Source organism: Alkalibacillus haloalkaliphilus C5 (assembly GCF_000269905.1).
GTDB lineage: Bacteria > Bacillota > Bacilli > Bacillales > Alkalibacillaceae > Alkalibacillus > Alkalibacillus haloalkaliphilus_A.
On sequence record NZ_AKIF01000002.1, the window covers coordinates 1 to 40,713 of the forward strand.

Consider the following 40,713-nt stretch of genomic DNA (forward strand, 5'->3'; position numbering starts at 1 on the left):
GGTAATATTGTGAGCTAATCGGTTGCCACGGAGCAATCGCATGTTGATTCAACGTTAGTGAACGGTCAGGAATTACTAAATCGACATCGACTTCTAAGTTAGAACCTAGACCATCACACGTTTTACAAGCGCCTAATGGGCTGTTAAAAGAAAATAGTCGTGGCTCAAGCTCTGTAATCGTAAAACCACATTGCGGACATGCGTGATGTTCATTAAATAACATCTCATCACCATCAATAAGGTCCATAATGACTTTACCGTCACTAATTTTTAACGCTGTTTCGATCGAGTCGCTTAACCGACCTTCAACCCCTTCTTTAACGATAATACGGTCGACGACGACTTCAATTGTATGTTTCTGGTTTTTGTTAAGCTCAATGTCTTCTGATACTTCACGCATTTCACCATCAACACGAAGGCGTACGTACCCTTCTTTTTTCAAGTTTTCCATGACCTTTTTATGTTCGCCTTTACGGTTTGAAATGACTGGTGCTAGTACTTGTAACTTCGTGCGTTCTTCTAATTCCATGACACGATCAACCATTTGTTCGACCGTTTGAGCAGAAATCTCTTCACCGTGAATCGGACAAATCGGACGCCCAACACGCGCGAATAATAGACGCAAATAATCATAAATCTCGGTTACTGTTCCAACAGTTGAACGCGGATTTTTGCTCGTCGTCTTTTGGTCAATTGAAATAGCTGGTGACAGCCCTTCAATTGCATCAACATCAGGCTTATCCATTTGCCCTAAAAATTGGCGAGCGTATGCTGATAGTGATTCAACATACCTTCTTTGTCCTTCTGCGTAAATCGTATCGAACGCTAATGATGATTTACCAGACCCAGATAAACCTGTCATGACGACTAACTTATTTTTTGGAATCGTTGCATCTATATCTTTTAAATTGTGTGCTCTAGCTCCTTGCACTGTAATTGATTTCATCTATTTTCACCCTCCCGCTTTCAACTCAAGCATCGCATCACGAAGTTCCATTGCTTTTTCAAAGTCGAGATCTTTAGCGGCTTGTTTCATTTCTGTTTCTAACTGATCAATGAGCTCAGCTTTTTCATCTTTTGATAAGTTTTTATATTGTGATACATGATCGTCTTTCGTTTCTTCATCGGATTCATAAGTCGCCCGAATGACATCACGAATTTCTTTCTTAATCGTCGTTGGGGTAATACCGTGCTTTTCATTGTAAGCCATTTGCTTTTCACGACGACGATTCGTCTCTTCAATAGCAACCTTCATTGAATCGGTCATCTTATCTGCATACATAATGACGCGCCCTTCTGAGTTACGAGCAGCACGTCCTACTGTTTGAATTAAGGAACGCTCTGAACGTAAGAAGCCTTCTTTGTCCGCATCTAAAATAGCAACGAGCGACACTTCTGGTAAGTCCAGTCCTTCACGCAACAAGTTAATCCCGACAAGTGCATCATATTTTCCTAATCGCAGATCGCGAATAATTTGTATACGATCTAATGTCTTAATTTCAGAGTGAAGATACGCTACTTTAATCCCCATCTCTTGTAAGTAATTCGTTAAGTCCTCAGACATTTTAATTGTAAGTGTCGTCACTAACACACGTTCTTTGCGTTCGATTCGTTTATTAATTTCACCTATTAAATCATCAATTTGTCCTTTAATTGGTCGAACGTCAATCTCTGGGTCTAACAATCCAGTCGGACGAATGATTTGTTCTACCATTTTTGGTGTATGTTCTCTTTCATAAGGACCAGGTGTTGCTGACACGTATAAAGCGTGGTCAACATGTTTTTCGAACTCCCCAAAAGTTAAAGGACGGTTGTCCATGGCAGATGGCAGACGGAAACCGTGATCTACTAACGTCTGTTTACGCGCTTGGTCACCGTTAAACATCCCTCTAACTTGCGGTAATGTCACGTGTGATTCATCAATAACCATTAATGAACCGTCTGGGAAGTAGTCAAGTAACGTATAAGGCGTTGAACCTGGTTCACGGAATGTTAAATGTCTTGAATAGTTCTCAATTCCTGAACAAAAGCCCATTTCGCGCATCATCTCTAGATCATAATTCGTTCGCTGTTCTAGTCGCTGAGCTTCAAGCAACTTTCCTTCATCATTGAATTTTTCTAACTGGTCTTCTAACTCTTTTTCAATATTTGTAATCGCGCGCTTCATCTTTTCTTCACGCGTAACGAAGTGTGAAGCTGGGAAGATCGCCACATGATCACGATCACCTAAAATTTCACCTGTTAACGCATCGACTTCACGAATACGATCGATCTCATCACCGAAAAATTCAATTCGAATGCAGTGCTCCTCACGTGATGCTGGAATAATTTCAACCGAATCACCACGAACACGGAACGTACCACGTTGAAAGTCGATATCATTTCTCGCATATTGAATATCAACAAGCTCGCGTAACACTTGATTACGTTCTTTTTCCATACCAACTCTTAAAGACAGCACTAAGTCTTTATAGTCTTCCGGTGAACCTAAACCATATATACATGAAACACTCGCAACAATTAATACATCATTGCGTTCAAACAATGCCGATGTCGCAGAGTGCCTCAATTTATCAATTTCATCATTAATGCTCGCATCTTTTTCGATATATGTATCCGTATGCGGCACATAAGCTTCTGGCTGATAATAATCATAATAACTGACGAAGTACTCAACAGCATTATTAGGGAAAAACTCTTTAAATTCACTATAAAGCTGACCGGCCAACGTCTTGTTATGTGCAATGACGAGTGTCGGTCGATTAATTTCAGTAATAACATTGGATACAGTAAATGTTTTACCAGTACCAGTAGCACCGAGTAACGTTTGGTGCTTTTTATTGTTTTCAATACCTGCGACTAACTCTTTAATAGCCTGCGGTTGATCACCTTGAGGTTCGAATTCCGATTGTAATTGAAATTTTTGTTCCACAACATCATCCCCATATCGAGTTTCTTTAGTCAGTATAACACACACGAACGTTTGTTTGCACAAATGTTATGATACCCTAGTAAAAGAATATTTTTTCACGACTTATAATGCAAAGAATATGTTTTTATGTAAGAGCTGATAAAATTCTGTGAGCGCTGATAAATTATGTTTGAGCGCCGATAAAAATTGGCGAGCGCTGATATATTTTTCTGAGAGCTGATAAAATTCTGTGAGCGCTGATAACTAGTGTGTGCGCCAGATTATTCTCGTGAGCGCCAAATCCTATCATGCGAAAGCCAGATTATTTCCCTGAACGCCAAATTTATCTCACAAGCGCCAAATCCACCTCTCTAAGAACATTAAAAAATTGCTTCAGAACAATGAAGTTCCAAAGCAATTTTCATATCATGACTATGATGAATAATCTAATTCAAACGTTTCAGTTTCTAGCGTGAAGCGAGGGGTTTCTTTTACAAACACTAAACCTAATTCGTGATCTTCATGTTCATAAATTGGTCGCTGCACAAACCTCGTCTCACCTCGGAAGTCCCGCACGGCTAACTTGCAGTAAGTTCGATTTTCAGTCATAACATCGAAAAACTCAAATTCATTTTGGACTGGTATATCGTGAACGCGCTCAATCTTCTCACCAACATACAGTTCCATTTGGTCTGCAGGTGAGCCTGGCACTATGCCGACGATCGTTATTCCATCTGGTTCTGGCCTAAAGATTGGACGTCTTTCAACATCAAAATAACGAATGAGTAAATGAATAACCGGTCTCATGACTAGAACAATTCCGACAATCACCATCCCTAAGTACAACGTGTTATAAGCGCCGACTGCTGCACCGATTAACAAAAGTGTCAGCGGGATTAAAGTTAAAGCGACTCGTTTTGCACCTTGCTCACTAAACAGCCCACGGAATTTTTGTGAAAAGCCGATTATATAAGGAAAAATTATGAAACTCATTCCAGCTGCATCTGATCCAAATACTGGCCACCAAGCAAGCTGATCAGTTAATGTTAGCGAACCGATTGGTAAAGGAATTAATAAAGGAACGAACATAAGTCGTGTGACTTGATGGGAACCTACGTCTTTACCGCGATCTCCTTTATGTAATCGAGGGAACGACCTATGACGATTCGTTGTCGCAATCAGCATAGCTTCAGCAAAAAGGAGAACTAACATTAAATAAATCATGCCCATTAAATCAACTTGTAGTAGTCCATTTGTAAAAGGTTCATTAATAACTTGTATGTCAAATAGACCAACAGACCATACGGCCAAAATAGTTAATCCTAATGTGTAAACAGGGGACAGTAATGCAACTTGTCCAACTAACATTAGTAAAATAATGACTGCTGACCAGACGATTAACCATTCCCAAGTCATAAACAATCCAGTTAGGACAATACCTGCTGAAACAATGACACCAAAAAGCAATCCGATTAACCATGTCCCTTTCCATTCTGCGTGGAATGGAAACACCCGGTGACCAAATTGCTTACGGTCATTTTTAATTCTTCTATTTCCAATAAGAAAAGATAATATGATCGCTACATATAGTACTGGCTGTGCGAATAACCACAATAGCGCATAACCTAATTCAACTAACCATTCGACCCACATGCATAATCCCCCCAATCTCACTGGTGCTCTGTATGAAACAATTCTCTAAACCCTAGTCAAAATCCTGCATATGCTTAGAGTAAAAATAGATGACCCAACAGGTGAGTCATCTATTTACACCAAACTTATTCAAACAACACTTCAATAGCACGCTGTAATTGTAAATCATTTTCTGGTTCCATAACAGCGTCTAAAATTAACTCTTCAATGCGCTCTTCGGTTGTTTCATGAACGATTCCTGTCACTTCTAATCCTTCATCTGACTGGAACTGCTCAACTACTTCAACAGTATTCTCATCAAAGTAACCATCTGTACGGTCAATATCATATCCTAGTCCTTCAAGCATAAGTTGAAGCTTTCTAACTTCAGAATTGTTCATATCATACTCTAATGGTTCATCAGATTGAATCAGCGTTGAATAAAAATATTCTGGTTGTCTCTGTTCAACTGTTGGATCAACGCCTTCACCTTCAATGCGGTTCCCATCTGGAGTTAACCAATCAAATACTGTCATTTTCAACATGCCGCCTTCTAAAGGCATCGTCTGTTGTACTGTTCCTTTACCGAACGTTGTTTCACCAACGACTTCATAACCGTTAACTTCATTAAGTGCAGCAGCTAAAATCTCTGATGCACTAGCGCTACCTTCGTTAATTAAGACTGAGATAGGATAATCCTTTACACCTTGCCCATCAAGGGTGGACGGTTCTGCTTCCATGTCATGACGGTCCGTATAGACGAACGTTTCCTCACCTTCCATGAAGTGAGTTAATATGTTTTCGACTGCGTCAAATAAGCCACCAGGATTTCCTCTTACATCTAATACTAATCCATCGATTCCAACTTCGTCTTCTAGGTAAGCTAGCTCTTCAGCAAACTCTTCAGCTGTTCCTTCACCGAAAGACCTAATTTCTAACACACCGACTGTTTGACCGTTCGTCTCTTCTACATGCGGTCGAACAGTAACTAACGGAATCGTATCTCTTGTAATTGATATATCAAAAGGGTCATCTTCACCAGGACGGTCAATCGTTAATACAACATCTGTCCCTTTCTCACCTCGAATGAGTTGAACCGCTTCATTTACTGTATAATCCTCAACAGACTCTTCATCAACAGCTAGAATACGATCATTTGGGCGGATCCCTGCTTCTTCAGCTGGTGAGTCTGCTAAAGGAGAAATAATTGTTATATGACCTTCTCGTTGGGTAACTTCTGCACCAATTCCTTCGAAAGATGACTCCAGTTGTTGTTGAAATTGTTCTGTCATTTCAGCATCCATATATTCACTGAATGGGTCATCTAATGAGCTAACAACGCCTTCGATTGCGCCTTCATATAAAGAATCAACGTCGACTTCATTTATATAATACTCATCTAACATTGAAATCACTTGCTGAATTTTAGTAAATTCTTCACCAATCTCTTCTTGTACATCACTATGAACCTCATCATCAGGCACTTCTACTTCCTCTTGTTCTTGTTCCTCTTCCTTTACTTGAGGTTCACCTTCGTCAGCAAGAAAATTCATCGCAGTCGCTGAGATTGCTCCCCCTACTAAAAAGGCTACTAACACTAATAAAAAAACAAATTTCCTACTCATATTCAACATTCATCACCTCAGCAAACGCTTACAGATTTAGTATTAAAGATACTATAGTTAAGTATATGATGTAGATTTCTACTATTCTCAAAATTACATCAAAATGAAAATAGCTAAATAAATAGCATAAAAGCATCACACGAACAATGTGCGATGCTTTTATACTACTATAATTTCCTCTTTTAGTAAAAGGTAAAAACCTTAACGTTAAGGGTTAATATAATTTAACGGATCAACTGCGTTTGACTTAGAATTATTCCAAGATCCGCCTCTATGGATTTCAAAGTGCAAATGTGGTCCAGTTGAACTACCTGTATTACCCATATTACCAATTTGTTGACCTTGTTGCACTGTATCGCCAACACTCACGTGAACTGATGATAAATGTGCATAAACCGTATCGTACGCAACACCATCAATATAGTGGGTCATGTAAACAACATTACCATAACCACCACCACAACCACTATTACCAACTACACAACCTGATACCACTCGATAAACTTCACCGGTAGCAGCTGCATATACAGGTGTAGTTGGATTATCTCTATTACCCATATCAACACCAGCATGTCCAGGTCTATGAGGCGGTTTAAAAGGTGATGTTAAATAACCACTCATCGGTGCTATAAACTGACCGCTTCCACCAGCTTGTGTGTTAGCTGGGTTTGACTCTGCAGATTGTTTTTGATTTTTTAAAGATTGTTCTCGTGCATCTAAAATTTCTTGTTCTTCTGATAATGATACTTGATACTTCTCTAACTCTTCTTGATCTTCTTGTAAATTTGAAAGAACTATTTGTTCCTCTTGTTTTCGCTCATCAAGACCGGCGATTAGTTGATCCAGTTCACCTTTTTGAGCAACTAAAGTTTGCCTTTTATCTTCTAAATTAGCTTTGTTTGCTTCAACTGTTTCTTTATTACTTTCAACTGTTTGTTTCGATTCTTCGACTTGTTCTTTGTTTGCTTCAACTGTATCCTTTGCTTCCTCTAAAAACTGCTTGTCATCAAAGTGTTGGTTAATAATACTTTGGTCTTGATCCATCACTTTACTTACCGCTGCAGCACGACTTACAAAATCACCAAAATCACTTGAACCTAGAATAACTTCCATATAGCTTACAGAACCACCATTACGCTGTAGAGTTCTCAGTCTATCGGTAAGAACCGCTTCACGCTGTTCTATTCTAAGTTCAGTTTCAGTAATTTCATCTTCTAACTCAGAGATCTCTTCTTCTAATTCTTCAATCTCTGCTTCAAGTTCTTGAATCTCGTTTTCTAGTTCTTGAATTTCAGCTTCTAATAGATAGATTTCAGTTTCAGTCTCTTCAATATCAAGCTCTTTTTGACGGACTTCTAACTCAGCTTGCTCTATTTCATTTTCAATACGGTCTAACTTATCTTCTGTTTCATCCTGTTGACCTTCAAGTTCACGGATCTGTTCTTGTAAACTATCAATCTCACTAGAAACATTCTCTCGTTCTTGCTGTACTTCATCTAATTCTTTTTCAATATCTTCAACTGACTGATTAGCTTCGACCGTACCGGAATCAGAATACATTAATGCGCCAACAATAACTACAATTAAAGTTAAAAACGGTATAACTTTCTTCGTCAACTTGGTTTCTCCCCTTCTGTATTTGTTGTGAATATTAGTCTCGTTAAACTTTTAAGAACTTACGAACACTCATCACGCTTCCCCAAATACCAATAAAGGCACCGATTGCTAATAGCATGAGTGAAAGCTGCCATGCAAATGGGTTCCACGGTAACAACTCAATGAACTGGAAATTCAATCGGTCGTTTAAGTTTATATACAAGAAGTGATAACCACCAAGAACAAGCGCAATTGGAATTACTGAACCAATAACACCTGTAAGCATTCCTTCAACAAAGAATGGCCAACGAATAAAGCTATTCTTCGCACCGACTAGTCGCATAATGCCAATCTCATCTCTTCTTGCTGTAATCGTCATCTTAATCGTGTTCGATATTAGGAAAATAGCTGTTAATAGTAACGCTGCAATAAATGTAATTCCTATATATCTAGCATATTGGTTAAATTGTAATAGTCGATCTACTGTTTCACTTCCGTAATCAACGTCATCTACATTTGAAAAACCTTCAATTGTTGAAGCAACTCCTGCTAGATCTTCTGCTTCGTACGTCTCGACAACGTAAACATCATTTAGCGGATTATCTTGTTCGAAAAGCTCCCAAGCTTCTCCATCTTCACCTAAGTCTTCTACTAACGCTTCTAATTCTTCATCTTTTGAAGAGAAATAGAACTCTTCAACTCTATTAAGATCTTCAATGTTATGACCTAGTTCGTCAATGTCTTCCTCTTCAGCACTTAAATCTATAAACACACGAATCTCTGCATCGGATTCAATGTTGTCTGCAATTTGATTTAGGTTTAGCATTAGCATTAAAAATGCTGCTACTAATACTAACGTCGTTGTCACAGCACCAACTGCTGCTACTGTCATCCAACTATTTCTAACTAAGTTTTTTGTACCTTCTCTAAAATGTCTTTTAAATGTATTAATCTTCATATCCGTATTCCCCTCGATGCTCGTCTCTTACGATTTGACCATTTTCCATAGCAATAACACGTCTACGAATCTTGTTAACGATATCTTTACTGTGTGTTGCCATAATCACTGTCGTACCACTCGCATTGACTTCTTCAAAGATTCTCATAATCTCCCACGACGTATCAGGGTCTAGGTTACCTGTCGGCTCATCGGCAATCACAACCTTAGGGTTATTGACAATCGCTCTTGCAATGGCTACACGTTGTTGCTCACCACCTGATAACTGAGCGGGGATAAACCTTGCTTTATGCTTTAAACCAACCTTATCTAGCACGTCCATTACACGACGTCTAATTTTTCTCGGGTTTTCCTCGATCACTTCTAGAGCAAAGGCTACATTTTCATAGACTGTTAGTTTCGGCAACAATTTAAAGTCTTGGAAAATAACGCCAATTGAACGTCGTAAATAAGGTACTTGCTTATCTTTCATGTCACCGATATCTACATGATTGATCTTCACTTGGCCTTTACTTGGTACTTCTTCACGATACATCATCTTAATAAAAGATGATTTACCAGCACCACTTGGGCCAACGACATACACAAATTCACCATTATCAATTGTTGACGATATACCATTTAAAGCTGTAACTCCGTTATCATAAACTTTATAAACATTGTTCATCTCGATCATAGTATTCCACCTTGGTCCTCCTGCTGCATTGCAACATTTTGTATTTACCTTTTATATAGCTTGTCCATTTCAAATCGAGACATCGCAAATCTACGATGTCTCAAGTATAGTAATTGTCGAAATATTTGTTTTTTTATTAAACTATTTTATCATACCTAATATTATTATGTCTTTTTTTAATAGAATTTCTTAAACTAGTAATTGTATTATAACATCATTCGCCAAAATATACTGCCCGTTCTATATTACATTTTCTTTTCAATTTAATTATAGCAGGCTGTAATTAGTAAAAGTAAGCGGTGATAATTGGTATGCTTACCAATAGAACTTGTAATTCTTGAAATAAAAAAAAGCAACGAGAAGGAAAAACCTTCTCATCGCTTCTTACTGTTCTAATACATAATCAGCAATGTCTTCTGCTTCTTCTTCACTTACACCTGCTACAGCAGCCATGCTACCATATCCTTCTAAAATAATTGATACGATATCATCTTGGTCGTGCTGTTCACTGGCATCAACTAGCCCTGGTCCAGCTCCACCTGATAAGTCACCACCGTGACAACTTGCACAGTTTTGCTGATAAAGCTCTTCCCCAGCTGCTGTTTCATTTGCGGTTGTATCGTCGCCGCCATTTTCACCAGCGCCGTCGCCACCGCCTCCACAAGCAGCTACTACCATCATTAAGCCAAATAGGCCGACTAATAATTTCTTTTTCATTTGTTCTAAAACCTCCTGTTAGTGTTACTTTTATGTTTTCCTAAACGTTCATAAGTTATCCATCTACTTTTGAACGTAAATAGGCATCAATAAACGGATCCAATTCACCATCCATGACTGCTTGAGTATTCCCATTCTCAACGTTTGTACGGTGATCTTTCACCATGTTATACGGATGGAAGACGTAAGATCTAATTTGACTTCCCCACCCTATTTCTTTTTGTTCACCACGGATTTCATCCAACTCTTGTTGTTGTTTTTCAATTTCTTGTTGGTAAAGTTTTGATTTCAACATTTTCATGGCTTTTTCGCGGTTTTTAATTTGTGAACGCTCCGATTGACACGTCACGATTGTGTTCGTTGGTACGTGTGTAATTCGAACAGCTGAATCAGTCGTGTTAACGTGCTGACCACCTGCACCACTTGCGCGATAAGTATCGACTTTTAAATCTTCACTTTTCACATCTATTTCGACATCATCGTTAAACTCTGGCATTACATCTAATGAAGCAAACGATGTGTGACGTCTTCCTGATGAATCAAAAGGTGAAATTCTAACTAAACGGTGAACACCTTTTTCAGCTTTTAAATAACCATAAGCATTGTGACCTTGAATTAAGAGGGTCACACTTTTAACCCCTGCTTCATCTCCTGGTAAATAATCAAGTGTCTCCACTTTAAAACCTTTACGCTCAGCATAACGCTTATACATTCTCAAAAGCATTTCTGCCCAATCTTGGCTTTCCGTACCGCCAGCACCAGGGTGAATCTCGATAATCGCATTATTTTGATCATATGGTTCACTTAGTAATATGTTCAATTCAAACTGATTTAAATCAGCTGAAACAGATTTTAATTGATCTTTTAAGTCTTCAAAAAGTTCTTCATCATTTTCTTCTTTCACTAATTCAAAAGAAACTTCTAAATTTTCTAGTGCTTCTTCATTTTGATCGAAGTTTTGGACGAGCTCTTTTAAAACATTCGATTCATTAATCACTTTTTGGGCATTCTGTTGGTCATCCCAAAAATTCGGCTCTGTCATCATTTGCTCTAACTCTGCTAAACGGTTACGATAACCCTCTAAGTCAAAGAGACCCCCTGAAGTTGTCTAGTCGCTTTTGTAGTTGATTAAGTTCAGTTCGAATATCTGCTAGTTCCATAAAACATCCACCTCTACTATATATTCTACCCGTATTATACCATTTATAAATCGACTAAAAACGAACTTTTCGTTACAAATTGGAAAATTGAACCGTCACATAATGTAACAAAACCTTATCCACTCATTGAATGAATAAGGTTTTGAATCCGTTTATACACCGTGGCACTGTTTATACTTCTTACCGCTACCGCAAGGGCAAGGTTCATTACGTCCAACTTCTTTTTTCTTAACGATTGGTTGGCGTTTCTTCTCTTCTTTCGGTCTTCCACCGGCAACGGCTTGAGTGCCAGTTGCAACTTGGACACGTTGTAAGTTTTCACGAATTTGTGCTTTCATCGCGTATTTCGCAACTTCTTGTTCGATTGCAGCAATCATCTCTTCGAACATGGAGAAGCCTTCCATTTGATACTCTTGTAACGGATTCGTTTGACCATAAGCACGTAGGTGAATACCTTGTCTTAGTTGGTCCATTTGGTCAATGTGATCCATCCACTTCGAGTCAACCGTACGAAGTAAGATTACTTTTTCAAACTCACGCATCTGTTCTTCTGTTAGTTCTTGTTCACGCTGGTCATACTTATTCTTAACAATCTCCATGACTTGTTCAACCATCTCATCTGGCTCTTTACCTTTAAAGTCCTCACCAGAGATTTCGTCTTGTTCAAGTACATTCGCATGCAAGAACTGAGCAAGATTATCAAGCTCCCAGTTTTCCTCTTCTTCATCTTGTGTATACAGTTCTACGTTACGTTTCACAGTTGATTCGATCATGCCCATGATAATATCACGTAAACTGTCCGCTTCTAGCACTTCATTGCGCTGTTCATAAATGATGTCACGCTGTTCACGTAAAACATCGTCGTAAGAAAGAATTTGTTTACGCGCATCGAAGTTGTTACCTTCAACTCGTTTCTGTGCAGACTCTACAGCTCGAGATACCATTTTACTTTCAATTGGCTGATCGTCTTCTAATCCGAAACGCTCCATCATCGAGTGCATACGTTCCGAACCGAAACGACGCATTAACTCATCTTCCATTGAAAGGTAGAACTGTGAAACACCTGGGTCACCTTGACGTCCAGCACGACCACGTAACTGGTTATCGATACGACGTGATTCGTGACGCTCAGTACCAACAACGGCAAGACCACCAAGATCTTTTACACCGTCACCTAGTTTAATGTCCGTACCACGACCTGCCATGTTTGTAGCAATCGTGACAGTACCTTTTTGACCAGCTGCTAGAATAATTTCCGCTTCTGAGAAGTGGTTTTTTGCGTTTAAGACGTTGTGTTTAACGCCAGCTTTTTTAAGCATTTTTGAAATTAACTCTGACGTTTCAACTGCAACGGTACCAACTAGAACAGGTTGTCCTTTTTGGTATCGTGCTTTAATATCTTCAACCATCGCTTTATACTTGCCATCTACTGATTTATAAATTAAATCAGGACGGTCATCACGAACAATTGGCTCATTCGTCGGGATCGCGACAACGTTCATATTGTAAATGTTACGAAACTCTTCTTCTTCCGTTTTAGCTGTACCTGTCATACCAGCTAACTTGTTATACATACGGAAGAAGTTCTGGAACGTAATTGTTGCTAACGTCATACTTTCTTTTTGGATCTGTAAGCCTTCTTTAGCTTCAATCGCTTGGTGTAAACCATCACTGTAACGTCGACCTTTCATTAGACGACCTGTAAATTGGTCAACAATAACGACTTCGCCTTCATCTACTACATAATCAGTATCTTTTTGCATAACGACATGCGCTTTTAATGCTTGGTTAATATGGTGCGTTAAAGATACGTGATCTAAGTCATACAAGTTCTCAATGTTAAAGAACTTCTCAGCTTTCGTAATACCATTTTCAGTTAGCTGAACGTTTCGTGTTTTTTCATCATAAGTATAGTCTTCCTCATTTTTAAGTGTTTCTACAAATGAATCTGCTTGTAAATAATTGGTTTGAGATTTTTTCTGTGACCCTGAAATAATAAGTGGAGTACGCGCTTCATCAATTAAGATCGAGTCAACCTCATCGACGATTGCGAAGTTCAGTTCACGTTGAACACGCTTTTCTTTATAAAGCACCATGTTGTCACGCAAGTAGTCAAAACCAAACTCATTGTTCGTACCATACGTAATATCACAACTATAAGCTTCACGCTTCTCATCTTTATCAAGGTCATTCGTGTTAAGACCTACAGTTAAACCTAACCAATCGTATAACTCACCCATTTCAGTAGAGTCACGGTGTGCTAAGTAATCGTTTACGGTAATAATGTGGACACCTTTACCTGAAATAGCATTTAAGTAAGCAGGCATTGTTGAGGCAAGTGTTTTACCTTCACCTGTTTTCATTTCGGCAATATCACCATTATGAATGGCAATTGCACCAATCAACTGTACATAGTATGGGCGCATTCCTAAAACACGCTTAGCTGACTCACGGACAACCGCGAACGCTTCAACCATTAAATCATCTAAAGATTCACCAGACTGATAACGTTCTTTAAACTCTGCTGTTTTAGCTTTTAACCCTGAATCAGACAACTTTTGAATATCAGTTTCTAAAGCTTCAATTTGATCTGCTTTTTTACGAAGTTTCTTTAATTGTTTCTCATTTAAATCCCCAAAAACTTTTGTTAATAGCTTCATTAATTTGCACCTCGTATCCTCTTGTTTACAACAATCCAACTATAATGATAACACTATCAAAACAGTCATGACAACTAACAGAATATGAAGAAATACGAGGAGATATGTCAAAAAAATGATTCAGGCTGATTTATTGTAGGCGGTGGTTTAATTCGATCAGCCTGAATCAAATATCCAAGACCATAAAGGTGGATTATTGATTTATTCGACATGAGGGTTTATTGGGATAGGAATAATTTGCATTGGGTTCGGAGGTTACATTTGATATGTCATGTTCCAACATCGTTACTTTTTTATTAGTAGCTGCAACGATTCGCATTAACTGAGAAATCAAGTCACTCTGGCGTTCCACTTGATTTCGTAAGTTAACACAGGTGAGGCAATTATGTTGTTGTTCCATCTCGTATTCCCCCTTTATGATCTTGTTAATTACATTTATACCATAGGGTTTTATCGGGTGGTAGCCCCCTTCATTTTGGTAAGTTTTTTGGAATTTTAATTTTCTTAGGGATTTTTGTTTTGTTGGACTTATTTTGGTTGGAAAATTTGGGTTTTAGTGCGGGAAATTTTTTGAAAAAAATTTAGATTTATTGATTTTTTGTCGAGGGCTGTTTTCCTGAAAGATGCTCCAGCGGTCCTATGAGCTATTTTCGGAATCCTATGAGCTATTACCTTTGTTCTATGAGCTATTTCGAAAAAAGCTACAAAAATTAAAAAGGAGATGCCGATATGACATCTCCTTCCTTATGTTTTTACGCATTCGGTTCAATTAAACCGTATTTACCATCTTTACGTTTATAGACGACGTTTGTATCACCTGTTTCAGAATTCTCAAACACGTAGAACGCGTGACCTAACATGTCCATTTGTAGGACTGCTTCCTCTTCGTCCATCGGCTTTAAGTCAAATTGCTTCTTTTTAACGATATCAATTGAGTCGTCTTCCTCTTCTATTCTACCATTTAAAGCCTCTTGTTCCATTTCGGCAAATACATATTTTGGAGCACTTTGGTTGCGGAATTTACGGTTAACTTTTGTTTTATATTTTCTAATCTGTCGCTCCAGCTTGTCGACGACTAAGTCTGTAGCTGCATACAAATCAGTGTGAATCTCCTCTGCTCTTAATAATAAGTTTGGCATTGGGATTGTCACCTCAATCTTCTGCTCCATGTTATGAACACTTAAGTTCACATGGACATCTGAAGCCGGCGGCGTCTCAAAATAACGCTCCAATTTCCCAATTTTCTTTTCTACATACTCTCGGATCGCATCTGTTACTTCGATGTTTTCCCCTCTAACGTTGTAAATCATATGCAAGTCCTCCTTTCATCTATGTAGGTTATATTCAACATTTCCCTTGATTATTCCTTCTTAAACATGTTAAAAATTTAGAATTTTTTGTCGAAGTCGATAAATGTCGAATACACCTTACATAGATGTCTATTTAGTACCATATTTTTCACGATGTTTTGACCGTCCTAAATTGTAATCGACGATCTCTTTTAAGAAATGCATGACCTTTAATAACTTAAGCATCTTAAAGACACGCAACATTCTTAGTACAAATGAATCGAGTTGATAAAAGTAGAATGGGATAATCGCTAGCAAGTCAATCACCATATATAGCGAAAACATATACTTTATACGGCCTTTAACTGGGTGCTCATACCCCGCCTTATACACAGCAGTCCATATACGTAAAATATACTCTGTTGTAAAGAAAACTAGTGAAAACTGCTTTAAAATAAGAATGGAATCCTCCCAAGCAGCGTACATATCAGGCATTACAAAGCGTTGGACTGTTGTTACGATATTTGCAGTGATTAACAATATTAAGAAGACGTCAAAAAACTTTCCAATCTTCGGTTTCGGTGGATTCAATTTAATAATATTGAAAGTTTGCCACTTTAAATAGTCAATCTGTAACATTGTAATCACCTAAAAATAAGACTTATAGATTTTAAATACCCTAAATCTAAAGGTGGTTAAACAAAAAAGAGCATTCCAATAATAGGAAAGCCCTTTTTAATTACGCTTATCAATAAAACTACCATCATTACCTTGAAGGTTTTGATAAGGATTAATATATTTTTTGTTCGTGACTTGCTTTTTCTTAAAACTAGCAAAGTCTTTTTGAAAGTTTTTCATATATTGATCGGCAAGCTGTTGCAGTTCACGGTCAAGTTTTAACGTTTCTTCACCGATCCGCTTTTCTTCTTCAGTGTATTCACCACTTAACTGTTCAATCACTTGACTACGCTTAGCGACGAATTCGTCAAACTCATTAATGAGTTGTTCACGGTCTATTTTGTCAGCCTGTTTAAACCGGTCCAGCATTTGCTTCGTTAAAGTGTATAAAGCTTTAACCTGTGACATTATGCTTTAGCTCCTGGTGCATATTTGTTTTGACGGTCCAGCTTAATTGCTTCTTTCCAAGTATCGCGTAATTGCTCAACCATCTTTTGCGCTTCATCTAACTTTGCGACATCATTATGAATATTTGCTTCGCGTAAACAGTAGTTGATGTAGTCGTATAACGGCAGAAGTTGATTGGTAATATCATAGTCAGGGTTTAAAGTGACCATGAGCTCAGCGATAATGTTTTGAGCTTTTTGCAGTTGTTCATTTTTACTTTGAAAATCTTCCTTCTCAATAGCAGTTTTCGCTAGTTTAATAAACTTAATACAACCATTATAAAGCTGTAAAGTTAACTCACCAGGAGAAGCAGTTGACACTGAGTTTTGTTGATAAGCTTGATAGGCCTGTCCATACGCAGCCATTATAAAACACCCCTTCTATTACATCATACCGCCCATGCCACCCATAGCTGATTGCATCTGGGCATATTGGTTATTCGCCTGTTGCATCGCGCGTTCCATTCGAGAAAATTGATCCCAATAACGCTCTTCTGTTTGTTGCATACGACGCTCAAAGTTCGCCATGCGGTCGGCCATATTCATTATTTCACGGCCCATAGTATATTGGTGATCTGTTTGAGTTGCTCGGCCAGCACGGTCTGTTATGCGGTCCATTGAGTTATCGAGTGAATCTTTAACACGACTTAACACTCCACGAGAGTCATCATCAGCACGACTCGATAACATACGATAAACACCTTCAGAGTCTTCTTCTAGTGCTCTGCGTAGCTCTTGTTCATCAATTTCTAATTTACCTTGGTCGTTTTGAGGTGTATTAACAGCACTCACTGTCGTAATACCAATTTCAAAAATAGAGCTAAAATCACTTTCTTCATTATCTACTGACTCATACCAAGCTGAACGCATACCAGAAATAGCACCACGAAGGATTCCATCACCTCTTAACTCACCGCTTTGAGACTGCTCTTCCCACAGTTCGATTTCGCTTTCAGACATTGCTCTCCGCTGTTCGTCTGTTAGTGGTGGGTAATCACGGTTACGTGGTTCGTTAGTTTTTTCATTCATATATTCAACTAACTCATTATATTTATCTACAAAATTCGTAATCTCTTCAACCGCACCATCAATATCTTGCTCAATGGAAATGGTAGCTGCTTGATCAGTTGTTTGATGGAATTGTAATGTAGCACCATTCAATTCATAACTATTACTCCTAGAAGTTAATTCAACTCCATTATAGGTAAACCTAGCATCACGACCGCCATGTTCTTCTGTGGAATCTAAGTTAAATGCATTAGTAAAAATTGTATTATCACCAAACTGAATTTCTGCTCCATCTTCGTTAAATTCACCGGTTTCTGTACGCTCAATAAAAACTTGACCTGACGATTCATTATAAAAGGCTCGCACCGCACCGTCTGAAGCCTCATTTATTTTATCAAATACTTCTTCATACGTATCATCGGCGTTCAATGTTAGAGTATGTGTAACTTCTTCTCCATCTTCATTATAAGTAGAGAAAGTATGATCTCCAGCTAAGTCTTCACCTACTTCAGCACCTAAGTCTAGTTCTGCCTCGCTGATGTTAACCGCTGCAGTCGCTAGTTCATTAACATTAACTTGATAATTTGCTTCATCCGCATCACTTCTAGCCGATACAGAAATTGCATCAGATGAAGACGTCGCCTTCGTTGAATTATACGTTGAAGACATGCGCATATCTAAAAACATAGATTCAAACTCAGACATTTTTGCATTAGCTTCACGATAAGCATCACGTTGTTGCGTTAACCACAGTTGATCTTGTTCCATTTTTTGTAACGGTTGACGCTCAGCTTCCATTAAATCGTCTACCATCTGACCAATATCCATCCCTGATGCAAAACCAGTCATTCTCATACTATTAGAAATCATGACCATTCACCACCTTCATTATATTCTTTCATCAACTATGAATCCCATAAATTCTGCCATTGCCGCATACACATCTAACAGTTTTTCAGGAGGTATCTCCTTTACAACCTCATCCGTTTCTTGGTCAACAATGGAAATATAATACCTGTCTAATTTATCATGAACTTCATAACGAATTGATGTGTCAGCTGGTTCTAAAAACTCATTCAACCCTTCAACTAATTCGTTAGCCCGTTCTTTTGTCATTTCTTGTTCTGGATAATTTCTTCTTCCATTTGCCTCATCATTCATCGCCTGCAATTTCGGTTTCGCTTTGTGAACATTCTCAGTTGATATTACTTCATTTGCCCCCGACTTCTGCAGGAGTTGAGAATTTGATAATACTTGGTCGATATTCATCAATAACAACTCCTTCTTTTTCTATAATTTATATCGGCATAAATCAGAAAAGTTTTATAGAGAAAGACTGGATTTTAATTTAAGAATAGAGCATTTAAGTAATTCCCACTTCCCCCTCATTAAAAAGGCATTAATTTATATTTATATTTACTGTTTATGGCCGATATAAGTAAAAGCATCAATATTAGGAGGATTGTTATGACAACACCAATAAGTCAAAAAGAGCAACAGCAAATACATATCATAGTTGAGACAATGATTGAAGCTTCAGAACATACCATTACTTTCTTTAATGAAGGCAAAGTCAATGATGCCATTCAAGCTTTTAGTTCTGTAGTAGAAGGTTTTTATGCAGTAACTCAATTGACTAACTACTATAGCATCCAATTTGGGTCTATAATCAAGGAAATTGAGGGAAACGTTAATAGTATTGCGACACATATAGAAAATCAGTATGTAGCAGAAGCCAAAAAAGATATAAAAATGTTATTAATTCCGAATCTCAATAATTGGAAGAATGAACTTTCTAACACTTTATTAGATTCAAAATTATCTAATAAAACCGTAAAAATAGGGGTCTACTATGATAAACATAGTCCTCTAAAAGCTTTTAAAGAACCAAGAATCTTCTCCTTAGTAAATGCAGCTAACAAATTGGGGATTGACCTATATTTCTTTTCCTCAAAAGACGTTGATTTAGTAAATGAAGAAATTACTGGTCACATTCATAGTAACAATGAGTGGATCACAGAGCTGAAAGACTTCCCTGATGCAATTTACAATATTGTTCCGCTACTTTCGTCCCAACAATCAAGGGTAGAAAAAAAACTTAGAAGGAAAATACCGTTCACTTCTTTTCCGGTTGGGAGCAAGTATCAATTAATAAAGACACTTGTTAGAAATAAAAGATATGCCAATTTATTACCACCTTTTCATTTGATAACAGATGAGTTAATTATTAAATCCTTTTTTCAAAACCAAACTGAAGCAGTTATAAAACCATTTGCTGGTAGAAGAGGAGAAAATATTTATTTTATTAGCAAGAGTGGAGAGCGCTTTAGGGTTTCAGAACACAAAAAAACAAAAGTCATGAATAAAGATAATTTTTATAATTGGATTAATGAAACATGCTTAAAAAATCAAAAGTATATTATACAAAAATACATTAATGCAACTACAACCAAGAATGAACCTTATGATATTAGAGCTCACATGCAGAAGAATGGTGAAGGTCAGTGGCAAATAACCAGGATTTATCCACGCATTGGGAGTAATAAAACTATCTTAAGCAATATAAGTAGAGGTGGTAGAACAGAAGATTTATTAACTTTTTTTGAAAAAGAATTCGGTGACAAATCAGAAGAATTATTTAAGAATGTATGTGAGTTAGCAAATAATTTAACTCATTATATTGATAAGTTACATCATTTTTCAATAGAGGAATTGGGGATAGATATAGCCTTAGATCAAGATTTGAATTTTTGGATATATGAAGCAAATCAAGTTCCTGAGTCAAGGTATCATGAAGATGATAGGGCAAAAACTATACTTGAGTACGCACAATATATCGCTATTAATCAAATATTCCACCAAAACCAATATACCGATAAAAGTAAGTTAACAAATATATTTGATTCTGTATCTTCTAAGTTACCTTTCAAATCTACAGATGACAAAATTACAGTAGGTATGTTAATTCCACACAATGAAGTAAATGAATTAACAGTTGCATCCGCCTATGTTGCAAATTATGAAAACGTACACTTTTATTATTTCACAATTAAAGATATAGATTACGAAGAGATGAAAATTAGAGGCTACTTTTATCAAAACCATGAGTGGGTCCCAAAAATAGTTGAATATCCTGATGTAATTTATGATCGATTAAGAGGTAGAGGGATCTCTAATTTTAAGAATGTATATGATGAATTTGAAGGTATTCCTTTTACAAACGAATTAAAAGGGTTATCACATGACAAAGTAGAGGTTTATGATCAGATTACTTCTACAGGATTATTTGATGAACATATTATTCCATACAAGAAAATAGAAAGAGTCAAAGATATAGAACACTTTATGCATGACTTTAATAGGGTAATTTTAAAACCAACTGGTGGCTCTTTCGCTATAGGAGTACACTATATTGAAAAGAAAAAAAACCTAGACTACATTGTCATTCATGGTGCTGAAAAGAAATACTATAACAAAGTCACCTTGACTCAATATTTAAGGGAATTACTGAAAAAAGGACAATTTGTAATTCAAGAATATATAGAGACAAGAACCATTGATAATAACCCTATGGACGTTAGAGTAAGAATGACTAAAAACTCTGAGGGGAAATGGGATTTCATCACTTTATTTCCTAGGATAGGGTTTCATGAAACAGTTATTACACCTGTTGAAAAAGGAGGTTACACAACAAATTTGATACCCTTTTTAGAAAGAAACTTTAAAGGTGACTCAAAGGTTTTAACAAATAACATAGAGGAGTTATCTTTAAACTTAGTCAAAAGCATAGAAGCTTACTTTGATTATTCATTAAGTGACATTGGAATAGATTTAGCTCTTGATCAATATTCCAACATAAAAATAATAGAATTAAATGTAAATAAGCCAGGAACCTTCCATAACGAATTTCAGACAGCACAGTACGTTATACCTTATGCAAAGTTCCTAGCTTTAAATAAGTAGAAGGTTTATTTCTAAAGTAAAATAATCCAACTAATTAGTTCTTTTTCTCGTGACTCCGAATATGATTCGGAGTCATTTTTTAGTTTGTACTCTTAAAACCGATTTTATTAATTCTTAACTTCTTAAAATACAAAACCCATTCATCTTATACAAAAGCTTTAATTAATCCATTTAGAGTACATAAAGAAACAGACAGCGGAATTATTAATTAATCCACTGTCTGAAGGAATAGTTCAACTTGAAATATTATTTAATTATTAACCTAGTAACTGTAGTACTGATTGTGGTTGTTGGTTAGCTTGAGCTAGCATTGATTGTGAAGCTTGTGAAAGAATGTTAGCACGAGTCATTTCCATCATTTCAGAAGCCATATCAGTATCACGGATACGAGATTCTGCAGCTGATAGATTTTCAGATGCGTTATCTAGGTTAGAAATTGTGTGTTCTAGGCGATTTTGTACAGCGCCAAGGTTTGAACGCTGTTCAGAAACAGTTTCAATTGCTTCATTAATAGTAGTAATTGCTTCGTCTGCAGCTTCTTGGTTAGAAATATCTATACCATTTACTCCTACACCTTCTGCACTCATATCCTCAATTGAAAGTTCAATCCCTTGACCTTCATTAGCCCCTATATGGAATACAGCACTTTCTAATGAACCATCTAATAATTCTTGAGTGTTGAACTCTGTATTATCAGAAATACGGTCGATTTCAGCCTCTAATTCTTCTAATTCAGCTTGCAATGCATTACGATCATCATCAACGTTTGTATCGTTTGAAGACTGTACTGCTAGTTCACGCATACGCTGTAAGATGTTGTGCGTTTCGTCTAATGCACCTTCAGCAGTTTGGATCATTGAGATACCGTCTTGTGCATTACGGCTAGCTTGTTCTAGACCGCGGATTTGACCACGCATTTTTTCTGAGATTGATAGTCCAGCTGCGTCGTCACCCGCTTTGTTAATACGCATACCTGAAGATAGTTTCTCCATAGCTGACTGTTGTTCACTTTGGTTGATTCCCATTTGACGATGTGTATTCATCGCTGCAATATTGTTGTTAATAATCATTACAAATTCCTCCTTGAATTATGTTTGATTGCCACGTCCATGTGGCTTTTAATAAACAGTCATTTAGTCGCCGACGTTTGACTGATATCCTTACATTTATAATATCGACAAGCTTTTAATATGTTTTAGTCTTTTTTTGGATTTTTTAATAGATTTATTGTATTTTTTGATAGTTGGCTTGCTTCATGGTTTTCCTGGGTGATTTGTTGATAGATTTCTTTTCTATGTATATCAACGTGTTTGGGAGCATCAATGCCTAGTTTAATTTGGTCTCCATCTACTGATAGAACTTTAATTTCAATATCATCATTAACTTGTATTGACTCACCTTGTTTTCTAGTCAGAACTAACATGTTGATGCTCCCCTCCTTTGATCGAGTGTTTCGTATGGTAGCTTGGGTGGTTTAGTGATATTTGCTTTGCTTTTTTACTCTCGTTATTAATAACAACTGGTGCTTGGAGGTTGTGTGTTGATTTCTCAAATGGTTCTTTCAAGGTAACAATAGACCAAACTGAAATGTGTTCTGGCTGTTTTACATTTAATTGTTCAATCGTTGAATCATCAAGTTTAAATTCATAATCAGGTTGAATCAAAAATGGATTGGTGACGACAAAAGCAAGTGATTCAGTTTGGACGGATTGTAATACTTTGAAAGCTGGATTCCCCTCTAAATCTAGCATCACAAATTCTGTTTCGCTTTGAAATCCTGGCAATCCGTTTTCAAAATGGATTATATCTTTTTCATCTACTTCAACTGTTTCAAAATAAAGTGTTTCGATCTTCATAGGTCTAATCAACCCTTCTGTTAAATTTTCATATCAAGCTGTTGTACTCGGAAAGTGTCCATGTCTACATCTATTTCAAAATGTGGTTCTTGCGCTAAATAAGTATCGAGTTGTCCAGGGGTGTAATCTAAGATCGGTTTATTTGCTCTTGCTTCTATAATTGGATCATTCTTTTGAATATTAACTTCAACATCACCTGGGTCATAATTAATATCGACGGCGAAATACGATGAGGGTATAAAGCCAATCGTAAAGTCTTGACGTTCATTTGGCATATTTCGCTTAGCAATTCGCGGAATAGCATCTCCACCATTTTCAATCCGTTGCATTTCGTTACCGTCACGCGCTCGCCTAGCCATTCCTTCTATAGCTTTTTGCATACCTTCACTAGCACTATTAGAGATTGATTCTTCAATACTTATGATCCCCATATCACGCCAAGCTGCGGTTTGATCAATTGTTAATTTCGATGGTGTACGATTAATTTGAAGGTCCGCTTCGGGCTGGCTTATTTGCAAGTCCGCTTCTCTTTGGTTTATTTGAACTTGGGCATCTGTTTGATTAATAGCGATTTGGCCTTTTTGAATATGATAATGAATAGGTGGTAGTTGCATTTTGTTTTCCCTACTTTCTTAACTATGTAGAAAAGCTATCTGCTTTCACAGATAGCTAAATTAGTTTAAGAAATCCATTAATGTTGGTTGAAGCACGCGCGCACCTGCTCCTAGTGATGCACGGTGTACATTTTCTTGCATTTGTAAATTCATAATAACTTCTGCCATATCGGCATCTTCATTATTAGATTTTAGTTGGTTCGTTGTCACTTTTTGTTGTGAAAGTCGGTTTTCAATTAAGTCGGCACGGTTCATACGAGCACCTAAGTCCGCACGCTCGTTTACTAAGCTTTGACTGTGGTCATCTAATTCATCAAGAAATTGGCTTACTCTAGTTTCAGCGCCGTCTTCACCTTCTTCTAGGTCACCGCCTCTTAGAGCATCAACGACATTATCCAAACTATTAAACATCTCTTCAGAAAATGCATTTTCGGGATTAATATTTGATTGGATATAAACACCATCAGATACTTCGATTTCAACAGCATCATTGTTGGCATTATCTGATGTTCTATTACCTTCTTCATCAATGTCGAATCGTGGCTCTAACGTGTTTGCACCGTTGAAAATGTACTTGTTATTAACTCTAGAATTCGCTAATTCAGTCAGGTGGTTTTTAATTTCATCAACTTCACTTGCCATATTAGCACGGTCATCTTGATCATAAGTATCATTACTAGCTTGTACAACGAGCTCCCGAATTCGCTGCAAACTTTGCCCCGCTTCATTCATCGCTTCATCAGAAGTATCCATCCAACTTCTTACTTCTGACATGTTACGTTCATATTGATCAACTTTTGAAAGCTCTGAGCGATAGTCTACACCTTTCATCGCTACAACTGGATCATCTGAAGGACGGTTAATTTTCTTACCAGTTGAAAGTTGTTCCATCGAACGTTGCATTTCAGCACTATTTTGTCTCAAGTTATTTAACATACTATTGTTTAACATGTTTTGTGTAACGCGCATTATGAATCACCTACCTTCCGACAATACCCATTTGGTTAATAACACGATCTAACGTCTCGTCAACAACCGTCATACTACGCGCTGCTGCGTTGTAAGCGTGTTGGAATTTAATCATGTTGGACATTTCTTCATCTAATGACACACCGCTAATCGATTCACGGTTATTATTTACAGACTCACGTAAGTCAGACGTGTTTTGTGCCATTCTGTTAGCTTCTTGGGCTTTTACACCTAAGTCGCCAATTAATGCTTCATAATACTTTTGTGTGGATTGGCCACCAAGTTCATCGATATTTTCGTCTCTTACATCAGATAGTGCTCTCGCATTTGATCCATCGCCTGGATGTCCTGTGCCACTGGCTGCGATTAAATTTTCATCATTTAAAATAGCATCTGAAACTGAAATGGACGCAGCGGCATTTTCCGAGCTTTCAAGTTCATTAAAGAAATTAACACCTTCATCACCATTTAAGTCATAACCTTGTTCGTGTTGAGCGTTGAATTCATTAACAAATGCATGAGCCATTTGGTTTAATCCATCGATCATTTCGACATAATCCCCTGCATAAATTGGATTGTCTCCATCATCTGTTTCACCAGAGTCATACCCATTCGCATGAATTAAGCCTTGTAATTTTCCTGGTGAATTAAAGTTGCTTGCTTCGATAGTTTGTTCTACATCAACTTCGCCATCTTCACCTATCGGCCCTATCCCTACACCTGAAACAATTTCATCATTTTCTCCATTAAATTGAATTTCTAAGCCTCTCATATTGTTTTCAGCATCAATTAAAGTGCCACCTTCAATATCTGATCTATTGTTATCGACTAGCGTAACAATCGCTTGACCTTCAGCGCTCGCTTTTGAGTGGCCACCATTTGATTCATAAGATACGTCTATGTTGACGTGTTGAGATAGTTCATCGATTAAGACATCTCTTCGGTCGTATAGGTCGTTTGGTAAATCACCATTAGGCTCGACACGACTTATTTGGTCGTTAATTTGTTGGATTTGATTAACGAGTGTGTTAACTTGTCCAGCGTTTGTATCCATTTGGTTTTTCAATTCACCTTGAACGTCCGTCAATTTCTCGTGTAAGTGGTGGAACGTTTCTGCTACTGCTTGTCCACGCTGTTGCATGACACGGCGAGCACCACCATCTTCTGGGTTGGTAGCAACGTCTTGAATCGATTCCCAAAATTGATCCATCGTGCTTGCAAGGCCTGAATCACTCGATTCATTCATAATGTCTTCCATACGCTTTAGCGCCTCTGCTTTACTTTCATAGTAACCAGCTTGGTTGTTTTCAGCACGGTACTGAAAGTCTAGGAATTGATCACGAATGCGTTCGATTTGGCCAGCCTCAACACCTGTTCCAAGTTGGCCAGACATTTGTGGTGCGTTTCGAGCAGGCATTGGAAAGGCTTGCGATGCTTCAAAGTTTACACGCTGTCTAGAATAACCTTCTGTATTCGCATTTGATATGTTATGACTTGTTGTATGTAAAGCAAATTGTTGTGTAGCAAGTGCTCGTCTTGCTACTTCTAATCCGTGAAATGTCGATGTCGCCATAGTTATGCTCCTCTCAAGAACTAAGCTTTTGAATCAAATACTGAACGGTTTGTCGTTTGGTTCGTTTCTTGTTGTGGCTTACGGTAGTTTAAGTCCTTTTGGTAAGTCGGCTTAATTAGATCTAATGTTAATTCAAGGTATTGTAAAGATTGTTGTGTTAGATCATGGTTTAATTGTTCTTGTTGCTTTAAATTAGCTAGTATAAAAACTAGCTTTTCATATAAAGTTTCAAGACGTTGTTTGTGTTCACCGTCTTTAAGGTTTTCGATTATATTTGTAATTGTCTGCTCTTGGTCACTTAAGTCATTTTGTTGGAACCATGCATCTGTTTCTTGAACACGTTTTGCTTCAAGCTGGTCGATTGCTTGGGCATGTTTACGCTCTTTTATTAAAAGCTCATTGAATGCCTCAAGATCATTATTTTTCAGGCGTTCTGTTTTATCTTGAGACAATTGATATAAGCTTTCGTTTAGTTGGTTAATTTTTTCTAACTTCTCAATAATGGACTCGATTAACAACGGAAGTCCTCCTTAGCGACGATAAAATTCTAACAATTTCTCAGCTGTCTTTTTCAAATCAACATCATACTCTCCATCTTGAACTTGTTGCTTAATCGACTGAACGTGATCTTGGCGTGCCTTTTCGATCGTATTACTTTCCTGCATCGCCTTCGCCTTATTCGAAATCTCAACTTTATCTGATTGTTGGTTAGATTGTTTCATTGGCTGATTTTGCATTTGCTTCTGGTATGGGTTTAAATACGGCTTGTTAGTCGGATTAATTTTCACCCTTCTCACCCCTTTATCGAACGAACATTTCTTCTTATTATATCGGTTTGTTCGCGAAGATGTTTAGTTTCTCCATTTATTTTCTTGATCAACATTGAAATAAACTTTTTGTCGCTTCTTTTCGTTTTCTTTTTCGGCGATTGTTTTTACTTCACCTTGCTGTAAATCACTCTTTAGAACATCTGCACAATCCAAACAAAGTTTACCTTCATAAATTTGCGTATCACACCGCTCGCATTGATAAGTTAAATTTGGAAAAGTTCCAGGCTGAATTCGTCTTTGTCTTAACCATTTTTGAATTAATGACTTTTCAACCCCTGTTTCATCAGACACTTGACCCATTGTTGCTGTACGGTTTTTCTTTTTCCTTATAAAGCTATAGACTGTCTCGAACTTTTCTTCTTCTTCAAGAAAACATGTCCGGCATACTGTTTGTGCTCCTTTCACGAAAAGCTCCCCACAATTTGGGCAATTCGCTAATTCTCCCATCCCGATTCCTCCTCGATCTTCTTCTATCTATTATATCGACAACAATTTCTATTTACAAAGTGGTTAAGGAAAATTTAGCTTCGAATTAAAGTTAAAGATTGGACATGTTCGGCACCTCTTTCTTTTAAAAGTGACGCAGCTTGGCGAATGGTCGTGCCAGTCGTGTAAATATCGTCAATTAGCAGGATCGATTTGGGTGAGGGTTGGGTGATTTGAAAAGGGTTGTTGGAGAAAACTCGTTCGCGTCTTGATTTTTTTGATTGTTTTTGGCCATCTTGACGTGTGAGGATGTGATGAATCGGTTCGGTTAGTAGGATTGCGATTGCTTCGGCTTGGTTGAACTGTCTAATTGAGTAGCGGTCATCACCGAGTGGGATTGGGACTATTGAAAGGTCTTGGTTTTTGAAATGTTCCTTAAAAGTTTCGCGGACATTCTTTTTCCAAGCGTTAATCAGCTCATAATCGCCACGGTATTTAAAACGTGCGATCAAGTCTTTCATATACTCGTTATATGTATAAATGGAAACGTTTCGCTCAAGAGGATCTTGGCCAAAGTGTTGTTCCCAGCGGATGCAGTCGCTACACTTTTGATCGGCAGTCGGTTTCATACATTTTTGGCAAAATGGTTGAGTGATTTGTTCAAGTTTGTCATCACAGTGGTCGCAAATCGTGCGGTGTTGTGGATTTAGGAAGTTGCTCCAAGTCGTGTCTTCTTTAATCGGTTTTAAACAAAGGTAGCAAATCATACTGTGCACCTCTTCGCTTCTTTATTTTTCAAAATTGTATAGTTGCGTGCCTGAATCATCGCATTCGTTTTATATTCGTAGAAAAAGGTTACATCGCCTGTCGGGTCGTTAGCACTTCGACCTGCACGGCCAGCAATTTGGATCAGTGCCGCTTCATCAAACACATGATGGTCCGCTTGAATGACCGCTACATCAATTGATGGGAATGTAACGCCTCGTTCGAGAATTGTCGTCGTTATTAATGATTCGAAATTACGAGCTCGGAACTGTTTGATTAAATATTCACGGTATGGGCTTTCGGCGTGGACATAAGGCATGTCTAGTTTTTCTGCTAGTGATTCTGCAAGTTGGATTGTCGGTGCGAACAGTAAAAAGCGGCGGTTGTTCGTTCGTTTTTCGTTGATCCAGCGAGTGATTTTTGTTGGGGTTTTATCCTTTTCTAACGAATCGTTAAGTCGAAGGATTGCTTGGAATGTCGGAGTTGGGATTGGGTGCCCGTGATAACGGCTAGGAATTGAGACTGTCGGGATTTGCTTCGTTGCGATTTGCAGCTTGTGGGATCGCCTTGGTGTAGCGGTTAAGTGGATTTGCGTGCTATCTGATTTGGAGGCCCGGGCGACGGCTTTTGGAAGTGTTTTGTCACGATGGTAAGGGAATGCATCGACTTCATCGACGACCATGACGTCGAACGAATTTTCATAGCGTAACAATTGGTGTGTTGTTGCAATGACGAGGTGGTTGTTTAGATCACGTTCCGTTGACCCGCCGTATAACGCAGCTGAATGAATTGTTGGGAAATCTCGGCGTAATCGTGGCGCCAGTTCCCTTACTACATCCGCGCGCGGTGTCGCAATGCACACTCTTTTGTTTTGCTTGATTGCTTCCTGGATCCCCGCATAAAGCATCTCCGTTTTACCAGCCCCACAGACAGCATAAATTAATAGCTTAGATCGATTGTTTACGGATTCGACCATTTTTTGTGACGCCTTTTCTTGTAGTGGTGTTAGGATCCCTCGCCATTTGAGAGGGTTCGCGACATTGTGGCGCATCGGCATTGGCCCAGTCCATCTGTAGAGCGGCTCCTTTGTACTAACGCGCCCCATTTGAATGCATTTTTTGCAATAGATGATAGATTTGCTGTTGCGCTGTGGAATTTTACCGAATAGCATTTGATTTTTGTTAAGGCAACGGTTGCATTGGTGGAAGTTGAGCGCTGAGCTGATTCCAGGGACTCGTTCGATATGTTGATGCGTGATTAAATATTGGAATCGGTGCTCTGATAGGTTGAGTTCATGTTTGAGTAATAGTTTAGTAGAAAATCTTCTTGCCAGGTCTTCGATTAGTGGGGGAGTTGTTTTCATAGGGGTTGTCCTTTCTCTTTGATTTTATAGATATAGTGGGAGTGATGGTTAGCATTTATCAGCGCTCAGAGTTTTTTATCGGAGTTCGGGAACTTGTTATCAGCATTCAGACAAATTTATCGGCGCTCACATACTTTTTATCGGCGCTCGTAAATATTTATCAGCGTTCACACGAGTTTATCAGCGCTTGCCTCATAAGTTAGGATAAAGTATAAACTCTCGTCTTCCTCTCGCCTACATATGAGGAGCAAGTTTTCTTCAGCAACCTTTTGGCTATGTCATTTGGTACTTGAAGAAACTCTCTAGCTTGTTTATTTTTTATTTCACTCCCGAAGATCAACTTGTACTCTTCAAGGGCTTTTATATGAGCATTAGAATCTTTGTGTTTACAGGAAGGGCACCTCCAGTTACGATTTATACGCTTCATTATATATTTTTTACAATTGGTACACCAAACGCCGTTTCTAATATGTTCCTTCTGAATATTGCACTCCTTCATGATGTCGACTTCTTTGGGCTTGTGGTTATTTTTAAGCACTTTTCCTATATAAATTAACTCTTCGTTTGAAAAGATAGGTTTGGAATATTTTTGTTCTAACTCGGATACTCTCCACGGGAGGCGTTGGCTAATAATTAGATCGGGCTGACGTCCTTCAATTTCCAAAACAGCATCTTGGTGAGAAAAGACGACTAACGTGTGGATTGGAGGAACAGTGAATCCAGATGGTTCGAGGAGTTTCTTGAGTTTAAAACGCTGAATTCTCGCTTGGATAAAAGGGTCACCATAATGTTCATGAGTTCCGTCACGTTTAATGCACTTGAGCACCCCGGTTTCGGTGTTGTACTTGATGAGGCCAGCATTATTTTTCACTTCAATTATAAGGAAAAAGTTAGGGAATAGTATTAAGTGGTCAATTTGGAAAGTGTATTGCCGCTCTTCGACACGGAGGCCATGTAAATAGATTGCGCTTTGTGGTAAGAAGTTGAAATAATAGTTTAGAGATCGCTCTCCATCATAGCCTGATTTCTCACGGCGATATCGGTCACGAACATTTTGATACACTGGGGAATGGCTCATTAGTCGAGGGGCGATGACTTCTAGCTGAGCTAGACTCGAGGGTTTTTGTTGAGGTAATAAAATCATTTCATATAACACTTCCTTTCTAAAGCAATATTATAGTCAATTTTTTATGAAAAGAGAAGAGTTTTGGATTAATTTAGGGGGTGGGTTAGGAATTTTTTATTGGTGCTCATGATTTTTTATCAGCATTCGCTTATCATTTATCGGCGCTCACGATTTTTTATCGGCGTTCACGATATTTTATCAGCGCTCGCATCCACTTTATCGGCGCTCACGACTTTTTATCAGCGCTCACCCACAAAATAAAAAACGCAGATGAGCTTGTCTCATCTGCGCACCTTTTATTTTACTTTATACCAACCCAAACCGAGGCCGCCTTCACCGAGGTGTGTGCCAATTACTGGTCCAAAGTAGCTGATAACAAATTCTACGTTTGGATATTTTTCTGATAGCTCGTCTTTCCACTTGTTCGCAGTTTCTTCTCGTTCGGCGTGGATGATGACTGCTTTCATTTGCTCGGCTTCTTCTGCTGCTTCGCTTAGTAAGTTTTCCATACGCTTGTAAGCTTTTTTGCTTGTACGGATTTTTTCGAATGGTACGATTTTTGTATCTTCGAAGTGAAGTAAAGGTTTCACTTGCAATAAGCTTCCGACCATTGCTTGTGCACCTGTTAAGCGACCACCACGCGCTAGATGGCTTAAGTCGTCCACCATGAAGTATGCATTCAAATCTTGTTTCATTTCTTTAAGACGATTTAAGATCTCATCAGGTGTTGCACCGTCTTGTGCCATTTGAGCCGCTTCTAGTACGTAAAAGCCTTGTGCCATACAACTAATTTCAGAATCAAATGGATGAACTTCTAAACCGTCAACCATATCGCCTGCTGAAACAGCCGCTTGATATGTCCCGCTAATTCCACTTGATAAGTGAATTGAGACAACGGCGTCATAGTCGTTTGCAATCTCTTCGAATTTCGTTGTGAAGTCACCTACAGACGGCTGGCTTGTTTTCGGTAAATCTTTTTCAGTTCTTACTTTTTCATAAAACTCTTTAGTTGTTATATCAACTAATTCACGATAACTTTCATCACCAAATGTGACACTGAGCGGCACCATATATATATTCCAATGATCTAATTGTTCTTGAGGTATGTATGCCGTGCTATCAGTTAAAACAGCTGTTTTCATACCATCGACCTCCCTAATCCATATTTTACAATAACGTGTCCCTTTTTGCATCGGTATTTTTTAATATCGTACAAAAGAAAAAATCACCACTCACAATTCGTGAGTGGTGACTTTCTACCTTACAAGTACCCAGCCATTTTTAATGGCTGTAACAACGGCTTGTGTTCTGTCATTCACATTCATTTTTTGAAGAATGTTAGACACGTGGTTTTTCACCGTTTTTTCACTAATATAAAGATCTTCTGAAATTCCTCTATTGCTGCGCCCATCTGTCATCAATTGTAAAACTTCGCATTCGCGGCGAGTAAGTAAATGAAGGGGCTTACGATATTCGATATACTCAAATGCTGCTTCTTGCTTTCGCCACCAACATTTGAAAGTCGGCGATATTCATTGATTAATCGGTGCGTCACTTTTGGATGGATGTATGATCCACCTTTGCTGACGACTTTGATGGCGTTCACTAGTTCTTCTGTATCCATCTCTTTTAGCATATATCCTAGTGCACCTGATTTAAGAGCGTGTGTAACGTAAGATTCATCATCATGGATTGATAGAATAATGACTTTAAGGTCACCGTGTTGGTCTATTAATTGCTTAGTAGCCTCTACTCCATTAACATCCGGCATGTTAATATCCATAATAACGACGTCTGGTTCATTTTCATCAATGACAGCTAAAGCTTCTGATCCATCGCTAGCTTCAGCAACGACATTAAAACTTTCTTCAAACTCTAAGATGCGCTTAATTCCTTCGCGGAAAAGTTTATGATCGTCTATAAGAACGATATTTGTTGACATGATACTCCTCCTTCAATCCTAATCGTTACTCAAGCCGCTCTTGATCCCCCGTAAAATATTAATATAATTATACTACAAATATGGTCAGCTAGGTACTATTTCATGCAAATTTATAAATAAATCTGAATTATTAATACATAATCGGCAGTGATATCGATACTTTAGTCCCTTTACCCTCTGTAGACTTAATGTCCATTTGACCATTTAACATTTCAACACGTTCACGCATTCCTGTTAACCCAAAAGAATCTTCTTTTTTCTCATCGACATTGAACCCTTTCCCATAGTCAACAATATGGATGTTCAACTTATTATATGCTTGTTCAAAGCGGACTTGAATTAAGCTCGTATTAGCATGCTTAAGTGCATTTTGAACACCTTCTTGCACTAATCGGAAAGCAGCAGCTTCAAATTTTTGTGAGTAACGATCTCCGTCATTGTTTGGTTTAAATTCAACTTTAATATTGTGATATTCTTCAATTGTAGATAAGTATTTTCTCAATGTCGGAACTAGACCTAAATCATCTAAAGCCATTGGTCTTAAGTCATAGATAATTCTTCGCACCTCATACAAAGCCCCACGAACCATTTCCTTAACGTCTTTCATCTCTTTCAACGCTTCATCAACACCACGCTCACGAATCGTTTTCTGTACAATATCTGAACGAATCATAACGTTAGCTAACATTTGTGCTGGACCATCGTGTATTTCACGTGACAACTTCCGGCGTTCTTCCTCTTGTGCGTCAATAATTTGTAAGCCAAATTCATATTTTTCTTTCGCTGAAGAGATTGCTTCATTAACATTTTGGAAATCGTTCACTAAGTAGTTTAACACGACGTTAACTTTACCAATAAGGTTTTCTGTTCGCTCAATATTTTCATTTAAACCTCTGATGCGATGTTCTAATTCGTCTCGTCGCTTAATAAGTCCAACCTCTTGTTGGCGCTGGACGACTAATTTCGTCTGTAATTCGTGCGTATCGTTATAAGCTTTCTGTACTTGCTCTTCAGAATACTTACTAAAGTTTCGACTAACTTCAGTTAACCGTTGACGTGCTAACTTCAACCTTCGCTCCAGTTGATCATTTTCGTCAATCATTTTACTAACGTCTTTACGAATTTGTAAAACTTCTTTAGCTAGTTCTTGTTGTTCTTTACGAGCATTTTCACCTAGGTCAAATATTTCTTCTTTACTATTTGATACGACATTGACCATTTCTTCGATGATTCGATTTAAGGTTTGGTCTTGTTCTAAAACTTTTGACATAGAGATTCCTCCACCATTATTACTATATTGTTCGTCATTTATGCAAAAACTTTTGGGGGTTTTGATTTATTTTGTCCTTTTTTTCATTTCCCTGTAACTAAATGGGTATAAAATTCGTCTATATAATTGCCCAACATATTTAGTTTCTATATAATGATAGTTTAGGAGGATATCATTATGTTAGAAAATTACTTAACTGTAAAAAATGAAGGAAAACATGAAATCAATATACAAAAATCACGATTTATCGGTCATATCAAACGTACCGAAACTGAAGAAGAAGCGCAAGCATTTATACAAAAAATCAAAAAAGAACACGCTAGTGCAACACACAATTGTTCTGCCTATATGATCGGAGAACAAAATTTAATCCAAAAAGCACAAGATGACGGTGAACCGAGTGGTACAGCTGGTGTGCCAATGCTTGAAGTTTTAAAGCAAATGGACTTAAAAGACACAACGGTTGTCGTCACTCGTTATTTTGGAGGAATTAAGCTTGGGGCAGGTGGTTTAATTCGCGCTTATTCTAATTCAACTTCAGAAGCAATTCGCCAAATTGGTGCTGTTAAACGCTCTTTAATGAGAGAAGTTATGATTACTGCTGAGTATGGCATGTTAGGGAAGCTTGAAAATGAACTAAGAAACCATAAGCAGTTAATTGAAAACATTGATTATACTGAGCGTGTCTCTTTCCACGTCTTAGTTCCAGTATCAGATGTCGATTCGTTCAAGGGCTGGATTATTGATTTTACAAGTGATCAAGTCGAAATGCATGATGGTGAGGAAAAATATATTGAGCGTGATATTCAAATATAAAAGGGGAATCCGAAATGAGTTTTAAGAAAAAGTTATTAATTGGAACACTGGTGACTTTCCTATTAGCAGCTGGTGGTGTTACCTATTACTTTTTCAATCTTTATCAAGAAGCTGAAAAAGCGGTAACAGAATCATATCAAGACCTTGAACGAGGTGAACACTCTGAACAACGTGAAGAAGAAGTTGACCCGAGTGAAGACAATATTTCTATTTTGTTCGTCGGTGTCGATGATAGTGATACAAGACAAGGTACGTCAAGCTTAGCAGACGCACTTGTTCTAGCTACATTTAACAAAGATGATCTATCAGTCAATATGGTTAGTATTCCACGTGATTCATATGTCGATGTAAGTTATCAATATTCAAAGGATAAAATTAATCACACCCATGGATTCGGCGGCCTTGATGAAACGGTCTCAGTAGTTGAAGACTTATTAGATGTTCCAGTTGATTATTATGTTAGGTTAGACTTTATGGCTTTTGTCGATACGGTTGATGCTTTAGGCGGAGTAGACTTCGATGTCCCTTACTATTTAGAAGAAACAGATAGCACAGATCAAGGAACTGTCGTCATTCAACCTGGTGAACAAACGTTAAACGGCGAAGAAGCGCTTGCGATGGCAAGAACGAGGCAACATGACAATGACCTTGAACGCGGTAACCGTCAAATGGAAATACTTGAGTCAATTATCGATCAAACGTTATCGTTCTCCTCGATTACTCGTTACAATTCGTTAATTCAATCAATTGGTGACCGAATGACAACGAATATATCATTTGACCAGCTTGTTAGTTTACACGAATACGTAACAGGTAACGATGGACTTGAAATAGAACAACACCAACTAGAAGGTAATGACTTGTGGGCTAATGATATTTATTATTTTGATTTAGATGAGCGTAGCATTAGTGATATAAGTAAGGAGTTGCGAACGCATTTACAAATTGATAGCCAATATGTTGAGGCGAAAAAAGATGAAGAAGAGAATGAAGATCAAGGTCTTTAAAAGCTAGAGTTTAACTCTAGCTTTTTTTATTGCAATAAAGCACTTAAAACAAAAAAAGGACCACCTAAATAAATTAGGTGGCCAAGAAAAAAGATAGCGTCTAATCAACCTTTATGATCGAGGTTAATTACATTTTATTATAGTTATATACCATTTACAATCCTTTCGACATTGAAAAATAAATTCAAATAATGAAGAACAAGTTGATAAATAAATGAAATTTTAAACAACTTTTTATAATTATTATAAATTGATAATTATTATTTATCTTCGTCTTTATTTAACTTAAACTTCTCTTCTCCTAATATTAAGTAAGCTAACTCTTCTCTCGTGTATTTCATTAGCTCCTTCCGACGGCCAATATAGAAAATAACACCAATTACAACCCAAACTAATAACGCAATTAATGATTCAATTCCTAACGCAGCTGGAGATTCTGGATACAATAACAACACTAAGAAAGATAAACTTGCGACCATACCTAGTAATGTGACGACCTTTCTCCCAGGTGATACGATATGCAGTTCTGGGTCGAATTTAGGGTCTTGATCATTCCATCTTAATAGTTTATATGCTGTGTACGTTGTGTAGAAAAAGGCGATTGATACACCGACTGATGACATATCCACAATCCAACCTAATACTTCACGACCAAACCACGGTGCAATAATGGCAACAATGGCAGCAAAAATGATTGCAAAGTACGGTGTATTATACTTTGAATGTAAATGTGAGAAAGCTTTTGGTAACACTTTACCTCTAGCCATAGCAAATAACACACGGCTTGATGAAATTAAGAATCCATTTAAACCAGTAAAAATACCCATCGTTAATGCCGTTGCTAACACTATTAAACCGCCTGTACCTAATACTTCTTGTACGACAACACCAGTTCCCCAAGCATGATTCGCTTCAGAAAGTTGTTGCCACGGCATTGCGACACCTGTTGCAACGATCATTAATGAATAAATGGCTGCAGCAAAGAATATAGCCAATACGATTAACGTTAACGCTTTTTTCGAGGAAAACTTAAATTCCTCTGCCGCTTGCGGTACATTATCAAACCCAACGTAAGCAAACGGTGCGATTGCAACGATTGTTAATATGGCAGCAAGTGCGGATATCTCTGGTGTAAACACTGGCGTTAAGTTACTAAACGACGTCTCTCCACTTGATGTCATTCCGATCGTAACCGTTAAAACACCTGCGATTAATATAGCAACAAAAATAAATTGCAATCTTCCGGAAATTGTCGTTCCTCTTATGTTTAATAAAGTAAAAATACCAATTAATACAGTTGCGATAATAATTTCAGTTAAATAAACTTCCCAACCTGCTATTTCGTAAACTTTTACTTGTTCGATAAAATTCGGGAAAATAAACTTAAGCATTAATGAGAACGCGGTTGCATTAAGTGCGACAATACATATGTAACCGAGGGTTAAAAACCAGCCACTAATATATGCATGTAATCGACTTAAACCAAGGAAAGCATAGGCGAACTCCCCGCCCGATACTGGATAATTACGAATGAGCACACCATAGCTGATCGCAATAATGATCATGAGTAATGCACCAATCGTTAAACCTAAAATAACACCTAACGGACCAGATTCACCCATCCAAGTGTCCGGCATAACGAAAGAAGCCCAACCGATAGACGAACCAAGTGCAATCGCCCATACCCAATGTGGTTTAAGTGTTTTGTCTAGTTTCTGTCTTGTTAAATTCTTACCACTCACACAGAAAACTCCTTTATTAAATTTTTTAAAAACTTCGACACTTATTATCCCACACTAAAACCATGTTGGAAAATAGTATTTTTCGTAACAATTAAGAGCATTTGTAAGGATATACCATAACAACGGACGGGGTTTTCCAGGAAACAGTATAGCTAGAAAATTAGCTAAAAATGTCTAATTTTGACCGTATAAAATTTTAATAATTGGGCAACAATGCTTGCAGAAAGGTAGGTCGTCTACGATGCGCAAAATGTTTTTAGTTATGACCTTTATTACTGCTTATGCTGTTTACCATTTCTCTTTTCATTACTTGGAATTCTCGAATACACCGTCTAGTAGTGGAGATGAGGATGAAGTGGATGAGCATACATATGCCCAAATTATTGAAGAAGATTACTTGGAAGTCTCCTATTCCAACCAGGTTATTCATAGGGAAGAAACTGATTTAGTTGCGCAATATGAAGAGCAATTTAATGAATTAGAACAATCGATCTTAAGCGACATTGAGTCTTTAAAAGACGATGTGTTAGATGAAGTTGGTTCAGGTCAAAATATTATTTCCCAAGGTTTTAACCTATTGAAGTATGAACGCGAAGCAAATGAAATAGAAGAAAAAGCTGATCGACAGTTTGAAACACTTATAGCTGAAATGGAATCTGCAGCCAATGATCACTTAATCCCTGAACAAACAATTGATGAATTTAAAGAAGAATATGAAGCGAGAAAAGATAATATTAAAACTTCTATTTTCAAAGAGGTCAATAGTTGGTTAGAAGAAAGTGAAGCTTTTTGACATTTTTAGGTTCATTTACCCATAAAATTCAAAAACAACCTATTATTTTGTAGAAATTTTTGGATGAAAAGGGGCTATTAAATCTTTGAAAAAACTATAATATTATAATTAGAATAATAATTTCGGTGTAGAAAAAGGCAAACCTTTTGAAAGAAAGGGACGCAAAGCTGTTGGTCTAAGGGAATACCTATGATTGCAAAGCTACCTCATCTATTTGGGGGAAAAGGGAATGCGCACATTGGCTATGGAAGTTCGTTTAATCAAAGGGCTTGACAACGAGTGGGTTCAGCTAATGAAAGAAGCAAGAGAGGCCGGAATTAGTAAAGACGAAATTAGAGAGTTTTTAACAACAAGCAAAGTAACGGAATAACTAAACGGGGTGGCTTTTCGCCACCCGTTTAGTTATTTATTCATTTTTATTCATTTGAATATAAATAACTCGTTAACTCTAAAAACTGGTCCTTATCCCCTTGAACTAACGATTGATCAATTAGGCGATAGATATTTTGCTCGACTAATTGTGATACAACTAAATCAACTTCGGCTTGTGTCACGCGAGGCTGCTCATCAAAATATTCATCTGTAATATTGTTCAACTGCTCTTCGAACGATTCAAACTTCATCAGTTTATAGAGTGGCAACTTAATATAGTTAACCCCTTTTTGAAACACAAATTGATCCTGTTTATTAACAATTTCACGATTATATCGATCAATGACGATTTCTCTAGCCTCTAACGGAATAAAATGATATAGCTGGTCATCCATAACAACTGAAAAGTATTGGAAAGCTAATATAATACGAACAAACCGCTCATCCTTCTTGACATAATAAGGTTTTAACATTTTTACTGACTGCATGGCCACCACCCCAGAATTTTAAAGTTTGAATATTCTGTTTATTATAATTATGCACGAAAAACTAAAAAAATTAAAGAAAAACGCATTTAATTTTACTCTATAACTTATATAACTACGAAAATTAGATATAATAATAGATAATAGTTTCACAATTTTTTCCGTTATATTAGAATAGTAACAAATGTAGAGAGAAACAAAAGAGAGTTGGTGAGATTTAATGCCAGATGGAAAATGGTTTAGAGTTGGTTACGGGATTATTATTGTTTTTTTAATTGTTTTTCTAGCGACACAAGTTAGTTTTATTTTTCAGCCCATTTTTGTGCTTTTTCAAACCTTATTCATACCTATTATAATCGCTGGGATTTTATACTACTTAACCCGACCTTTTGTGGACTTTTCTTCAAAATACATACCAAGCCTTTATCTGTTTTATTAGTTTTCGTGGCCGGACTTGGTATTATAACCGGTTTAGTCATGGTCATCGCACCAGAATTGCAACGACAATTTAATAATTTAGTTAATACATTACCTGACTTAATAGACGATGCTAACCAAATGTTGTTAAGTATTCAAGCGAGTGACTGGTTTTCCCGCATATCACCTGAGGAAGATGCCATCACCGAATTTTTTGAAGGGTTACAACAAAACATAGATAACATTCTTTCAACGATCGCATCACAGATCACACACTATCTCGGTGTTGTGGCGAACATTCTAATTTCGATTATCGTTGTACCTTTCATATTATTTTACTTATTAAAGGATGGCGAGCGCCTTCCAAAGCGTATCCTTGGCTTTTTACCAAAACGTTATCAAGATGATGTTGGAGGTATATTAGATGAGATGGATGATGCGCTCAGCTCGTACATTCAAGGTCAAATTATTGTGAGCTGTTTTGTCGGGGTGCTCGTTTATATCGGTTACACGATCATCGACCTACGCTTTGCGCTTATTTTAGCGGTCGTTGCTTTGTTTACGAACTTCATTCCGTTTATCGGCCCGTGGATCGGGACAATTCCTGGCGTTATCGTCGGCTTGTTAGAATCGCCGTTCCAAGCATTGCTCGTGATCATTATAGTTGTCATTATCCAGCAATTAGAAAGTAACTTGATCGCACCACAAGTGATGGGTAAGAAATTGCAAATACACCCAATCACCATTATATTCCTTTTACTTTTCGCAGCTCGATTCGGTGGTATTTTAGCGATGATTATTGCTGTACCAACTTACGCTGTAGCGAAAGTAATCGTCAGTCACATTTATCGAATTATTAAATTAAGGAATAAAGATGCCTCGAGTAAATGAAGCGAACGTCGAATGACGTTCGCTTTTTTATGTGAGTGCTGATATTTTGTGTTGAGCGCTGATAAATTTTTGTGAGCGCTGATAAATTTCTGTGAGCGCTGATAAATTTCTGTGAGCGCTGATAAATTTTTGTGAGC

Annotated in this window: 38 protein-coding genes, 2 pseudogenes and 1 riboswitch; of the genes and pseudogenes, 6 read left to right on the top strand and 34 right to left on the bottom strand. The window is 37.6% G+C overall.

Features of this window, described 5'->3' with window-relative positions; translation table 11 throughout:
* From A194_RS16750 to flaG, 17 genes and pseudogenes are all read right to left on the bottom strand, one after another.
* A pseudogene (locus A194_RS16750) lies at window positions 1-946 on the bottom strand (excinuclease ABC subunit UvrA); the annotation flags it as partial.
* A 6-nt stretch (window positions 947-952) separates the two neighbouring features.
* Window positions 953-2,932 carry an excinuclease ABC subunit UvrB gene (uvrB, locus tag A194_RS0100365; protein WP_017184898.1) on the bottom strand — a complete coding sequence of 660 codons (1,980 nt, stop codon included), beginning with the start codon at window positions 2,930-2,932 and terminating at the stop codon, window positions 953-955.
* A 411-nt stretch (window positions 2,933-3,343) separates the two neighbouring features.
* Entirely contained in the window at window positions 3,344-4,564 is a 1,221-nt protein-coding gene (locus A194_RS0100370; RefSeq protein ID WP_017184899.1) for a PDZ domain-containing protein, read from the bottom strand.
* A gap of 125 nt (window positions 4,565-4,689) precedes the next feature.
* A complete protein-coding gene (locus A194_RS0100375) occupies window positions 4,690-6,168 on the bottom strand; it encodes a S41 family peptidase (protein WP_017184900.1) in 1,479 nt (492 codons plus the stop codon).
* Between the two features lie 207 nt (window positions 6,169-6,375).
* Complete coding sequence (locus tag A194_RS16755; protein WP_017184901.1) at window positions 6,376-7,785, bottom strand: murein hydrolase activator EnvC family protein; 1,410 nt, start codon at window positions 7,783-7,785, stop codon at window positions 6,376-6,378.
* Between the two features lie 43 nt (window positions 7,786-7,828).
* A complete protein-coding gene (gene ftsX / locus A194_RS0100385; RefSeq protein WP_017184902.1) occupies window positions 7,829-8,722 on the bottom strand; it encodes a permease-like cell division protein FtsX in 894 nt (297 codons plus the stop codon).
* Window positions 8,712-9,398, bottom strand: coding sequence for a cell division ATP-binding protein FtsE (gene ftsE, locus A194_RS0100390; RefSeq protein ID WP_017184903.1), 687 nt, complete (start codon window positions 9,396-9,398; stop codon window positions 8,712-8,714). Before ftsE ends, ftsX begins: the two co-directional genes overlap by 11 nt.
* Before the next feature lie 384 nt (window positions 9,399-9,782).
* Entirely contained in the window at window positions 9,783-10,115 is a 333-nt protein-coding gene (locus A194_RS0100395; protein WP_017184904.1) for a c-type cytochrome, read from the bottom strand.
* Window positions 10,116-10,170: 55 nt separating this feature from the next.
* Window positions 10,171-11,275, bottom strand: a protein-coding gene (prfB, locus tag A194_RS0100400; RefSeq protein ID WP_100214223.1) for a peptide chain release factor 2 whose coding sequence is annotated in 2 segments (ribosomal slippage) — window positions 10,171-11,202 and window positions 11,204-11,275 — 1,104 coding nt in all. Because the reading frame shifts where the segments join, the coding sequence is not laid out codon by codon here.
* Window positions 11,276-11,427: 152 nt separating this feature from the next.
* Window positions 11,428-13,935 carry a preprotein translocase subunit SecA gene (secA, locus tag A194_RS0100405; RefSeq protein WP_017184906.1) on the bottom strand — a complete coding sequence of 836 codons (2,508 nt, stop codon included), beginning with the start codon at window positions 13,933-13,935 and terminating at the stop codon, window positions 11,428-11,430.
* A gap of 193 nt (window positions 13,936-14,128) precedes the next feature.
* The gene (locus tag A194_RS0100410) at window positions 14,129-14,335 is read right to left on the bottom strand and encodes a hypothetical protein (RefSeq protein WP_017184907.1); all 207 of its coding nucleotides are present in this window, start codon (window positions 14,333-14,335) and stop codon (window positions 14,129-14,131) included.
* 352 nt (window positions 14,336-14,687) lie between these two features.
* Window positions 14,688-15,245 (bottom strand): ribosome hibernation-promoting factor, HPF/YfiA family, encoded by a 558-nt coding sequence (gene hpf / locus A194_RS0100415; RefSeq protein ID WP_017184908.1) that lies wholly within the window; start codon window positions 15,243-15,245, stop codon window positions 14,688-14,690.
* A gap of 129 nt (window positions 15,246-15,374) precedes the next feature.
* Complete coding sequence (locus A194_RS16760; protein ID WP_017184909.1) at window positions 15,375-15,863, bottom strand: ion transporter; 489 nt, start codon at window positions 15,861-15,863, stop codon at window positions 15,375-15,377.
* 96 nt (window positions 15,864-15,959) lie between these two features.
* Complete coding sequence (fliT, locus tag A194_RS0100425) at window positions 15,960-16,310, bottom strand: flagellar protein FliT (RefSeq protein WP_017184910.1); 351 nt, start codon at window positions 16,308-16,310, stop codon at window positions 15,960-15,962.
* On the bottom strand, window positions 16,310-16,714 hold the full coding sequence (gene fliS, locus A194_RS0100430) for a flagellar export chaperone FliS (protein WP_017184911.1): 405 nt from the start codon (window positions 16,712-16,714) through the stop codon (window positions 16,310-16,312). Before fliS ends, fliT begins: the two co-directional genes overlap by 1 nt.
* A gap of 18 nt (window positions 16,715-16,732) precedes the next feature.
* Window positions 16,733-18,226: a flagellar filament capping protein FliD gene (gene fliD / locus A194_RS0100435; RefSeq protein ID WP_017184912.1), complete on the bottom strand. Its 1,494-nt coding sequence runs from the start codon at window positions 18,224-18,226 to the stop codon at window positions 16,733-16,735.
* 18 nt (window positions 18,227-18,244) lie between these two features.
* The gene (gene flaG, locus A194_RS0100440; RefSeq protein ID WP_017184913.1) at window positions 18,245-18,625 is read right to left on the bottom strand and encodes a flagellar protein FlaG; all 381 of its coding nucleotides are present in this window, start codon (window positions 18,623-18,625) and stop codon (window positions 18,245-18,247) included.
* 198 nt (window positions 18,626-18,823) lie between these two features.
* On the opposite strand from flaG, the gene A194_RS0100445 reads away from it, so the two are divergent.
* Window positions 18,824-21,319 (top strand): YheC/YheD family protein, encoded by a 2,496-nt coding sequence (locus A194_RS0100445; protein WP_017184914.1) that lies wholly within the window; start codon window positions 18,824-18,826, stop codon window positions 21,317-21,319.
* A gap of 257 nt (window positions 21,320-21,576) precedes the next feature.
* Here A194_RS0100445 and A194_RS0100450 read toward each other — a convergent pair whose 3' ends face one another.
* From A194_RS0100450 to A194_RS0100520, 15 genes and pseudogenes are all read right to left on the bottom strand, one after another.
* A complete protein-coding gene (locus A194_RS0100450; protein WP_017184915.1) occupies window positions 21,577-22,389 on the bottom strand; it encodes a flagellin N-terminal helical domain-containing protein in 813 nt (270 codons plus the stop codon).
* A gap of 125 nt (window positions 22,390-22,514) precedes the next feature.
* On the bottom strand, window positions 22,515-22,742 hold the full coding sequence (gene csrA, locus A194_RS0100455; protein ID WP_017184916.1) for a carbon storage regulator CsrA: 228 nt from the start codon (window positions 22,740-22,742) through the stop codon (window positions 22,515-22,517).
* The gene (gene fliW, locus A194_RS0100460) at window positions 22,726-23,175 is read right to left on the bottom strand and encodes a flagellar assembly protein FliW (protein ID WP_017184917.1); all 450 of its coding nucleotides are present in this window, start codon (window positions 23,173-23,175) and stop codon (window positions 22,726-22,728) included. The genes csrA and fliW overlap by 17 nt, the downstream gene beginning before the upstream one ends.
* A gap of 20 nt (window positions 23,176-23,195) precedes the next feature.
* Complete coding sequence (locus tag A194_RS0100465; protein WP_017184918.1) at window positions 23,196-23,789, bottom strand: DUF6470 family protein; 594 nt, start codon at window positions 23,787-23,789, stop codon at window positions 23,196-23,198.
* Between the two features lie 60 nt (window positions 23,790-23,849).
* Window positions 23,850-24,758, bottom strand: coding sequence for a flagellar hook-associated protein FlgL (flgL, locus tag A194_RS0100470; protein ID WP_017184919.1), 909 nt, complete (start codon window positions 24,756-24,758; stop codon window positions 23,850-23,852).
* 10 nt (window positions 24,759-24,768) lie between these two features.
* A complete protein-coding gene (gene flgK, locus A194_RS0100475) occupies window positions 24,769-26,331 on the bottom strand; it encodes a flagellar hook-associated protein FlgK (protein ID WP_017184920.1) in 1,563 nt (520 codons plus the stop codon).
* A 20-nt stretch (window positions 26,332-26,351) separates the two neighbouring features.
* Window positions 26,352-26,849: a flagellar protein FlgN gene (locus tag A194_RS0100480; protein WP_017184921.1), complete on the bottom strand. Its 498-nt coding sequence runs from the start codon at window positions 26,847-26,849 to the stop codon at window positions 26,352-26,354.
* Window positions 26,850-26,861: 12 nt separating this feature from the next.
* Window positions 26,862-27,119 carry a flagellar biosynthesis anti-sigma factor FlgM gene (gene flgM, locus A194_RS0100485; protein WP_017184922.1) on the bottom strand — a complete coding sequence of 86 codons (258 nt, stop codon included), beginning with the start codon at window positions 27,117-27,119 and terminating at the stop codon, window positions 26,862-26,864.
* Window positions 27,120-27,182: 63 nt separating this feature from the next.
* Window positions 27,183-27,608, bottom strand: coding sequence for a TIGR03826 family flagellar region protein (locus A194_RS0100490; RefSeq protein WP_017184923.1), 426 nt, complete (start codon window positions 27,606-27,608; stop codon window positions 27,183-27,185).
* A gap of 74 nt (window positions 27,609-27,682) precedes the next feature.
* Complete coding sequence (locus A194_RS0100495) at window positions 27,683-28,354, bottom strand: ComF family protein (protein WP_017184924.1); 672 nt, start codon at window positions 28,352-28,354, stop codon at window positions 27,683-27,685.
* Window positions 28,351-29,409 carry a DEAD/DEAH box helicase family protein gene (locus A194_RS16765; RefSeq protein ID WP_017184925.1) on the bottom strand — a complete coding sequence of 353 codons (1,059 nt, stop codon included), beginning with the start codon at window positions 29,407-29,409 and terminating at the stop codon, window positions 28,351-28,353. Before A194_RS16765 ends, A194_RS0100495 begins: the two co-directional genes overlap by 4 nt.
* A 505-nt stretch (window positions 29,410-29,914) precedes the next feature.
* Window positions 29,915-30,859, bottom strand: coding sequence for a nuclease-related domain-containing protein (locus A194_RS0100505; protein ID WP_017184926.1), 945 nt, complete (start codon window positions 30,857-30,859; stop codon window positions 29,915-29,917).
* 278 nt (window positions 30,860-31,137) lie between these two features.
* Window positions 31,138-31,983 carry a DegV family protein gene (locus A194_RS0100510; protein WP_017184927.1) on the bottom strand — a complete coding sequence of 282 codons (846 nt, stop codon included), beginning with the start codon at window positions 31,981-31,983 and terminating at the stop codon, window positions 31,138-31,140.
* 114 nt (window positions 31,984-32,097) lie between these two features.
* Window positions 32,098-32,783 (bottom strand): annotated as a pseudogene (locus tag A194_RS16770) (response regulator transcription factor).
* A 130-nt stretch (window positions 32,784-32,913) separates the two neighbouring features.
* Window positions 32,914-34,053, bottom strand: coding sequence for a sensor histidine kinase (locus A194_RS0100520; RefSeq protein ID WP_017184928.1), 1,140 nt, complete (start codon window positions 34,051-34,053; stop codon window positions 32,914-32,916).
* A 177-nt stretch (window positions 34,054-34,230) separates the two neighbouring features.
* Here A194_RS0100520 and A194_RS0100525 point away from each other — a divergent pair, with 177 nt between their 5' ends.
* Together A194_RS0100525 and A194_RS16775 are read left to right on the top strand one after the other, a co-directional pair.
* The gene (locus A194_RS0100525) at window positions 34,231-34,869 is read left to right on the top strand and encodes a YigZ family protein (RefSeq protein ID WP_017184929.1); all 639 of its coding nucleotides are present in this window, start codon (window positions 34,231-34,233) and stop codon (window positions 34,867-34,869) included.
* A 14-nt stretch (window positions 34,870-34,883) separates the two neighbouring features.
* On the top strand, window positions 34,884-35,876 hold the full coding sequence (locus tag A194_RS16775) for an LCP family protein (protein WP_017184930.1): 993 nt from the start codon (window positions 34,884-34,886) through the stop codon (window positions 35,874-35,876).
* A gap of 260 nt (window positions 35,877-36,136) precedes the next feature.
* Here the strand turns inward: A194_RS16775 and A194_RS0100535 are convergent, their stop codons facing one another.
* A complete protein-coding gene (locus tag A194_RS0100535; protein WP_017184931.1) occupies window positions 36,137-37,618 on the bottom strand; it encodes an APC family permease in 1,482 nt (493 codons plus the stop codon).
* Window positions 37,619-37,859: 241 nt separating this feature from the next.
* Here A194_RS0100535 and A194_RS0100540 point away from each other — a divergent pair, with 241 nt between their 5' ends.
* Together A194_RS0100540 and A194_RS19585 are read left to right on the top strand one after the other, a co-directional pair.
* On the top strand, window positions 37,860-38,411 hold the full coding sequence (locus tag A194_RS0100540; RefSeq protein ID WP_017184932.1) for a hypothetical protein: 552 nt from the start codon (window positions 37,860-37,862) through the stop codon (window positions 38,409-38,411).
* A 126-nt stretch (window positions 38,412-38,537) separates the two neighbouring features.
* A riboswitch (cyclic di-GMP riboswitch) is annotated at window positions 38,538-38,620 on the top strand.
* Window positions 38,621-38,640: 20 nt separating this feature from the next.
* Window positions 38,641-38,781 carry an anti-repressor SinI family protein gene (locus A194_RS19585; protein WP_017184933.1) on the top strand — a complete coding sequence of 47 codons (141 nt, stop codon included), beginning with the start codon at window positions 38,641-38,643 and terminating at the stop codon, window positions 38,779-38,781.
* Window positions 38,782-38,827: 46 nt separating this feature from the next.
* Here the strand turns inward: A194_RS19585 and A194_RS0100550 are convergent, their stop codons facing one another.
* On the bottom strand, window positions 38,828-39,271 hold the full coding sequence (locus A194_RS0100550) for an IDEAL domain-containing protein (RefSeq protein ID WP_017184934.1): 444 nt from the start codon (window positions 39,269-39,271) through the stop codon (window positions 38,828-38,830).
* A 405-nt stretch (window positions 39,272-39,676) separates the two neighbouring features.
* On the opposite strand from A194_RS0100550, the gene A194_RS16780 reads away from it, so the two are divergent.
* Window positions 39,677-40,576, top strand: a complete 900-nt coding sequence (locus tag A194_RS16780) for an AI-2E family transporter (protein ID WP_337442926.1) — start codon at window positions 39,677-39,679, stop codon at window positions 40,574-40,576.
* The last annotated feature ends 137 nt before the right edge of the window (window positions 40,577-40,713 follow it).

What these genes read in the sequence shown, in the direction of transcription:
- A194_RS0100370 (WP_017184899.1), bottom strand. Translation starts at nt 4,564, where the DNA reads ATGTGGGTCGAATGGTTAGTTGAATTAGGTTATGCGCTATTGTGGTTA.
- A194_RS0100375 (WP_017184900.1), bottom strand. Translation starts at nt 6,168, where the DNA reads ATGAGTAGGAAATTTGTTTTTTTATTAGTGTTAGTAGCCTTTTTAGTA.
- ftsX (WP_017184902.1), bottom strand. Translation starts at nt 8,722, where the DNA reads ATGAAGATTAATACATTTAAAAGACATTTTAGAGAAGGTACAAAAAAC.
- ftsE (WP_017184903.1), bottom strand. Translation starts at nt 9,398, where the DNA reads ATGATCGAGATGAACAATGTTTATAAAGTTTATGATAACGGAGTTACA.
- A194_RS0100395 (WP_017184904.1), bottom strand. Translation starts at nt 10,115, where the DNA reads ATGAAAAAGAAATTATTAGTCGGCCTATTTGGCTTAATGATGGTAGTA.
- secA (WP_017184906.1), bottom strand. Translation starts at nt 13,935, where the DNA reads ATGAAGCTATTAACAAAAGTTTTTGGGGATTTAAATGAGAAACAATTA.
- A194_RS0100410 (WP_017184907.1), bottom strand. Translation starts at nt 14,335, where the DNA reads ATGGAACAACAACATAATTGCCTCACCTGTGTTAACTTACGAAATCAA.
- hpf (WP_017184908.1), bottom strand. Translation starts at nt 15,245, where the DNA reads ATGATTTACAACGTTAGAGGGGAAAACATCGAAGTAACAGATGCGATC.
- A194_RS16760 (WP_017184909.1), bottom strand. Translation starts at nt 15,863, where the DNA reads ATGTTACAGATTGACTATTTAAAGTGGCAAACTTTCAATATTATTAAA.
- fliT (WP_017184910.1), bottom strand. Translation starts at nt 16,310, where the DNA reads ATGTCACAGGTTAAAGCTTTATACACTTTAACGAAGCAAATGCTGGAC.
- fliS (WP_017184911.1), bottom strand. Translation starts at nt 16,714, where the DNA reads ATGGCTGCGTATGGACAGGCCTATCAAGCTTATCAACAAAACTCAGTG.
- fliD (WP_017184912.1), bottom strand. Translation starts at nt 18,226, where the DNA reads ATGATTTCTAATAGTATGAGAATGACTGGTTTTGCATCAGGGATGGAT.
- flaG (WP_017184913.1), bottom strand. Translation starts at nt 18,625, where the DNA reads ATGAATATCGACCAAGTATTATCAAATTCTCAACTCCTGCAGAAGTCG.
- A194_RS0100445 (WP_017184914.1), top strand. Translation starts at nt 18,824, where the DNA reads ATGACAACACCAATAAGTCAAAAAGAGCAACAGCAAATACATATCATA.
- A194_RS0100450 (WP_017184915.1), bottom strand. Translation starts at nt 22,389, where the DNA reads ATGATTATTAACAACAATATTGCAGCGATGAATACACATCGTCAAATG.
- csrA (WP_017184916.1), bottom strand. Translation starts at nt 22,742, where the DNA reads ATGTTAGTTCTGACTAGAAAACAAGGTGAGTCAATACAAGTTAATGAT.
- fliW (WP_017184917.1), bottom strand. Translation starts at nt 23,175, where the DNA reads ATGAAGATCGAAACACTTTATTTTGAAACAGTTGAAGTAGATGAAAAA.
- A194_RS0100465 (WP_017184918.1), bottom strand. Translation starts at nt 23,789, where the DNA reads ATGCAACTACCACCTATTCATTATCATATTCAAAAAGGCCAAATCGCT.
- flgL (WP_017184919.1), bottom strand. Translation starts at nt 24,758, where the DNA reads ATGCGCGTTACACAAAACATGTTAAACAATAGTATGTTAAATAACTTG.
- flgK (WP_017184920.1), bottom strand. Translation starts at nt 26,331, where the DNA reads ATGGCGACATCGACATTTCACGGATTAGAAGTAGCAAGACGAGCACTT.
- A194_RS0100490 (WP_017184923.1), bottom strand. Translation starts at nt 27,608, where the DNA reads ATGGGAGAATTAGCGAATTGCCCAAATTGTGGGGAGCTTTTCGTGAAA.
- A194_RS0100495 (WP_017184924.1), bottom strand. Translation starts at nt 28,354, where the DNA reads ATGATTTGCTACCTTTGTTTAAAACCGATTAAAGAAGACACGACTTGG.
- A194_RS16765 (WP_017184925.1), bottom strand. Translation starts at nt 29,409, where the DNA reads ATGCCGATGCGCCACAATGTCGCGAACCCTCTCAAATGGCGAGGGATC.
- A194_RS0100505 (WP_017184926.1), bottom strand. Translation starts at nt 30,859, where the DNA reads ATGATTTTATTACCTCAACAAAAACCCTCGAGTCTAGCTCAGCTAGAA.
- A194_RS0100510 (WP_017184927.1), bottom strand. Translation starts at nt 31,983, where the DNA reads ATGAAAACAGCTGTTTTAACTGATAGCACGGCATACATACCTCAAGAA.
- A194_RS0100520 (WP_017184928.1), bottom strand. Translation starts at nt 34,053, where the DNA reads ATGTCAAAAGTTTTAGAACAAGACCAAACCTTAAATCGAATCATCGAA.
- A194_RS0100525 (WP_017184929.1), top strand. Translation starts at nt 34,231, where the DNA reads ATGTTAGAAAATTACTTAACTGTAAAAAATGAAGGAAAACATGAAATC.
- A194_RS16775 (WP_017184930.1), top strand. Translation starts at nt 34,884, where the DNA reads ATGAGTTTTAAGAAAAAGTTATTAATTGGAACACTGGTGACTTTCCTA.
- A194_RS0100540 (WP_017184932.1), top strand. Translation starts at nt 37,860, where the DNA reads ATGCGCAAAATGTTTTTAGTTATGACCTTTATTACTGCTTATGCTGTT.
- A194_RS19585 (WP_017184933.1), top strand. Translation starts at nt 38,641, where the DNA reads ATGCGCACATTGGCTATGGAAGTTCGTTTAATCAAAGGGCTTGACAAC.
- A194_RS0100550 (WP_017184934.1), bottom strand. Translation starts at nt 39,271, where the DNA reads ATGCAGTCAGTAAAAATGTTAAAACCTTATTATGTCAAGAAGGATGAG.